Raw genomic sequence first — 56265 nt, 5'->3', positions numbered from 1 at the left:
CGCGGATCCTGGCGGTGTCGCATTCGATGGCCGGGCCAGCATCGAAGATGTCGACGTAGCCCTGGTAGTTGAAGCCTTCCTGCTTGAGCATGGCCAGCGCCGGCTCGGTGTCCTTGTGCACACGGCCGATCACATTGCGCGCCGCTTCGGACAGGAAGCAGGTGTACAGCGGGAACTTGGGCATCAGCTCGGCGATGAACGACTTGTTGCCCACACCAGTGAGGTAGTCCGCCTGGCTGAACTCCATCTTGAAGAAGTGCCGGCCCAGGCTTTCCCAGAACGGCGAACGCCCCTGCTCGTCCGACATGCCGCGCATTTCGGCAATGATCTTCTTGCCGAACAGCTCGGGGAACTCGGCAATGAACAGCATGCGCGCGCGTGACAGCAGGCGGCCATTCAGACCGGAGCGGTAGTCGCTGCGCAGGAACAACGAGCACAGCTCGGAGTTGCCGGTCAGGTCGTTGGCCAGGAACAGCGTGGGGATTTCGCGGTAGATCTTCAGCTCCTGCGAGGCACTGACGGTCAGGCCGACCCGGTAGTTGTACCAGGGCTCGCGCAGGCCGACAGCACCGGCAATGGCACTGATGCCCACCACCAGGCCTTCGTCGTTTTCCAGCACGAACAGGTAGTCAGTGTCGCCACGCTCGGCCTCGCCACGGAAGCTTTTTTCCGCCCAGCCAACGCGATGCCCCAGGCGCTCTTCGTTGGCCGGCAGCGTGGTCAGCCCGGTGGTACCGGTGCTGCGTGCCAATTCGATCAACGCAGGCAAATCGCTGCTGCGTACAGGACGAACGATCATGCTATCTCCTTGTGCGACGGCATCGGCCGGCGCGAAACTCTGCTAACGCATCAATCCCGAAACGTCTGTCGCCAGACCTCAGACCGCCACCAGGCGCACGCTGGCGCCCTCGCCCACACCCAGTGCATCGGCTGCCGCCACGCTCAGGCTTACCGGTTTGCCGGGTACCCAGTCGAGGTCCAGCAGCACCGCGCGGTAGTCCTGGAGCTGGCCGTTGCAGACCAGGTACGGGCGCCCGCCGTTGGCTGGCGCTTCTTCGATTTTCACCGGCACTACCCGGCTCTGAGCGATCGAGCGAATGCCCGAGGTACGCGCATGCAAGGTCGGGCCGCCGTCGAAGATGTCGATGTAGTGCTCGGTCTCGAAGCCTTCGCGCATGAGGATGTCGAAGGTGATCTGCGCGCGCGGGTGCACCTGGCCCATGGCTTCCTGCGCTTCATCAGGCAGCAGCGGCACATAGATGGGGTAGTGCGGCATCAGTTCGGCGAGGAAGGTGCGGCTTTTAAGGCCACACAGGCGCTCGGCGTCGGCATAGTTGAGGTCGAAGAAATTGCGGCCGATGGCATCCCAGAACGGCGATTCGCCCTGCTCGTCGCTGAAACCGACGATTTCGGTCACGACCGAGTCGGCGAAACGCTCCGGATGCGCGGCCATGAACAGCAGGCGACCGCGCGAATTAAGCTCGGCCCAGCCACTGTTCACCAGCTCTGGCAATACATAGAAGCTGGTCAGCAGGCTGTTGCCGGTCAGATCATGACACAGCGACAGCACGTGAATCTTGTTGTGAATCTTCAGCTCGCGCGAGGCATGCACGAACGTTTCGTTACGGAAGCTGTAGAACGGCTCGGAGTAGCCCGCTGACGCCACAATGGCCGAGCAGCCGGCCAGCTTGCCGGTTTCGCTGTCTTCGAGCACGAAGAAGTAGCTTTCTTCACCGTTGAAGATGACCTCGGCGGCGAAGGAAGTCTCGGAAGCGGCGATCTTGTCGCCCAGGCGAGCAGCGTCGTCCGGCAGCGAGGTGACACCAATGGGGCTGTCTGCAGCCATGCGCTGCACTTCGTTCAGATCAGCCATTTGCGCGGGGCGCATCACCAGCATGGTGTCACTCCTTTGGAATACGGGCCACTTACGGCGGCACGGAAAAACGGCAGGCGCACGGGCCCCTGCACTGGAATCGGGTATCGCCGGCCCGGCTCAGCCATGGCTGGGGCCGGCGAAGTGGCCGCAGGCGGATCAGCCTTTGGTCAGGGTGGCCACGGCGCGCTCGAAGCGATCCAGGCCTTCATCGATGTCGGCGTCTTCAACCACCAGGCTTGGCGCGAAGCGGACCACGTCCGGGCCGGCCTGCAGCACCATCACGCCTTCTTTCTCGGCAGCGTTGAGTACGTCCTTGGCCTTGCCTTGCCAGGCTTCGGTCAGCACGCAGCCCAGCAGCAGGCCAACGCCCCGTACCTGGCTGAACAGGTTGTACTTCTGGCCAATCTGCTCCAGACGGGTCTTGAAGCGCTCATGCTTGGCCTTGATGCCGGCCAGGGTTTCCGGGGTGTTGACCACATCCAGCACGGCACAGGCAACAGCGCAGCCCAGCGGGTTGCCACCATAGGTGGTGCCGTGGGTGCCGACGGCCAGGTGTTTGGCCAGCTCGGTGGTGGTCAGCATGGCGCCGATCGGGAAGCCGCCGCCCAGGCTCTTGGCGCTGGTCAGGATGTCTGGCGTCACGCCGTAGTGCTGGTAGGCATACAGCGAACCGGTACGGCCCACGCCGGTCTGCACTTCGTCGAAGATCAGCAGGGCGTTGTGCTCGTCGCACAGCTTGCGCGCGCCTTCCAGGTAGGCCTTGTCGGCCGGCACCACGCCGCTCTCGCCCTGGATCGGCTCGATCACCACGGCGCAGGTCTTGTCGGAAATCTGTGCCTTCAGCGCTTCCAGGTCGTTGTAGGGCACGTGGCTGATGCCGGTGATCTTGGGGCCGAAGCCATCGGAGTACTTCGGCTGGCCACCAACGCTGACGGTAAACAGGGTACGACCGTGGAAGCTGTTCACGGTGGCGATGATTTCGTGCTTTTCCGGGCCGAAGCGGTCATGCGCAACGCGACGGGCCAGCTTGAAAGCGGCCTCGTTGGATTCGGCGCCAGAGTTGCAGAAGAACGCCCGGTCGGCAAAGGTGGCATCCACCAGTTTGTGGGCCAGGCGCAGGGCCGGCTCGTTGGTGAACACGTTGGATACGTGCCAGAGGGTGTTGGCCTGCTCGGTCAGGGCCTTGACCAGTGCCGGGTGGCAGTGACCCAGGGCGTTTACCGCGATGCCACCGGCAAAGTCGATCAGCTCGCGACCCGACTGATCCCAAACGCGGGAACCCTCGCCTCGCACAGGAATGAAGGCCGCCGGAGAATAGTTGGGGACCATGACCTGGTCGAAATCGGCACGTTGCACCGGGGCTTGCTCAACGGACATCTGAGTCTCCTGAAGAGGAACGCTGGCCTGGAAGTGGCGAGCGATGGGGGGATTGTAAGGACTGATCCGCGCCTGTCCTTGCGGCCAAGCGACAACTTGTTACAGCGCAAAACCCAGTTTTGGCAAGGTTTTCGGCAATGCGACAAACACTGTCGCAATCGCGCAGTGTACGGGAGAGAGGGGGCTGGGTGAACGGGTGTTCACCTGAAGAATGGATGCTGCTTGTGCCGACCTCTTCGCGGGTGAACCCGCTCCCACAGGGACTCCGCAAAATCCAGCTGCTGCGTTAATCCTGTGGAAGCGGGTTCACCCGCGAAGAGGCCGGCACAGCGGAAGAAAATATCAGCCTTTTTCAGCCGGTGCCGAGCTGAGTTCGAACGGGCTGCTGCTACGCCGTTGATTACGGTCTTCCCGTGGCGTCGCACCAAAGAAGTTGCGATAGGCACTGGAAAAATGCGGCCCCGACGAAAAGCCACAAGACAACCCGATCTGGATGATCGACTTGCTGGTCTGCATGAGCATCTGCCGCGCCTTGTTCAGCCGCAGCTCTAGATAATATTGGCTCGGCACGCGATTCAGGTACTGCTTGAAGATGCGCTCCAGCTGCCGGCGCGACACGCACACATGCTGGGCAATTTCGTCGGTGGTCAGCGGCTCTTCGATGTTGGCTTCCATCAACAGCACCGCCTGGGTCAGCTTGGGGTGGCTGGAGCCCAGGCGGTTCTGCAGCGGAATGCGCTGGCGCTCACCACCCTCCCGGATGCGCTCTACCACCAACTCTTCCGAAACAGCCCCCGCCAGCTCCGCCCCATGATCGCGGGCCAGCACGGCCAGCAGCAGGTCGGTTACGGCCATGCCTCCACAGGCCGTCAGCCGGTCGCGGTCCCAGTCGAACAGGTGACTGGTGGCGATGACCTTAGGAAAGCGCTCGGCAAAATCATCCTGCCAGCGCCAGTGCACGGCAGCACGATAACCGTCGAGCAAGCCGAGCATCGCCAGAGGATAAACCCCGGCAGACAGGCCACCGATCATGCAACCGCTGCGCGCCTGCTGCTTGAGAGCAGCCGACAAGGCTGCCCCTACTCCCGCAGGCGGCTCGTCAGCAACCAGAAACAGCTTGTGGCACCCCTCCAGGCGGCCAGTCCACGGCTCGCCCGGCAGGCGCCAGCCACCCTCTTGCGCCGGCTCCGCCTGCAGGAAGGCCATTTCGTAGACCACATCCGGGTGCACCCGCTGCGCCACCAGCAACACTTCCTCGGCCAGCGCCAGGGTCAAGGGCCTGGTGCTGGGCCAAATGAGAAAACCGATTCGCTGGGTGGTCATAGGGTGCGGTCCGAAACCTGAGGTCGTTCGAGTCTGTGCGCCGGGTCAGGCTGCGCTCGCCGCGCAGCATGCCCTATTCTGGTGCAAAAATGCAGCTTTTACTTCAGGCTGCCGGAGAGGAACTGCTTCAGGCGCTCCGACTGCGGGTTGGCCAGCACTTCACGCGGGCAGCCGGTTTCTTCCACCAAGCCTTTGTGCAGGAACACCAACTGGTTGGACACCTCACGGGCAAAGCCCATTTCGTGGGTCACCACCACCATGGTGCGGCCTTCCTGGGCCAGCGCCTGCATCACCTTGAGGACATCGCCCACCAGCTCAGGGTCCAGTGCCGAGGTCGGTTCGTCGAACAGCATAACCTCCGGCTCCATGGCCAGTGCGCGGGCAATTGCCACACGTTGTTGCTCGCCCCCCGACATATGCCCGGGGAAGGCGTCCTTGCGGTGGGCAACACCCACCTTGGCCAGGTAATGCTCGGCCTTTTCCAGCGCTTCCTTCTTGTTCACACCCAACACATGCACCGGCGCTTCGATGATGTTTTCCAGTGCGGTCATGTGCGACCACAGGTTGAAGTGCTGGAACACCATCGACAGGCGCGAGCGCATGCGCTGCAACTGACGCGGGTCGGCAGCCTTCAGCGCGCCGTCCTTGCCGGCCACCAGCTTAAGCTCTTCGTTGTTGAGCAGGATCTTGCCCGCGTGCGGCTGCTCCAGCAGGTTGATGCAGCGCAGGAAGGTCGACTTGCCCGAACCACTGGAGCCGATGATGCTAATGACGTCGCCGGCCTTGGCCGCCAGCGATACGCCCTTGAGCACTTCGTGGCTGCCGTAACGCTTGTGCAGGTCTTGGACTTCGAGTTTGTACATGCTGTCGATTCTCACAGAGCGGTCAGTGCTTGCGCGGCGCCAGGTAGCCGAGCCAGCGGCGTTCGGCCATCTTGAACAGGCGCACCAGGATGAAGGTCAGGCACAGATAGAACACGCCCGCCGTGATGTAGGCCTCGAAAGGCAGGTAGTACTGGGCGTTGACCGTGCGTGCGGCACCGGTGATGTCGATCAGGGTGACGATCGACGCCAGGCTGGTGGTTTGCAGCATCATGATCACTTCGTTGCTGTACTGCGGCAGCGCCCGGCGCAAGGCCGAGGGCAGCAGGATGCGCCGGTACATTTTCATGCGCGACATGCCCATGGCCTTGGCCGCCTCGATCTCGCCATGGGGCGTGGCCTTGAGGCTGCCGGCAATGATTTCGGCGGTGTAGGCGCTGGTGTTGATGCCGAACGCCAGGCACGCGCAGAAGGTGGCGCTGGACAGCAGCGGCCAGAGGAAGCTTTCGCGCACCGCTTCGAACTGCGCCAGGCCGTAGTAGATCAGGAACAGCTGCACCAGCATGGGTGTGCCGCGGATCACGTAGGTGTACAGCCACGCAGTCAGGTTGATCGCCGGCTGTTTCGACACGCGCATCAGGCCCAGCGGAATGGCCGCCAGCAGCCCGAAGAACAGCGAAATCGCCAACAGCTTGAGGGTGGTCAGCAGGCCGCCGAAGTACATCGGCAAAGCATCCCAGACGACGTTGTAGTCGAAGATCATAGTTCAGCCACCTTGACGCCCACCGAGTAGCGGCGCTCCAGATACTTCAGGGCCAGCAGCGAGACGCTGGTCAGCACCAGGTACAGTGCCGCCACCGCCAGGAAGAAGGTGAAAGGCTCGCGGGTGGCATCGGCCGCCTGCTTGGCCTTGAACATCATGTCCTGCAGGCCGACGACCGAGATCAGCGCGGTGGCCTTGGTGAGTACCAGCCAGTTGTTGGTGAAGCCCGGGATCGCCAGGCGAATCATTTGCGGCACCTGGATGCGGAAGAACACCTGGCGCGGGCTCATGCCATACGCCACGCCGGCCTCGGCCTGACCCTTGGGAATGCCCAGGAAAGCACCGCGGAAGGTTTCCGAGAGGTAGGCGCCAAAAATGAAGCCCAGCGTGCCGATACCGGCAACCAACGGATTCAGGTCGATGTAGTCTTCGTAGCCGAACAGCGGTGCCACCCGGTTGATGATGTCTTGCCCGCCGTAGAAGATCAGCAGGATCAGGACCAGGTCCGGAATACCACGGATCACCGTGGAATACAGGTCGCCCAGCCAGGCCAGCCAGCGCACCGGCGACAAGCGCAGCGCCACTCCGATCAGGCCGAGCACGATGGCCAGGGCCATCGACGACAGGGCGAGCTGAAGCGTCAGCCACGCCCCGTCGAGGATGACTGCCCCGTAGCCTTTCAACATGATGAGGTCCTCGACCTAAAGAATGAAAAATGGTGCAAACCTCAGAGCCTCTGCTGTTTGCACCATTGCACAGGTGAAACCCGACGTCTTAGTTCGAGTCTGGACCGTAGATGTCGAAGTTGAAGTACTTCTTCTCGATTTCTTTGTACTTGCCGTTGGCACGGATGGCGTCGATGGCCGCGTTGATGCGGTCGACGTTGGCCTTGTCACCTTTGCGCACAGCAATACCGATACCGTCACCGAAGTACTTGGCATCGGTAAAGGACGGGCCTACGAAGGCGAAGCCTTTACCCGCGTCGGTCTTGAGGAAGCCGTCTTCCAGCAGGGTGGCGTCGGCCACGGTGCCGTCCAGGCGGCCAGCGGCTACATCCAGGTAGATTTCGTTCTGGGTGCCGTAAGGCACCACGGTGGCACCTTTGGCGCCCAGTACTTCCTTGGCGAAGCGGTCATGGATCGAGCCACGCTGCACGCCGATCTTCTTGCCTTTCAGCTCATCCAGGCTTTCGCTGACCGTGGTGCCTTCCTTCATCACCAGGCGCGCCGGCGTGAGGTAGTAACGCTTGGTGAAGTCGACCGACTTCTTGCGGTCCTCGGTGATCGACATGGACGACAGGATGGCGTCGATCTTGCGCACTTTCAGCGCCGGGATCAGGCCGTCGAACTCCTGCTCGACCCAAGTGCACTTGGCTTTCATCTCTTCGCACAGGGCGTTGCCGATGTCGTAGTCGAAACCGGCGATGCTGCCATCGGGCTGCTTGAAGGCGAAGGGTGGGTAGGCGGCTTCAATGCCGATTTTCAGCGGTTTTTCATCGGCCTGCGACACCAGGGAAAATACGGATAGCGCCAGGGCGCCAAGCAGTGCGAGCTTCTTCATCAGGTAACTCCATCGGTACGGGGCAATACAAGGCAGGTAACGGCTGCCCGATATGCGAATGGGTACAACGCGAGCCGCGCAGGGTTCGACCAAGGTCGCAGACCACGAGCGAGTGAGTGGCATTTTAGCGACAGCCCGGTAGTCGATATTTCTTCAAAGCGACAACTACTTACAGAAGCGCCTGAAACCGCTGCGGGCGATATTGACGACCAGCGCAAAATATGCGAAGGCACAAGAAATAGAACCTATAGACCTAGCAATTCCTGGGCCTATTATTGGCAAAGCCTTGTACTACGGCAAGTGGAGCGTGCCGCGTTGAAGAAAATGGCTGCGTGAACGCACCGAAACAGGTCCGCGTTGTTTCCTCGCGCCCCGAACATGTGCAAGGCCGGTGACAGAACAGTTACCGATGAATGTCGGGTAACAGTCAAGCAAAAACCCCGCCCGGTTGCCCGGGCGGGGTTTTCTGTTCACACAGCCCTGCTTCACTGTCAGGCCGAAGCGAGGCTCATTGCCTTGTGGGTATCGATCAGGTGTTGCACCACGCCCGGGTCGGCCAGGGTCGAGATATCGCCCAACGCATCGTACTCACCGGTGGCAATCTTGCGCAGGATACGGCGCATGATCTTGCCCGAACGGGTTTTCGGCAGCCCCGGTGCCCACTGGATCACATCCGGCGAGGCGATCGGGCCGATTTCCTTGCGCACCCAGTTCTTCAGTTCCAGGCGCAGTTGCTCGCTGGCCTCGATACCGGCATTGAGGGTGACATACACATAGATGCCCTGCCCTTTGATGTCGTGCGGCACGCCAACCACTGCAGCCTCGGCCACCTTCGCGTGGGCCACCATGGCACTTTCGATCTCGGCGGTACCCATGCGGTGCCCGGATACGTTGAGCACGTCATCCACACGGCCCGTGATCCAGTAATAGCCATCCTCGTCACGGCGCGCACCGTCACCGGTGAAGTACATGCCACGGAAGGTTTTGAAGTAGGTGTCGACGAAGCGATCGTGGTCGCCGAACAGCGAACGCGACTGGCCCGGCCAGGAGTCGAGGATCACCAGGTTGCCCTCGGCAGCACCGTCGATCAGGTTGCCCAGGTTGTCCACCAGCGCTGGCACCACCCCGAAGAACGGACGGGTAGCCGAACCCGGCTTCAGGCCGGTAGCGCCCGGCAGCGGGCTGATCAGGATGCCACCGGTCTCGGTCTGCCACCAGGTATCGACGATCGGGCAACGCTCCTTGCCCACGGTCTTGTAGTACCAGTTCCAGGCTTCGGGGTTGATCGGCTCGCCCACCGAGCCGAGCAGGCGCAGGCTGGAGCCGTCGGCACCTTCAACAGCCGCCTGCCCTTCGGCCATCATCGCGCGGATGGCAGTGGGCGCGGTATAGAGGATATTGACCTTGTGCTTGTCGACGATCTTCGACACGCGGGTGATGTCAGGATAGTTCGGCACACCCTCGAACAGCAGGGTAGTGGCGCCATTGGCCAGCGGGCCATACACGATGTAGCTGTGGCCGGTGACCCAGCCCACGTCGGCAGTGCACCAGTACACTTCACCTGGGCGGTAGTCGAATACCCGCTCATGGGTCAGTGCGGCATACACCAGGTAACCGCCGGTGGTGTGCAGCACACCTTTCGGCTTGCCGGTTGAGCCGGAGGTGTAGAGGATGAACAGCGCTTCCTCGGCCCCCATTTCTTTCGGCGCGCAGTGGCTGGAGGCCACTTTCATCAGGTCTTCGTACCAGATGTCGCGGTGCTGGTGCCAGGCAATGTCGCCACCGGTACGCTTGCACACGATGATCTTCTGCACGCTGTTGGTTTCAGGGTTGGTCAGCGCCAGGTCGACGTTGGCCTTGAGCGGGGTGCGGCGGCCGCCACGCAGGCCCTCGTCGGCAGTGATCACCACCTTGGACTTGCAGTCGATGATACGGCCAGCCAGCGCCTCGGGCGAGAAACCACCGAACACCACCGAGTGGATCGCACCGATGCGGGCGCAGGCCAGCATGGCGACCACGGCTTCGGGGATCATCGGCATATAGATGGTGACCACATCACCCCGGTGCACGTCCTGGCCACGCAGGGCGTTGGCGAACTTGCACACCTGCTCGTGCAGCTCGCGGTAGGTGATGTTGCGGTGTTCGGAAGGGTCGTCGCCTTCCCAGATGATGGCCAGCTGGTCGCCGCGCTCTTCAAGGTGGCGATCCAGGCAGTTGGAGGAAACGTTCAGAGTGCCGTCGGCGAACCATTTGATATCGACGTGATGGTCGTCGAAGGAGGTCTGCTTGACCTTGGTGAACGGCTTGATCCAGTCGATTCGCTGGGCCTGCTCGCGCCAGAAGCCGTCCGGGTTGATCACCGATTGCTGGTACATGGCCTTGTAGGTGGCCTCGTCGGTCAGGGTAGTGGCCGCAACCTCGGGACGAACGGGATACAGTGGAGCCGCACTCATCTGTGTTACCTCGGTGTAATAGTTGTTTTTGTATGGAACCGTTTGTAACTGTACCAGAGCGACAAAAGCCATTCGACGTTGGTAGTAATTTGGTACGACCGTTCCGCCAACGTGCTCTGGCACGCGGATTACAGCCCTGACCACGAAAAAACGGGGGGCTTTACCAGAGGATTATTACAGATTCTGTCAAAACACTTTATCAAAAGACCCACTGTTTCGGCCTTGGCCACAACCCTAAAATTCACCTCGCCAGCAACGGCAAGGCGATTAACAACTGGTAACAGCCCCCACGAAGGCAAACGTTAATCTCCCTCTAATCCCGATAGTTAAAACTAGCAATACTCGCGGCGCCATAAGCGCCGCGTGCCCCCTCACGACCTTAGACAGGTAAATAGAAAATGAAAGCTTTACTGGTATTGGTACTTGGCAGTCTTTGCGGCGCGGCAATGGCCGGCGAAGCCAAAGATGCCGAGCAGATTCCGGTTGAACAGTACAGTTACTCGCAGCACCTGGACATTGCCCGCGTCATCTCCATGAGCGAAGTGCCCAACGTATGCGAAGTCGTGCCAGCCCGCATGACCTACGAGGACTCCAAGGGCCAGAAGCACATTCTCGAATATCGCGTGATGGGGAACGGCTGCTCTAACGGCTGATACCTTCTGAATCAGGGGCCCTGCGGGCCCCTTTCACCTTTTGCAAAGCCCAACTAATCGGCAGACTTGCCAAGCGAATAGTCCCTTAACTTGTTGGCGATTGTTGTATGCGAAACGCCCAGCCTTTTCCCTAAAGCCCGGCTACTCGAAAACTCCCCCATCAAACTTTCCAGCACCGCTTTTTCAAAGCGCCCGACAATCTGCGAAAGATCACCCTCCAGCGAAAACTCACCCAGCGGTTGCCGCGCGCCATAATCCGGCAAACGTATATGCTCGCTTTTAACCACGCCGCCTTCACATAAAGAAACCGCCTGGAACAATACGTTTTCCAACTGCCTTACATTGCCCGGCCAATGGTATTGCCCAAGTTTGTCCATCGCCGCCGGCGCAAGCCGCGGCATGGCACAGCCGATTTGTCGGCTGGCCTGGTCGAGAAAGTGTTGCACCAGCCCTTCCAGCCCATCCATGCATTCGCGCAAAGGCGGAATGTGCAGCGACAACACGTTCAGGCGGTGATAAAGGTCCTGACGAAACTCGCCGCGCGCGCACAACTCGGACAAATCCACCTGGGTCGCGCAGATCACCCGCACATCCAGGTACACCTCTTCATCGCTGCCCACCCGGCGAAAACAACCGTCCTGCAAAAAGCGCAGCAACTTCACTTGCAGGCGCGGGCTCATCTCCCCTACCCCGTCAAGGAACAGCGTGCCGCCTGCGGTCAGTTCAAGTAGCCCCAGCTTACCCTCTGCCCGCGCCCCTTCGAATGCCCCGGGGCCGTAACCGAACAGCTCGGTTTCGGCCATCGACTCGGGCAAGCCGGCGCAATTGAGCGCCATCAGCGGCGACTGCCCACGGGGGCTGGCCAGGTGGCAGGCGCGTGCCAGCAGCTCCTTGCCGGTGCCGGTCTCACCCTCGATCAGCAGCGGCGCATCCAGCGGCGCCATGCGGCGGGCCTCGCGCACCACGGCGGCCATCACCCGCGAGCTTTGGAAGATGCTATCGAAGCCTCGCAGTTCCTGCTTGCGCACGTTGTAGATGCGTTCGCCAATGCGGTCGGCACGGTGCAGGGTGAGCACGGCGCCAGCCAACGCCTCGCTGTCATCGTGCTCGGACTGCAGCGGTGCGATATCCGCCAGGAACACATCACCTTTGACCTTGATACGCAGGCCATTGATGCGCGACTTGTTGGCCCGCACCAACTCCGGCAGATCGAAGTCTTCCACATAGCGCGCCAGCGGCATGCCCGGCACCTCATCCACGCGCACCCCCAGCAACTGCGCTGCCGTGCGGTTGGCGGCGACGATGCTGCCGCCCATGTCGATCGACAGCACCGGGAAGTCCAGCGCCCCGAGCAAGGCGTTCAGCTCCATGTGCCGGCGTTCGCTGGGCATCAGGCCCACGCGCTTGACGCCAAATACCCCGGCAATTGCCTCGAACTTCGGCCGCAAGGCCTGGAACTGCAGGTTGATCAGGTTCGGGCAGTGCAGGTAGATGGCATTGCCATGGTCACCGCCCACCTCGCCCCGCAGCACGTTGATGCCGTACTCCACCAGCAGGTTGAGGATGTCGCGCAGGATGCCAATGCGGTTCTGGCAGTGCACTTTGATACGCATGAGGGCTCTCGAGGCGCCAATGTTTTTCAACATCGCGCGGAAAAGTCGTAAAGATAAGCTGACAAAAACAGTGAAACCATCAGCCGTATGCCCCGAATTTTCCGACACCCAGGCTCTTTTGTAAAATTATCGTTACGAAATCCACCTCACCCGCTGGCGCGGCAGCGGCTTGCACCCGTGCAAAACGGGCAGTGAAGGGATATTCCTTAGGCATGTCCTGCACATAACAAGAAAAGCCCTCACCAGGAGAGCCTCATGAAACAGACGCACTACGTGGCACGCGAGCCCGATGCGCATGGTTTTATCGATTACCCGCAGCAAGAGCATGCGGTATGGAACACCCTGATCACCCGTCAGCTGAAAGTGATCGAAGGCCGCGCGTGCCAGGAATACCTGGACGGCATCGACCAGCTCAAGCTGCCCCATGACCGTATCCCGCAACTGGGCGAGATCAACAAGGTGCTGGGTGCCACCACCGGCTGGCAGGTTGCCCGGGTTCCGGCGCTGATTCCCTTCCAGACCTTCTTCGAATTGCTGGCCAGCAAACGCTTCCCGGTCGCCACGTTCATCCGCACCCCGGAAGAGCTGGACTACCTGCAAGAGCCCGACATCTTCCACGAGATCTTCGGGCACTGCCCACTGCTGACCAACCCATGGTTCGCCGAATTCACCCACACCTACGGCAAGCTCGGCCTGGCGGCAACCAAGGAACAACGCGTGTACCTGGCACGCCTGTACTGGATGACCATCGAGTTTGGCCTGATGGAAACCGCCCAAGGCCGCAAGATCTATGGCGGCGGCATCCTCTCGTCACCGAAAGAGACCGTCTACAGTTTGTCTGGCGAGCCTGAACACCAGGCCTTCGACCCGATCGAAGCCATGCGTACCCCGTACCGTATCGACATCCTGCAGCCGCTGTATTTCGTGCTGCCGAACATGAAGTGCCTGTTCGACCTGGCCCACGAAGACATCATGGGCATGGTCCACAAGGCCATGCAGCTGGGCCTGCACGCACCGAAGTTTCCACCCAAGGTCGCTGCCTGAGCGACCTTGCCGATAACAACTCGAACTGGAAAACACCCATGAATGCCTTGAACCAAGCCCATTGCGAAGCCTGCCGCGCCGACGCGCCAAAAGTCACCGACGAAGAGCTGGCGGAGCTGATTCGCGAAATCCCGGACTGGAACATCGAAGTACGTGACGGCCATATGGAGCTGGAACGCGTGTTCCTGTTCAAGAACTTCAAGCACGCCCTGGCGTTCACCAACGCCGTAGGCGAAATCGCCGAGACCGAAGGCCACCACCCCGGGCTGCTGACCGAGTGGGGCAAGGTTACCGTGACTTGGTGGAGCCACTCGATCAAAGGCCTGCACCGCAATGACTTCATCATGTGCGCACGGACTGACAAAGTGGCGGAAACGGCCGAAGGCCGTAAGTAATCGCTGAAAAACGGGGCCGCAATCGGCCCCGTTTTTTTATGAAGCCTGTGCGCTGTTCGCCCGCGAAACCGACAAACGAACGGTAAAAAAACCAAACTGTCATCCAGACTTGTGTATCCTGCCCCAGCTTTGCGAAGCTTCAACCGCGCCTGGCGCAGACTTTTCACTCACACTTGCGAGGAACGACGAGATGCACGAAATCCCGAATCTTCCCTTCCCAAGCCTGAACCCAGAAGAGCCATCCGTGACCGTTCACGCCGAACCGGCAGCTGCCGCCGAGCAGGATGGTGACGATCAATCCAGCGCTGACCAGGAATAAATCGCGCAACCTCCAACAGTGTGAAAACGGCTGACCTGCGGGCTACCCCCGTCATCACGTTTTCACACTGTCCAGAACCTGTGTAGGCCCCATGCCCGACTCACCGCGCCCCCTTGCGGTCACCCTGCAAGTCGTCTCTATCGTCCTCTTCACCTTCATCGGCTACCTCAACATCGGCATCCCGCTAGCCGTGTTGCCCGGCTATGTGCACAACGACCTCGGCTTCAGCGCCGTGGTCGCGGGCCTTGTGATCAGCGTGCAGTACCTCGCCACGCTGCTCAGCCGCCCTACTGCCAGCCGCATCATCGACAACCACGGCAGCAAGAAGGCGGTCATGTATGGCCTTGTAGGCTGCGGGCTTAGCGGGGTGTTCATGCTCGCCTGCGCCTTCCTCACCCATCTGCCCTGGCTGAGCCTGACTTGCCTGCTGGTCGGCCGGCTAGCACTGGGCAGCGCCGAAAGCCTGGTAGGTGCGGGCGCGATTGGCTGGGGCATCGGCCGGGTGGGCGCTGAAAACACCGCCAAGGTCATCTCCTGGAACGGCATCGCCAGCTATGGCGCACTGGCCGTCGGTGCACCGCTGGGCGTGCTGATGGTCAAGAGCCTGGGGCTGTGGAGCATGGGCGTCAGCATTATCCTGCTGTGCATACTCGGCCTGCTGCTGGCCTGGCCGAAACAGGCCGCCCCTATCGTCAGTGGCGTACGCCTGCCGTTCCTGCGCGTGCTGGGCAAGGTGTTCCCGCATGGTTCGGGGCTGGCCTTGGGCTCGATCGGCTTTGGCACCATCGCCACGTTCATCACCTTGTACTACGCCAGCCGTGGCTGGACCAATGCCGCGCTGACCTTGACCCTGTTCGGCGCCAGCTTCATCAGTGCGCGGCTGCTGTTTGGCAACCTGATCAACCGCATTGGCGGGTTCCGGGTGGCAATTGCCTGCCTGTCGGTTGAAACACTGGGGTTGTTGATGCTGTGGCTGGCGCCCAGCGCCGAGCTGGCCTTGGCAGGGGCAGCGCTTAGCGGGTTTGGCTTCTCGCTGGTGTTCCCGGCGCTGGGTGTGGAGGCGGTGAATCAGGTGTCGGCGGCCAACCGCGGCGCGGCGGTGGGGGCGTATTCGCTGTTCATTGATTTGTCACTGGGGGTGACCGGGCCACTGGTGGGCGCGGTGGCGGCGGGGTTCGGGTTTGCTTCGATGTTTCTGTTTGCGGCGGGTGCGGCGGGTTGTGGGCTGGTGTTGAGCCTGTATCTGTACAGGCAGGTGCGGCGGCATCGAGATCATTGAAGGCTGGGGGCTGCCTGGCAGCCCCCGAAGCCCTGAACGTTAGCGCTGGGCGTACTGCAACACCACTTCCAGCGGGTGGCGCATCTTGCGCTCGGTCATGCGCTTGACCTGGCTGCGGCACGAGTAACCGGTCGCCAGCGGCTCTCCTTCCTTGTCCAGCTTGGTTGCCCAGCTTTGCTCGAAGATGGTCCGCGAAGTCGCTTGGTTACGCGCCTCGTGGCCGTAGGTCCCCGACATACCGCAGCAACCCGTCGCCTCGGTCACCAGCTTCAGGCCTAGGCGGGCAAACACCTGCTCCCACTGCTTGGTACTGGCCGGCACGTTGGTCTTCTCGGTGCAGTGCGCCATCAGGCGGAAGTTGCCCGGTGCGGTCGGTGCCTGCTCAGGCAGCACGTCCATCAACCATTCCTGCGGCAACAGCACCTTCGGGCAACCGTCCAGCCCCGGCACTTTCTGGTACTCCTGGCGGTACACCAGGGTCATCGCCGGGTCCAGCCCCACCAGAGGCACGCCACAGTCAGCCAGGGCCTTGAGCTGGGTAGCGTTACGGATCGCCGCCTTGGCGAACGCCCCCAGGAAGCCCTGTACATGCAAAGGCTTGCCGTTGGCACTGTAAGGCGCCAGGAATACCCGGTGGCCCAGGCGGTGGGCCAGGTCGATGAAGGCTGAGAGCAGCGGGGTCTCGAAGTAACGGGTGAACGCATCCTGCACCAACACGATGCTGCGCTCGCGCTGGGCCGGGGTCAGTTCACGCAGGGCCGGCACGCTGGCCACGCCGACACGGCAACGGGTCAGCGTGGCCTGGAAGTTGAAGCGGCTGATCAACGGGCTGTCGACCATGCCAATGTTGTCGGACAGCAGCTTGCTGACCCACTTCGAGCCCATGACCGCGTTGTACAGGCCCGGCGCATGGGCCAGGTACGGGATGGTGAACTCCAGCGAGCCGATCAGGTAGTCACGCAGCGGGCGCTGATAGCGGCCGTGGTACAGCTCAAGGAAGCGCGAACGGAAGTCCGGCACGTTGACCTTGATCGGGCACTGCCCGGCGCACGACTTGCACGCCAGGCAACCGGCCATGGCGTCGTATACTTCGTGGGAGAAGTCTTCCTGCCCCTGGCTGCGCGCGCGGTTGTTGCGCAGGCGTGCCGGCAGGCCCTTGAGCCACGACACCTGGTTGCGGGCTGCGGCCAACACGTCGATGTTCGCTTCGCCCTGCAGGCGCAGCCACTCGCGCATCAGCGAGGCGCGACCCTTGGGCGAATGCTGGCGTTCACGGGTGGCCTTCCACGACGGGCACATGGCGTCGTTGGGGTCGTAGTTGTAGCAGGCGCCGTTGCCGTTGCAATGCACGGCACTGGGGAAGTCCTGCCACACACGCTCATCGATGGTGCGGTCAAGGTCGCCGCGCAGGGTTACGCCATCGACCGGGGTCAGGCCCTCGGCACTGCCCAGCGGTGTGCAGATCTTGCCGGGGTTGAGCTGGTTGTGTGGGTCGAAGGCACCTTTCAGGCGCTGCAGCGCCGGGTACAGCGCACCGAAGTACTCCGGCACGTATTCCGAACGCAGGCCTTTGCCGTGCTCGCCCCACAGCAGGCCGCCATAGCTTTTGGTCAGCGCGGCCACGGCGTCGGAAATCGGCTTCACCAGCGCGGCCTGGGCCGGGTCCTTCATGTCCAGGGCCGGGCGCACGTGCAGTACACCAGCATCGACGTGGCCGAACATGCCGTAGGCCAGGCCGTAACCGTCCAGCAGGGCGCGGAAGTCGGCGATGTAGTCGGCCAGTTGCTCTGGCGGTACCGCCGTGTCTTCCACGAACGGCTGCGGACGTACCTCACCCTCGACGTTACCCAGCAAGCCCACCGAACGCTTGCGCATCACGTAGACGCGGGTCACCGCCTCGGCGCCTTCAGCCAGTGTATGCCCCAGGCGCTCGACACTGGTATCCGCCTGCAAGTGCTCGACGAAGGCTTGCACCCGGGCGTTGACTTCAGACGGCTCATCGCCGCAGAACTCCACCAGGTTGATACCCAGGGTCGAGCGGTCGGGGTCGGCCGGGAAGTATTCGGCAACACTGTGCCAGACGATGTCCTTCATCGCCAGCATCAGCACCTTGGAGTCGACGGTCTCGATCGACAGCGGCTTGTGCGCCATCAGCGCATTGGCATCACGCAGGGCATCCATGAAACTGGTGTAGCGCACGTTCACCAGCACCGCATATTTGGGGATCGGCAGCACGTTGAGCTTGGCCTCCACCACATAGCCCAGCGAACCTTCGGCACCGCACAGCACACTGTTGAGGTTGAAGCGGCCCTGCTCGTCGCGCAGGTGCGCCAGGTCATAGCCGGTGAGGCAGCGGTTCAGCTTGGGGAAGGTGGTTTCGATCAGTTCGGCCTGGGTTTCCTGGATCTCCCGGGCCATGCGGTACACCTCGCCGACCCGGCCGGGCGCGGCACAGGCCTGTTCCAGCGCGGCGTCGTCGATTGGCAGGCTGTGCAGGCGCTCGCCGCCGAGCAGCACGCTGTGCAGCTCCAGCACATGGTCACGGGTTTTGCCGTAGGTGCAGCTGCCTTGCCCACTAGCGTCGGTGTTGATCATGCCGCCGACAGTGGCACGGTTGGAGGTGGACAGCTCAGGGGCGAAGAACAGCCCGTGCGGCTTGAGCGCGGCATTGAGCTGGTCCTTGACCGTACCGGCCTGCACCCGTACCCAACGTTCCTCGACGTTGATTTCGAGGATCTTGTTCATATGGCGCGACAGGTCGACGACGATGCCGTCGGTCAGCGACTGGCCATTGGTGCCGGTGCCACCGCCGCGCGGGGTCAGCTTGACGCCCTGGAACCGCGCCTCGCCCATCAGGGTGGCAACCCGCGCCACATCGTCGGCGTCCAGCGGGAACACTGCGGCCTGGGGCAAGCGCTGGTAAATCGAGTTGTCGGTGGCCAACACCGTGCGGGTGCCGTAGTCGGCACTGATCTGGCCACGGAAGCCGCTGCTGCGCAGGGCTTCGAGGAATTCGGGGTAGTTGGCGCTCGGTGCAACGGTCGGCAGCTGGGCGATCATCGAAGGATGGCCTCTTGATATTGGCTAATTCACGGGATTCCTGTCGCTCCGGCATGGGTTGATGCATGCAGGGATGACGTATAGGCCAATGTTCCTGTAGTTTCGCTTCAGGGGCAAACGGATAATCCTGCCGCTATCAATGACTTTTATGAATGAATTACCGCCACCTGACACCGTCCATGTCGCTGCTGCTGGCATTCGAGGCCGCCGCCCGGCATGAAAGCTACACCCGCGCCGCCGCCGAACTGTCGCTGACGCAAAGCGCGGTCAGCCGCCAGGTGCAGGCGCTGGAACAGCAACTGGGCCTCACCTTGTTCCGGCGCGAAGGCCGCCAGGTACAGCTGACGGATGTCGGTCGCCTGTACCAGCGCGAGCTCAGCGAGGCGCTGGGGCGCATCCGCAGTGCCACCTTGCAGGCGCTGGCGTATCAGTCGGGGGTCGGCACCTTGCGCCTGGCCACCCTGCCAACGTTCGGCTCGAAATGGCTGCTGCCACGGCTGCATGCGTTCTACAGCGCCTACCCGGGCATGCTGGTGCACATTCATTCACGTATCGAAGCCATCAACTTCGACACCAGCGAAATCGACGCCGCCATCGGCGTGGCCAGCCACGACCTGCCGGGGCTGATCTGCCATCGCCTGCATGCCGAGGAACTGGTGGTGATCCTGCCACCGGAGGCCGGGGCCGACAGCCAGGGCTGGAGCCCCGCACGGATCAGTGAAGAGGTGCTGTTGAATGTAGCCAACAACCCGCATGCCTGGGGCGAATGGTTCTCGCACCATGGCCTGCCGCACCGGGCAATGCGCTTGGGGCCGAGCTTCGAGCTGACCTCGCACCTGATCCAGGCGGTGCGGGCCGGGATTGGTATCGGGCTGGTGCCGCGCATACTGGTGGAGGAAGAACTGGCCAAGGGTGAGCTGTACAGCCCGGGGGTGGCGTTTGCCAGCCAGCGTAGTTATTACCTGATCTACCCGCCCAGGAATGAGGCCTTGCCGTCGTTGCGGGCATTCAGGGGGTGGTTGCTGGAGCAGATCTGAATTGTTGCCTGTGCTTGCGAAGAGGCCGGCACAGGCAACAAAAAACCCGAAGCCAGTCACCTGCCTTCGGGTTTCTTCATACTGCTTTAAGTCACTTACTTGGCTACATGACCCGCAGCCCCACCGGCGTTCACCCGGCGGCGTGGCTTGACCATGTAGACCACAAACATCCCCAACAGCCAAACCGGCATGACGTACACCGAAACCTGAATACCCGGAATCATCAGCATGATACCGAGGATCAGCACCACGAAGGCCAGCACGATGTAGTTGCCGTACGGGTACCACAGCGCCTTGAACAGCGGTTTCTGACCGGTACGGTCCAGGTGCTGGCGGAACTTCAGGTGCGAATAGCTGATCATCGCCCAGTTGATCACCAGGGTAGCCACCACCAGCGACATCAGCAGCTCCAGGGCATTCTGCGGCATCAGGTAGTTAAGCAGTACGGCCACGAAGGTAACGGCAGCCGACGCCAGGATCGAACGCACAGGCACGCCACGCTTGTCGACCTTGGCCAGCGACGCCGGGGCATCGCCCTGTTCGGCCATGCCCAGCAGCATGCGCGCGTTGCAGTAGGTGCCGCTGTTGTACACCGACAGTGCGGCTGTCAGGACCACGAAGTTCAGCAAGTGGGCAGCAACGTCACTGCCCAGCAGCGAAAACACTTGCACGAACGGGCTGCTGCCATAGCTGCCACCCGAGGCATCGATGCTGGCGACCAGGTTGTCCCATGGCGTCAACGACAGCAATACCACCAAGGCGCCTACGTAGAAAATCAGGATACGCCAGATGACCTGGTTGATCGCCTTAGGGATCACGGTCTTCGGCTTGTCGGCTTCGGCAGCAGTGAAACCGAGCATTTCCAGGCCACCGAACGAGAACATGATGAACGCCAGGGCCATCACCAGCCCGCTGACACCGTTCGGGAAGAAGCCGCCATGGGACCACAGGTTGGCGATGGTGGCATCCGGCCCGCCGCTGCCGCTGGTGAGCAGGTAGGCACCCAGGCCGATCATGCTGACGATGGCCACGACCTTGATGATGGCAAACCAGAATTCGGCTTCACCGAAGAACTTCACGTTCATCAGGTTGATGGCGTTGATCAACACGAAGAACGCCGCTGCCGTGACCCAGGTCGGGATTTCCGGCCACCAGTAGTGGACATACTTGCCAACTGCAGAAAGCTCCGACATGCCCACCAGGATGTACAGCACCCAGCAGTTCCAGCCCGACAGGAAGCCGGCGAAGCCGCCCCAGTAGGTGTGGGCGAAGTGGCTGAACGAGCCGGCCACCGGCTCTTCGACAATCATCTCGCCAAGCTGGCGCATGATCATGAAGGCGATGAAGCCGCAGATGGCGTAGCCAAGGATCATCGACGGGCCGGCGGATTTCATCACGCCTGCCGAGCCAAGGAACAGGCCGGTACCAATTGCCCCCCCCAGGGCGATCAACTGGATATGGCGGTTCTTCAGGCCCCGCTTGAGCTCGCCTGAATGCATGTTTTGTCCACTCATGAACGAAGTCACCTGCATTGTTTTTATCTGTGACGGAATCGGACCCACCGCGCTCGTGGCGCAGCGGAATGGGCAAGGTGGTTACCTTGGGTTTCTTGACATTAGGTGCCGCCGAAGCGGGTCAACCCGGCGTGATCAAGAGTGCGCGGTACGCAAAAGGGTCACAGGTAAAACGCGGCGCACTGTATACCCCTGCAAGCGCGCAGGCGTCAACGCGTTGCGCTCTTCCATCCGGAAAAAACGCAGCGATCCTGTGGTATGGGCCTTCAAAGGCGGAGTGATCGGCGTACATGGCGCCTCCATTTGTTGTTTTGTCAGCCAGGCTCTGTGGACAGGCTCTTGCACACGGCAATGGCGGCTATAACACCGTGGGGACGGGGGTTTGGGCAAGGGAGGGCAAGGTGGAGGTGGCGGGTTTGGCACATCGGTGACGGCAAGGTTTGTTTACACGATTGGGTTAAATCTGGAATCAGGGCTGAAACCGGCCATATTTGTACAGTTTTCTTTACAGGCCGGTTCAAGAACTTGCCAGTCGTCAGAAAAATTCTTTTTGTTCAATATCTTGGGGCCGCTTTGCAGCCCCAATTTCTCACAGGCATAAAAAAACCAGCCCGAAGGCTGGTTTCTCATCACCACGCGGGCCAATCAGCCACGCGGTTTACCGCGACCACGGCCTGCCGGCTTGTCACCTTCAGGCTTGCTCGGGCGCTTGCGCATTTCGCTCGGGCGCTCGGCCACCGTGCTGCCTCGGGTGTTTTTACGCGGGGCCTCTTCACGCGGCTGACGCGCCGGCCGTTCACTGGTCGCGGCACCTTCGTGGGCCGGGCGCAGGTTGCGCACACGCTCGCCACGGCCCAGCGGGCGGGTCGATTTGCGCTGCAGGCGCTCCATCTTGTCCTTGGCCTTGAGCTTCATGGCAGGCAGCGCAACCGGCTGCAGGCCGACTTCCGCGGCCAGGATGTCGATTTCGCCCTGGGTCATTTCACGCCAGCGGCCCATCGGCAGGTCGGAGTTGAGGAACACCGGGCCGAAACGCACGCGCTTCAGGCGGCTGACCACCATGCCCTGGGATTCCCACAGGCGACGTACCTCACGGTTACGGCCTTCCATCACCACACAGTGGTACCAATGGTTGAAGCCTTCGCCACCCGGTGCCTTCTGGATGTCGGTGAACTTGGCCGGGCCGTCTTCCAGCATCACGCCGGCTTTCAGCCGTTCGATCATTTCGTCATCGACTTCACCGCGCACACGTACCGCGTACTCACGGTCCATCTCGTAGGACGGGTGCATCAGGCGGTTGGCCAGTTCACCGTCGGTGGTGAACAGCAACAGGCCAGTGGTGTTGATGTCGAGGCGGCCGATGTTGATCCAGCGGCCTTCTTTTGGCCGTGGCAGGCGGTCGAACACGGTCGGGCGGCCTTCCGGGTCGTCACGGGTGCAGATTTCGCCATCGGGCTTGTTGTACATGATCACCCGGCGAGTGGCCTCGGCGGCCTCCTCACGCTTGATCAGCTTGCCGTCTACGGCAATGGCGTCGTGCAGGTCGACGCGCTGGCCAAGGGTGGCCTCGACGCCGTTGACCTTGATGCGGCCCTGGCTGATCCAGGCTTCGACGTCACGGCGCGAACCCACGCCAATGCGTGCCAGCACTTTTTGCAGCTTTTCGCCGGATGGCGGGGTGATTTCGGTATCTTGCAGGTCTTGCTCACTCATCTGGGCACCTCCCGGTGTAGGAATGAAAACAGGTTTTTTGGCGACGAGCGCGCCAAAAGGCCGCGCATCATACGCGGTTTGGCGGGGGAACGCACTGGAGGGTAGAGGGTTTTGTGGGCTTTGGCTGGGGTTTCTGCCTAATGGTGGTGTATGGGCAACAGCAGATCAGGGTTGTAACTTGCCCTCCTCTTCCACCGAGGCCTCAGGCTCTTCCTCGCGCAAATCATCAAAGTCGGTCTTCAGCCCTTCTTCCATGGCATCCAGCTCCACCAGCAAGCTACGGAAGCTGGTTTCCTCCTTTGGCTCAACACCCTCTTCTTCCTCCCCAAGGCTGGCATCTGCCAACGCCTGCAGGTGCGCCGGCACTGGCGCATCGTCCGGGTCGAGCACCGGCTCCATCTCGCGCAGCTCGGCCAAGGCCGGCAGCTCATCCAGGCTCTTGAGGTTGAAGTGGTCAAGAAACGCCTTGGTGGTGGCAAACATCGCCGGCCGCCCGGGCACTTCGCGGTAGCCGACCACGCGAATCCACTCGCGCTCCATCATGGTCTTGATGATGTTGCTGTTCACCGCCACGCCCCGCACGTCCTCGATCTCGCCGCGGGTGATGGGCTGGCGGTAGGCAATCAGCGCCAGGGTTTCGAGCAGCGCACGTGAATAGCGTTGCGGGCGCTCTTCCCACAGGCGCCCGACCCAGGGTGCATAGTCCTCGCGGATTTGCAGGCGGTAGCCGCTGGCCACTTCCTTGAGCTCGAACGCTCGGCCACTGCACGAATTGCCCAGCACGTCCAGGGCCTGCTTGAACACCTTGGGTTCTGGGCGCTCGGCCTCTTCGAACAGCTCGTACAGGCGTTCCAGGGACTGCGGTTTGCCCGACGCCAGCAAGAAAGCTTCGATCAGCGACGCCAGGTCGCGAGGGTCATTCAGGTTCATCAGGTTCTTCAACAAGCGCCGGGCGGAGCCGCACGTGAATGGCGGCGAAAGGTTCATTCTGCACCAGTTCGATCAGCGATTCCTTCACCAGCTCGAGAATCGCCATGAAGGTGACCACCACGCCCAGCTTGCCCTCTTCGGCGGCAAACAACTCGACAAACGGCACGAAAGCACCGCCCTTGAGGCGCTCCAGCACCTGGCTCATGCGCTCGCGGGTAGACAGCGTTTCACGGGTGATCTGGTGGCTTTCGAACAGGTCGTTGCGGCGCATCACCTCGGCCATGGACACCAGCAACTCTTCCAGGCTGACCTGCGGCAACAGCTTGCGCACCTTGGCCTGCGGCGCCTCAAGGCGTGGCACCACCACATCGCGGCCTAGCCGTGGCAATTCATCGATGCCTTCGGCGGCGGCCTTGAAACGCTCGTACTCCTGCAGGCGGCGGATCAGTTCGGCGCGTGGGTCGCCCTCTTCTTCCTCAACATCGGCCGAACGCGGCAGCAGCATGCGCGACTTGATCTCGGCAAGCATGGCGGCCATCACCAGGTACTCGGCGGCCAGTTCAAGGCGCACGCTCTTCATCAGCTCCACATAGCCCATGTACTGGCGGGTGATTTCCGCCACCGGGATGTCGAGAATGTCGATGTTCTGCTTGCGAATCAGGTACAGCAGCAGGTCCAACGGGCCTTCGAAAGCTTCGAGGATGACTTCCAGCGCGTCCGGCGGGATGTACAGGTCCAGCGGCAGCTGGGTCAGGGCTTCGCCGTAGACCAGGGCCAACTGCAACTGCCGAGGCGCTTCGGCCAGCTCGGCCGGTGCCTCGGGCATTTCCACCTGGCTCACGCGTTGACCAGGAACGGCGTGGGGTCGCCGCAGCCTTCGCGGATCAGCTCAGGCTCATCGCCCGACAGGTCGATGATGGTAGAGGCCTTGAGGTCGCCGAAGCCGCCATCGATCACCAGGTCGACGTGATGCTCCAGGCGCTCACGGATTTCGTAAGGGTCGGTCATCGGCTCGGTGTCGCCCGGCAGGATAAGGCTCACGCTCATCAACGGCTCGCCCAGCTCGGCCAGCAAGGCCAGGGTGATGGCATGGTCCGGCACCCGTAGCCCGATGGTGCGGCGTTTATCGTGCAACAGCAGGCGCGGCACTTCACGCGTGCCGTTGAGGATGAACGTGTAAGGCCCCGGCACATGCGCCTTGAGCAGGCGGAAGGTGCCGGTGTCGACCTTGGCGTACAACCCCAGTTGCGACATGTCGCAGCACATCAGGGTGAAGTTGTGCGTCTTGTCCAGCCCGCGTAGGCGCCGCACCCGTTCGATGGCCGCCTTGTCACCCATCTGGCAACCCAGCGCATAGGCCGAGTCAGTCGGATACACCACCACGCCGCCCTTGCGGATGATCTCGACGGCCTGTTTTATCAGGCGCGCCTGTGGGTTCTCCGGATGTATCTGGAAAAATTGGCTCACGTAGTCGTCCTGTTCATAGCGCCAAAGGCTGTTCATGGCTGAATCGACGCCACAGAGGTGGCAAGTCCTCGGGCAAAGGCCGATAGGCACCGATCTCGCCCCAGGTGCCGGGGCCGTGGAAGTCACTGCCAGCGCTTGCCAGCAGGCCGAACTCACGGGTAAGGATGGACAGGGTGCCCACCTGCTCGGCCGGCATCATTCCGTTGACCACCTCAAGTGCCTGCCCGCCTGCCTGAATATAGTCGGCAATCAGCCGTCTGCGCTTGCTGCGGGTCAGATCGTAATGCATGGGGTGCGCCAGGCTCACCCACGCTTTGGACTGGCGCAGGGTGGCGACAGTTTCGTCGAGGGTCGGCCAGTGCTGCTTGACGTCGCCCAGCTTGCCGGCGCCCAGCCACTTGCGAAACGCTTCGCCACGGTCCTTGACGTGCCCGGCGCGCACCAGATACTCGGCAAAATGCGGGCGCGCCGGGGCGTTGCCGCTGTCGCCCAGCTCGTGCTGCACGGCACGGGCGCCTTCGAGGGTGCCAGGCATGCCCTTGGCGGCCAGCCGTTTGTCGATTTCTTCGGCGCGCAGCCAGCGGCCACGGTGCAGCGCTTCGATTGCCGCCAGCAAAGGCGGCGCGTCGAGCGGGAAGTCATAACCCAGCACATGGATGGTCGCACCACCCCAGGTGCACGACAGCTCGACGCCGCTAACCCAGCGCATGCCCCGCTCGATGCAGGCCTGGCGTGCTTCGGGCAGGCCTTCGATGGTGTCATGGTCGGTCAGTGCCAGCGTTTGCACCCCGTGCTCATGGGCCCGGGCAACCAGTACCGAGGGCGACAGGGCGCCGTCGGAGGCCGTGCTGTGACAGTGCAGATCAACATTCATGGAGGAGCGCTTTCGCTGGAATCGATGTTTGTTATTATGCCGTCACATCCCGATTCTGGCTGCCATTGTGAAACAATTCATCGATTTCATCCCGCTGCTGCTGTTCTTCATCGTCTACAAGCTGGACCCGCGCCCCCTGGAAGTCGCCGGCCACAGCTTCGAATTCGGCGGTATCTACAGCGCCACGGCCATGCTGATCATCAGCTCGCTGGTGGTGTATGGCGCGCTGTTCCTGCGCCAGCGCAAGCTTGAAAAGGGCCAGTGGCTGACCCTGGTGGCCTGCCTGGTGTTCGGCGGCCTGACCCTGACGTTCCACAGTGAAACCTTCCTGAAGTGGAAGGCGCCGGTGGTGAACTGGCTGTTCGCCCTGGGCTTTGCCGGCAGCCACTTCATCGGTGATCGGGTGCTGATCAAGCGCATCATGGGCCACGCGCTGACACTGCCCGATGCCATCTGGGCGCGCCTGAACGTGGCCTGGATCGCCTTCTTCCTGTTCTGCGGCGCGGCCAACCTGTTCGTCGCCTTCACCTTCCAGGACTTCTGGGTGGACTTCAAGGTGTTCGGCAGCCTGGGCATGACCGTGATCTTCCTGGTGGCGCAAGGCGTGTACCTGTCGCGCCACCTGCACGACGACCCTTCTACCTCCAAACCCAAGGATTGACATGCTCTACGCCATCATCGCCAGCGACGTCGCAAACTCCCTGGAAAAGCGCCTGGCTGCCCGCCCGGCGCATATCGAACGCCTGCAGCAGCTCAAGGCCGAAGGCCGCGTGGTACTGGCCGGCCCGCACCCGGCCATCGACAGCAACGACCCGGGCGAAGCGGGCTTCAGCGGTAGCCTGATCGTTGCCGAGTTCGAAAACCTGGCGGCGGCGCAGGCTTGGGCCGATGCCGATCCGTACATTACTGCGGGTGTGTACGACAAGGTGGTGGTCAAGCCGTTCAAGCAAGTGCTGCCTTGATCTGAGACCGCGCCGCCTGCTTCGCGGGCAAGCCCGCTCCCCCAGGTACGGTGCAAGCTTCGGCATCGGTGCAGTCCCTGTAGGAGCGGGCTTGCCCGCGAAGAAGGCGACGCGGTAGAGGCAGTTACACAGTTGCCATCAGTCTGCGGTATCTTTGCCACTGGCGGACCGAATAGCCGCCGTCATTGGTTGAATTGAGTGAGTCATGAGCGAGCTGTTACTGATTGATGATGACCAAGAGCTGTGCGAGCTGCTCGGCAGCTGGCTGACCCAGGAAGGGTTCACCGTACGTGCCTGCCACGATGGCCAGAGCGCACGCCAGGCCCTGGCCGAACACGCCCCGGCTGCTGTCGTGCTGGACGTGATGCTGCCCGATGGCAGCGGCCTGGAACTGCTCAAGCAGTTGCGCAGCGAACATACCGAACTGCCGGTATTGATGCTCTCCGCCCGTGGCGAGCCGCTGGACCGCATCCTTGGCCTCGAATTGGGTGCCGACGACTACCTGGCCAAACCCTGCGACCCACGTGAGCTCACCGCCCGCCTGCGCGCCGTACTGCGCCGCAGCCACCCCACCGCCACCACCAGCCAGGTGGAGCTGGGCGACCTGGTGTACAGCCCTGCCCGTGGCGTGGCCAGTATCGATGGCCGCGAAATGACCCTGACCCTGTCCGAGAGCCGCATTCTCGAAGCGCTGCTGCGCCAGCCCGGCGAGCCGCTGGACAAACAGGAGCTGGCGCAAATCGGCCTGGGCCGCAAGCTGACCCTGTACGACCGCAGCCTGGACATGCATGTCAGCAACCTGCGCAAGAAGATTGGCCCCCACGCCGATGGCCGGCCACGCATCGTGGCGTTGCGCAGCCGTGGCTACTACTACTGCCTGTAAATAGCTACAAGCTACGAGCTGCAAGCTAGAAGAAAGAGCAGGATCGCAATCGGCTTCACCTGCAGCTTGAGGCTTGGAACTTGAAGCTGTTCTTTACCGAGCCTTTACCATCCCCTGACTGCGCTTGACGGTGATCTCCCTAGACTGTGCTCATCCGGTAACCACCGGCCTATGAAAGGAGAGACACCATGCGCAAGACCCTTATCGCCCTGATGTTCGCCGCCGCCCTGCCGACCGTGGCCATGGCCATGCCTGACGGCGGCCCGCGTCACGACGGCCCACATCATCGCGGTGATGCGCCTTTCCATCAGCTGGACCTGAGCCGCGACCAGCGCCAGCAGATCGGCAAGCTGATGGGCGAGCAGATGCAACAGCGCCGCGACATCACCGAGCGCTACCTGTCCAAGCTGCCGGCCGCCGACCAGAAAGCCATGAAGGACGAGCTGAAAGCCAGCCGCGACAAGACCGACAGCGCCGTGCGCAACCTGCTCAAGCCTGAGCAGCAGAAGAAGTTCGACGAACTGCAAAAGGAACGCGCCGCCAAGAAAGCCGAGTGGCAGGAGTTCCAGGCCTGGAAAGCTGAAAAAGGCACCAAGGCTCAGTAAGCTGTCTGCCCAATGCCCGGCCCGCATCACTGCGGGCCGGGCTTTTCCGTTTAGGAGGTGCACTTGCGTTCACTGTTCTGGCGCATCCTGGCCAGTTTCTGGCTGGCCATTACCCTGGTCGCAGGCCTGTCGATCCTGTTGGGCCACATGCTCAACCAGGACGCCTGGATCCTCAGCCGTCACCCGGGCCTGAATACCTTGGCCAGCAAGTGGGCCAAGCATTACGAGCAGGAAGGCCTGGATTCGGCACAGCACTTCCTGGAACGGCGCAAAGACCGCTACAAGATCGACGTGCAAGTGCTCGACGACAGTGGCGAAGCCGTGGTGCCCGGCACCTTCCCGCGCCGTGCTGCGGCCTTCGAAGCGCGCCAGCACGATGACCAGCGGCGCCTGCCGTGGCGCAGGCTGACCGAGGAATACACCAGCCCCGACACCGGCGAAACCTACCTGCTGATCTACCGCATCCCCCACCCGGCACTGGATGCCTGGCACCGCGAAAGCCTGATGTGGCCGCTCAGTGCATTGGGCATTGCCTTGGTTGTGCTGACGTTGTTCAGCCTACTGGTGACCCTGTCCATTACCCGCCCACTCAGCCGCCTGCGCAGCGCGGTGCATGACCTGGGGCAGACCACCTACCAGCAAAACAGCCTGGCGCGGCTGGCAGCGCGGCGCGACGAGTTCGGTGTGCTGGCCAAGGACTTCAACAAGATGGGCGCGCGCCTGCAAAGCACCATCGGCAGCCAGCGCCAGTTGCTGCGCGATGTGTCCCACGAGTTGCGCTCCCCATTGGCCCGGCTGCGAATTGCCCTGGCGCTGGCCGAGCGCGCCGGGCCCGAGCAGCGGGAAACCCTGTGGCCACGCCTGACCCGCGAGTGCGACCGCCTGGAAGACCTGATCAGCGAAATTCTGGCCCTGGCCCGGGTGGATGCCGAGCAGGCTCATGCCGAACCGGTCGACCTCAACGCCCTGCTGGGCAGCGTGCGCAAGGATGCCTTGCTCAGCGCGCCCGACCAGGATGTGCGCCTTGAAGCGCAGCCTGGCTTGACCTTGCAAGGTTGGCCGACGCTGATCGAGCGGGCCGTGGACAACCTGCTGCGCAACGCCTTGCGCTTCAATCCGGTCGGGCAGCCGGTAGAAGTGAATGCAGTGCGTGAGCAGGACCGCATAGTGATAAGCGTGCGTGACCATGGACCGGGGGCGGCAGCAGAACATCTGGTGCAACTGGGGGAACCGTTCTTCCGTGCACCGGGGCAGGAGGCGCCGGGGCATGGGCTGGGACTGGCGATTGCGCGCAAGGCGGCGGAGCGCCATGGCGGGAGCCTGGTTCTGGACAATCATCCACAAGGTGGGTTTGTGGCCAGGCTGGAGTTGCCTGTGGCGGAGGCTGCTGGCAGTTGAGGTGATGTCAAGGCCACTGGCCCTTTCGCGGGCTTGCCCGCGAAAGGGCCGGATGCCCTGATACAGCAATCAAGCCAAGCCCGCGTTATTCGCCCCAGACGCTGACGAAATCAGCCGTTTCCAGGATCGGCGCGGTACGCGGCTCGGTCAGCGGCGTGCCGACATACAGGTACCCGATCAACTCCTCGTTCTCGGCCAACCCCAACCCCTTGTGCACATGGGCATCAAATGCCATGTCCCCGGTACGCCACACCGCGCCGATACCCTGCGCATGCGCGGCAATCAGGATGCCATGCGCCGCACAGCCCGCCGCCAGGCGCTGTTCAGACTTCGGCACCTTGAAGTGATCCTGCAGCTTGGCCACCACCACAATCAGCAACGGCGCCCGCAACGGCATGGCGCGGGCCTTGTCCAGCGCGGCCTGGCTGGCGTCGCCCTTGCTCTGCACGGCTTCGGCAAACAGCTCGCCCAGCTTCTCGCGGCCCTGGCCTTCAATGGTCAGAAAGCGCCATGGGCGCAGCTGGCCGTGGTCCGGGGCGCGCAACGCGGCCTGGAACAGCGCCTCGCGCTGAGCGGCATTGGGCGCCGGGTCGGTCAGGCGTGGCACGGAAACACGGTTGAGCAATGCGTCGAGAGCCTCCATCGGCTACCCTCCTGGCAGTTGAATGTGCGGCCATTCTCAAGCTGCTAGCCATAAGCTGCAAGCTTCAAGCAGAAGCAGGCCGGCGTACGTTGCTCTTTCTTGCAGCTTGAAGCTCGTAGCTTGCAGCTCACCAACCCATAGGTAGAATGGCGCCCTTCCGAATCGAGTCAGAGCAGATCACATGGCGTTGCCGACCTTAAGGATCATTGGTTTCATCATCGGCATCTTCCTGATTACCCTCGCCGTCAGCATGGCCGTGCCCATGGCGACCCTGGTAATTTTCGAACGCACCGGTGACATGCCGTCGTTCCTCTGGTCGAGCCTGATCACCTTCATCGCCGGGCTGGCCCTGGTGGTGCAGGGGCGCCCCGAACATGTGCATCTGCGCCCACGCGACATGTACCTGCTGACGGTCAGCAGCTGGCTGGTGGTGTGCGTGTTCGCCGCCCTGCCGTTCCTGCTGACCCAGCACATCAGCTACACCGACGCCTTCTTCGAAAGCATGTCGGGCATCACCGCCACCGGCGCCACCGTGCTCAGCGGGCTCGACACCATGTCACCCGGCATTCTCATGTGGCGCTCGATGCTGCACTGGCTTGGCGGTATCGGCTTCATCGCCATGGCGGTGGCGATCCTGCCGCTGCTGCGCATCGGTGGCATGCGCCTGTTCCAGACCGAATCGTCCGACCGCTCGGAAAAGGTCATGCCGCGCTCGCACATGGTCGCCAAGTCGATCGTGGGGGTGTACGTCGGTTTCTCGATCCTTGGCTCGCTGGCCTTCTGGTGGGCAGGCATGAGCCCGTTCGATGCGATCAACCACGCCATGTCGGCGATCTCTACCGGCGGTTTCTCCACCTCTGACCAGTCGCTGGCGAAATGGGACATCCCGGCCGTGCATTGGGTGGCGGTAGTGGTGATGATCATGGGCAGCCTGCCGTTTACCCTTTACGTAGCGACCCTGCGTGGCAACCGCAAGGCACTGATCCGCGACCAGCAGGTGCAGGGTTTACTGGGCATGTTGCTGGTCACCTGGCTGGTGCTGGGTACCTGGTACTGGTACAGCACCAACCTGCACTGGCTCGACGCCCTGCGCCATGTGGCGCTGAACGTGACCTCGGTGGTAACCACCACCGGCTTCGCCCTGGGCGACTACAGCCTGTGGGGCAACTTCTCGCTGATGCTGTTCTTTTACCTGGGTTTCGTGGGCGGCTGCTCCGGCTCGACGGCGGGCGGTATCAAGATTTTCCGTTTCCAGGTGGCCTACATCCTGCTCAAGGCCAGCCTTAACCAACTGATCCACCCGCGCGCGGTGATCAAGCAGAAATACAACGGCCACCGCCTCGATGAAGACATCGTGCGTTCGATCCTGACGTTCTCGTTCTTCTTCGCCATCACCATCTGCGTCATGGCCCTGCTGCTGTCGCTGCTGGGCGTGGACTGGATGACCGCACTGACCGGTGCCGCCGGTACGGTTTCGGGCGTGGGCCCGGGGCTGGGCGAAGTGATCGGCCCGTCGGGCAACTACGCCACGCTGCCGGACGCAGCCAAGTGGATTCTGGCGGCCGGCATGCTGCTCGGCCGACTGGAAATCATTACGGTGCTGGTGCTGTGTATGCCGGCGTTCTGGCGTCACTGACCGCGTCGGCCTCCGCGCCCATACGGGCACGGTACTCACTCGGCGTGGCATCGAACCATCGGCGGAATGCCCGGTAGAAGTTGCTGGGATCGGCAAAACCCAGCAGGTATGCGGCCTCCAGCAGGGTCATGCCCGGTTGGGCCAGGTACTGCTCGGCCAGCTCGCGGCGGGTGTCGTCGAGCAAGGTCTGGAAGCTGGTGCCCTCCTCCTGCAGCCGCCGCTGCAAGGTACGCTGCGACAGGTGCAGGGCCTGCGCCAGGGTCGCGCGCTTGGGCTCGCCCTGCGGCAGGATGCGGCACAGCACCTGACGCACGCGGTGGGTAACCCGGCTTTCGGAAAAACGGGCCAGGTACTCCCCGGCAAAACGGTCATGCAACACCGCCATGGCCTCATTGGCAGTGGGCAGCGGCGCCTCCATGTCGGCCCGTTCGAACACCAGTGCATCGTGCGGCGCACCGAACACCAGCGGCGAATGAAACGCCACCTTGTACGGTTCGATATTCTTCGGCTGAGGCCCCTGCACCAGCACCCGCCTCGGCTGCACCGGGCGGCCGCTGAGCCATTTGCTCAGTGCCAGCGCGCAAGCCAGCGAGGCCTCGGCGCTGTGCCGCGTGGGTGGCAGGTGGTCGCCGTGTACGGTCAGGATCAGGGAATAACCTTCAGGGCCAAGCACGAAGCTCAGGTCCGAGCTTTCGGCGATGATGCGCTGGTAACGCACCAGGCGCTCGAAGCCTTCGGCCAGCGTACGGCTGGACATCAACGCATAGCCCACCACATGGAACGACGCCGGGCGTACCACCCGCGCCATGTTCAAGCCGATGGCCTCATTACCCGACAGCTCCACCGCCAGCTGCCAGAGCCGGGTCATGGAGTCTTGCGGGAAGCGGGCGTCAGGGTCGTCGAGAGCCGCGAAGTCCAGCCCCAGCTGCTTGAACATGGCCTGGCAGTCCAGCCCTTCCAGTTCGAGTGCCTTCACAATCCCTGATGCCCAACTGGCTGACGTGGTTCTTTCGCTCATGACAGGCTTCTTTCTACCGACCGCTCCTGCGGTGAACCCCAAGGATACTCAATTGGCGCCTATTGTCACTGGTAGGCCCCGCCAATCACTCTAGACTCGAATCAGGCTCCACGCCGTGCATCTTGTCCAGAAGTATTAATCCCGGAGCACTGCCATGAACCGCACAGCGCAGTTTCGCAGTTTTGCCGAGTTCTATCCGTACTACCTGGGGGAACACAGCAACCCCACCTGCCGCCGCCTGCACTTTGTCGGCACCAGCGTGGTGATTGCCTTGCTGGCCTATACCATCGGCAGTGGCAAGTGGTTGCTGTTGCTGGCCGTGCCACTGTTCGGCTATGGCTTTGCCTGGGTCGGGCATTTCTTTTTCGAAAAGAACCGGCCGGCAACCTTTACCTATCCGCTTTACAGCCTGATAGGGGATTTCGTGATGTTCAGGGATATCCTGCTGGGAAAGATCAGCCTGTAGGCATCAGGGCTGCACAGCAGCCCTCTATGCCGGTTCTCGCATCGCCGCGGCTACCTGCGCTTCCCGTGCCTGGGCATCCGCCAGGCGGTACAGCTCGATGCTGCCATCCCAATGCTCGATCAGCGCCGTGCATGACTCCACCCAATCACCGCAATTGAGGTACTCCACCTCGCCTAACTTGCGGATTTCAGCGTGATGAATGTGCCCACACACCACACCGTGAAAACCACGACGGGTGCACGCGTGGGCAATGGCATCCTCGAAGTCGCTGATGAAGTTCACCGCGCCTTTCACCTTGTGCTTGAGGTACGCCGACAGTGACCAGTAGCCATAGCCGTACCGCGCACGCCAGTGATTGAGCCAGCGGTTAAGCACCAAGGTGAACTCGTAGGCGCGGTCACCGAGGAACGCCAGCCAGCGGTGATAACGGGTAATCACGTCGAACTGGTCGCCATGAATCACCAGCAGCCGACGACCATCAGCGGTCAGGTGCTCAGCCTCATCCACCAGCTGGATGTTGCCCAGTATCAACGTGGAGTAACGGCGCAGAAATTCATCATGATTGCCGGTGACATAGATCACCTCGGTACCGCGCTTGCTCATGGTCAGTAGCCGGCGGATCACGTTGGTGTGAGCTTGCGGCCAGTAGATGCCGCCGCGCAGCTTCCAGCCATCGATGATGTCGCCGACCAGGTACACCCGGTCGGCCTGGTAGCCCTTGAGGAACTGCGACAGGTGCTCGGCCTGGCAGTCGCGAGTGCCCAGGTGCACGTCGGAGATCCACAAAGTGCGCACACGTTGCTTGCGCGAGGGACGGGACAGTTCGGCATGGGTCATGGGCAGGCTCCGGCGCAGTTTGCTGGAGACTGGCAGGCGCGCGTGACAGCGCCGTGGCAAAACGGTGACGAGTGATGGTGTGCCGGGAATGAGGCACAATGGCTGAATATGGCGAGCGTGATCGCCTCGACATTTCGAGCGCCTGTGAGATCGAGCGCCGCCCGCGCGGCGCATCGCGAGCTGCGCTCGCTCCTACGTTTGTTTCGGGCCAATTTTTCCTGTGGGATTTGCGCGCGTACGCCTTAGCGCATGGCGCAATATTGCGTCGTACAAACCAGGCGGTCGCGCGCGCCTGTCACAGGCGTTACTGGCCCGAAACAAACGTAGGAGCGAGCGCAGCTCGCGATGCGCCGCGCGGGCGGCGCTCGATCTCAAAGCCAATAGAGACCTTGAGCAAGGACCACCATGAACCACCGCACCGCCCTGGGCGCCCTGCACATTGGCGCGCTGTTCTTCGGCCTGACCGGCGTCTTCGGCAAACTGGCTGCCAGCGCCAGCCCGGCAATCATCGTGTTCGGCCGCGCCGCCTTCGCCGTGCTTGCCCTGGCCCTGTTCGCCAGCCTCGCCGGCCCGGGCTGGCAACGCCTGAGCAGTCAGGACATCCGCCGCCTGCTGCTCGGTGGTGTGCTGCTGGCCGGCCATTGGGTCAGCTTCTTCATCGCCGTCAAAGTCGGCGGCGTGGCCATCGCCACCCTCGGCTTCGCCAGCTTCCCGGCCTTTACCGTCATCCTCGAAGGCCTGCTGTTCCGCGAACGCATCCGCCGCAACGAGACCGTGCTCGTACTGCTGGTCAGCATTGGCCTGGTCTTGGTCACACCGGCCTTCGATCTGGCCAGCGAAGCCACGGGCGGCCTGCTCTGGGCACTGCTTTCCGGGTTGCTGTTCTCGCTGCTGTCACTCACCAACCGCGCCGGCTCCGGGCGCTTGCCTGCGGTTCAGGCTGCGCTGTGGCAAAACCTAGTGGTGGTCCTGTGCCTGCTGCCCTTCGCAGCACCCGGCCTGGCAGACGTGGCAACCATGGACTGGCTGTGGATCGCCCTGCTCGGTATCTTCTGCACCGGCGTGGCGCACAGCCTGTTCGTCGCCAGCCTGGCGGTGATCAAGGCGCGCACCGCCGCGGTGGTATTCGGCATGGAGCCGGTCTACGGCATTGCCGTGGCCTGGGTCGTGTTCGCCGAAACCCCTACGCTGCGCATGCTGCTGGGCGGCGCGCTGATCATCTTCGCCATCGTGCTGTCCAGCCGCCTGGCCGCCGAGCAGCCGCCCAAGCAGCCACTGCCCGAAGGTGCGTGATCAGCGGTCGTTATGGCCAAGGTCACGCTGAGGGTCGATCTGGTCGCGTACCCGCTGCTTCAGCACCTTGGCCTCGGGGAACCCGCCGTCGGCCTTGCGCTCCCAGATCTGCACGCCATTGCAGGTGATGCGGAAGATGCCGCCGGTGCCCGGCTCCAGCGCCACCCGGCCAAGGTCGTCGGCAAAGGTGCTGAGCAGTTCCTGGGCCAGCCAGGCGGCACGCAGCAGCCATTGGCACTGGGTGCAATAAGTGATGACTATTTCGGGCTTGCTGTCGGCCATGGTGACGCATCTCCAGGTAAGGGGCCGCTTATACTAGCGGTCTTTAGCCCACGGTTTGAGACTCACGATGCGCCGTTTGCTGTTCTGCTTTCTGCTCTCCCTCACCAGCCTCACGGCAATTGCCGCCGAACCGGCCAGGCCCAAGGTCGGGCTGGTGTTGTCGGGTGGCGCGGCCCGTGGCCTGGCCCATATCGGCGTGCTCAAGGCCCTGGAAGAACAAGGCGTGCGCATTGACGCCATCCCCGGCACCAGCATGGGGGCTGTGGTCGGCGGGTTGTACGCCTCGGGGTACAGCGTCCAAGAGCTGGAAAAGCTCGCCACCACACTGGACTGGCAACAGGCGCTGTCCGATGCCCCACCGCGCAAGGACGTGCCGTTCCGGCGCAAGCAGGATGACCGCGATTTCCTCGTCAAACAGAAGCTCAGCTTTCGCGACGACGGCAGCCTAGGCCTGCCGCTGGGGGTCATCCAGGGCCAGAACCTCGCGCTGCTGCTGGAAAGCAAGCTGGCGCATACCGCCGACACACGCGACTTCGACAAGCTGCCCATCCCCTTTCGCGCCGTGGCCACCGACATTGCCAGTGGCGAAAAAGTGGTGTTCCGTCGCGGCCACCTGCCCCAGGTAATCCGTGCCAGCATGTCGATCCCCGCCGTGTTCGCCCCGGTCGAACTGGAGGGTCGCCTGCTGGTGGACGGCGGCATGGTCGACAACATCCCGCTGGACGTGGCCCGGGAAATGGGCGTGGACCTGGCCATCGTGGTCGACATCGGCACCCCGCTGCGTGACCGCAAGCAACTGGCCACGGTGGTCGACGTGCTCAACCAGTCGATCACCCTGATGACCCGGCGCAACTCGGAAGAGCAACTGGCCAGCCTGCACCGCGACGATATCCTCATCCAGCCTTCGCTGACTGCGTTTGGCGTAACCGACTTCGGCCGCGCCAGGGACATGATCGACGCTGGCTACCGCGCCACCCGCTTGCTCGACCCGCGCCTTGCCAGCCTGCGCCAGCCCGAAGACAGCAGCCTGGCGGTGGCCCGCTCGCCACGTCAGCGCACACCGGTGATTACCGCGATCCGGATCGAGAACGACTCCAAGGTCAGCGACGATGTCATCCGTTCCTACATTCGCCAGCCGATCGATGCCCCGCTGGAACTGGACCGCCTGCAGACCGACATGGGCACGCTGTATGGCCTGGACTACTTCGACCGGGTGCAGTACCGCGTGGCGCACAAGGGCGACGACAACACGCTGGTGATCAATGCCCGCGGCCGACGCGGCGGTACCGACTACCTGCGCCTGGGCCTGAACCTGTCGGACGACCTGCGTGGCGACAGCGCCTTCAACCTGGGTGCCAGCTACCGGGTCAACGGCATCAACAGCCTGGGTGCCGAATGGCTGACCCGTGGCCAGATCGGTGACCAGCAAGAGCTGTACAGTGAATTCTACCAGCCGCTGGACGTGGGCTCGCGCTACTTCATCGCACCGTACCTGGACTTCGGCTCGCAGAACATCGAGGCCACCCTGGACAACGACCCTATCGCCGAATACCGCCTGGAGCGCTACGGCTTTGGCCTGAACGTTGGCCGGCAGATCGGCACCAATGGCGAAGTGCGCCTGGGCGTGGGCAAGGCGTGGGGCGAGGCCGAGGTGCGCATCGGCGACCAGGACCTGCCCAAAGTCAGCTTCAACGAAGGTTTCTACGAGCTGAAGTACTCGTTCGACACCCTCGACAACGTGTACTTCCCCCACAGCGGCGAAGACATAGGCCTGACCCTGCGCAAGTACGACAAGTCGCTGGACTCGGACCAGGATTATCGGCAGTGGTTGTTCAACCTGGACAAGGCCATCAGCAGCGGGCCGAATACCTTCGTGCTGGGCGGGCGCTACGGGCGCACGCTGGATGACGCCGAAGTGGTGACGTCGAGCTTCGTGATCGGTGGCGCGCGGCAGCTGTCAGGGTTCCGCCAGGATGCGGTGTCGGGGCAGAACGTGAGCCTGATGCGCATGGTCTATTACCGCCGGCTGACGCCACGGGCCTACGTGCCGCTGGACTTCCCGCTGTACATTGGCGGGTCGCTGGAACGTGGGCGGGCGTGGAACAACGACAATGCGTTCGACAGCGGGTACATCAATGCGGCGAGTATCTTCCTGGGGCTGGAGACGCCTCTTGGGCCGCTGAACTTCAGCTATGGCACCAACAGTGCGCATGAGCAGGCGGTGTACCTGAACCTTGGGCATACCTTCTGAGCTATAAGCTGCAAGCTTCAAGTAGAAGCAGATCGAGCCGAAACAAAGATCTGTTTCTACTTGAGGCTTGCAGCTTAGGGCTTGCAGCTGTATTCAAGATTTCTCGAGGTTGGCCAGGATCTTCGCATGCACCCGCATGCACACCTGCAAGTCCGCCTCGTCCACCCCGGTAAACAGCTCCACCCGCAGTTGATTGGCAATGGTCTCGATCTGGTCGATCAGCGGCTTGGCCGGCGGGCACAGTACAATCTTCTTCGCCCGCCGGTCCTCCAGCACCGCCTGCCGACGCACCAACCCTTGTGCCTCAAGGCTGTCGAGCAAACGCGCCAGGGTCGGGCCTTCAACGCCCACGCTCTGGGCCAGCTCACGCTGGGTCGGGGCTTCTTCGAAACGGGCTAGGTGCAGCAACACCAGCCAGCGCGCCTGGGACAGGTTGAGCCCGGCCAGGCGGCGATCCAGTTCGGCACGCCAACCCCGGGACATCTGGGCCAGCTGCATGCCAAAGCGGTGTTGGTTGTCGGTCAGGGGCATAAGCAACTCATTGAATAGATCTAATTATTAGGCAGCTAACCATGGCCGGCGCCACGAGGCAAGGCTCGGGCACGCTGGTGTGTTCGATAATCGTCAAAAAGCATGACAAAGGTCAGCAGATGGCGCTTGTGCCTTCGATCCTGCCGCCGTTTACAGCTCGAACTCCGCCGCCAACGCGGCGCGCACGCAATACAGCACGCCCTCCGGCACCCGGGCGCCGAACAACGGCGCAATGGCCGACACCGCTGGCAGCTCGCCTTCGCCATCCAGGAAGGCGTCCTGCACTTCCATCAGCAGGTCTTCCGGCAGGTCGAGGGCCTGGTCCAGGCTCAGTTCCTGGCGGCCCAGTGCCTCGGCCAACAGGCTATACACGTTCTTCTCGCTGCAGTTGAGCTGCCCGGCGATCTGCGCCGGCGTCATGCCGGCGCGCGCCAGGCTGACCAACTCGTGGCGCAGGTCGAGCACCACTTTCGGCGCCTCGTCGCTGCCGCCACTGTTGTTCAGCACTTCGAGGAATGCCTGGCCATAGCGCTCCAGCTTGCGCGCACCCACGCCGCTGACCTGGGCCATGTCGCTGAGGCTGACTGGCCGGCTGCGCAGCATTTCCAGCAACGTCGAGTCGGGGAAGATGACGTAGGGGGGCACGCTGTGCTCCTCCGCCAGCTTGCGCCGCAAGGTACGCAGCGCTTCCCACAGCTCGCGCTCTTCGGCACGCACCAGCTGGCTGGCCGGGCTGCCGCCGCTGGACGACGAAGCCTTGGCCGTGGTCTGCGGCTTGAGGTCGCGGCGCAATTGCAGGGTGACCTCGCCACGCAGCAGTGGCCGGCAGCTGTCGGACAAGCGCAGGCCACCATAGCCCTCCAGGTCGATATCAACCAGGCCGCGCGCCACCAGTTGGCGGAACAGCGAACGCCACTCGACCTCGGCCAGGCCCTTGCCGACGCCGAAAACCGACAGCTTCTCGTGGCCGAAATTGCGTACCTTCTCGGTGTCCTTGCCCAGCAACACATCGACCAGGTGGCCGACGCCATAGCGCTGGCCCGTGCGGAACACCGCCGACAGGGCCTGGCGAGCCGGCTCGGTGGCGTCCCAGGTCTGGATCTTGTCGACACAGTTGTCGCAATGCCCGCAGGGCTGTTCGAGGGTTTCGTCGAAATAGGCCAACAGAGACTGGCGGCGGCAGCGGGTTTCCTCGCAGAGCGCCAGCATGGCATCGAGCTTGTGCTGCTCGATGCGTTTGTGGCGATCGTCACCTTCGGAGTTCTGCAGCATCTGCTTGAGCATCACCATGTCCTGCAGGCCGTAGGCCATCCAGGCATCGGAGGGCAGGCCGTCACGGCCGGCACGGCCGGTTTCCTGGTAATAGGCCTCAAGCGACTTGGGCAGGTCGAGGTGGGCAACGAAGCGCACGTTGGGCTTGTCGATGCCCATGCCAAACGCAATGGTGGCGACCATGATCAGCCCTTCCTCGTTGAGGAAGCGGTGCTGGTTGGCCGCGCGCGTCTCGGCAGCCAGGCCAGCGTGGTACGGCAATGCCGGGAAGCCTTGGTCACAGAGGAAGGCGGCGGTTTCGTCGACCTTCTTGCGCGACAGGCAGTAGACGATACCTGCGTTGCCACGGCGCTCGCCCAGAAAGGCCATCAGCTGCTTGCGCGGCGCTTCCTTGGGCACGATGCGGTAGAAAATGTTGGGCCGGTCGAAGCTCGACAGGAAGCGCTCGGCGCCTTGCAGGTGCAGGCGCTGGACGATTTCCTCGCGGGTTCGCATGTCGGCGGTGGCGGTCAGCGCAATACGCGGCACATGCGGGAACAGCTCGGCCAGCTGGCCCAGTTGCAGGTACTCGGGGCGGAAGTCGTGGCCCCATTGCGAGACGCAGTGGGCTTCGTCAATGGCAAACAACGAAATGTCCAGGTCACGCAGGAAGTCGAGCATGCGCGGCTGCACCAGGCGCTCCGGCGCCAGGTACAGCATCTTCACTTCGCCACGGCGCAGGCGCCCGGCCAGGTCACGCTGCTGCTCAGGGGTCAGCGTGGAGTTCAACGCAGCCGCCGGCACGCCCAGCTCGTCAAGGGTGGCAACCTGGTCATCCATCAGCGCGATCAGCGGCGAAACCACCACCGTCAGGCCCGGGCGCAGCAGCCCCGGTACCTGGAAGCACAACGACTTGCCGCCGCCGGTGGGCATCAGCACCAGGGCATCGCCGCCATTGGCCACGCATTCGATGATTGCTGCCTGGCGCCCTCGGAAACTGTCGTAGCCGAAGATGTCCTTGAGAACGCGCTGAGCCTGTTCGAGCATGTGCAACTCCAAATCGCCGTACCATCCTGGAAACAGGCTGGACGAAAAACCCGCCCCGCACACGCCAAAAGCGTAAGCGGTTTTTGCCAGGCGACCGGTAAACCCTGCCCCTGGATGAAAAACCGTGGAGTATACCGCAGCACCGCACCGCGCAGGGCACCACGGTGATAGACGTTCCCTTTGCCCCGCTGCCGCTGCAAGGTGCTAGAATTCGTTATCGTTTATTCCCCAAGGTAGCCCTGTAATGTCCTTCGCCGAGCAACTGACCCGCCTGCAAGCCTTCCTCGACGCCGACGAGCTGCACGAAGAAGCGCTGGACTATGTCGCCGCACACGGCTACCTCACCGCCCTGTCGATCAACGCCGAGGATGTACCGGAACGCGAGTGGATCGACGCCCTGTTCGCCGAAGAGCCGCACTACAGCAGCGATGCCCAGCGCACCGAAATCGAGGCGACGCTGGTTGCCCTCAAGGCGCTCATCGCCCGCCAGCTGGCCAGCGACGACGAATTCGAACTGCCATGCGACCTGGACCTGACCGACGAGCCGGACGATTCCGACCTGCGCGGCTGGTGCATCGGCTTCATGGAAGGCGTGTTCCTGCGTGAAGAAGCCTGGTTCGAGAACGCCGAAGAAGAAGTCAGCGAGATGCTGCTGCCGATCATGGTCGGCTCGGGCCTGTTCGACGAACAGCCAGAGTTCGCCGACATCGCCAGCAACGCCAACCTGCAGGACGACATGATCGTACAGATCCCCGAAGCGCTGACCGCGCTGTTCCTGCTGCTGCACGCCCCTGACGAAAAACCGGCGCTGCTCAAGCCACGCCACCACTAATCTGCCTGTGCGCTACCTGCTGCTGGCCATCGGCTGGCTCAGCGTTGCGCTGGGGGTGTTGGGAATTTTCCTGCCGGTACTGCCCACCACCCCCTTCCTGCTATTGGCGGCAGCCTGCTTTGCCCGCAGCTCGCCGCGCTTTCACCACTGGCTGGTCAACCACCCCAAGCTCGGGCCGTGGATTCGCGACTACCTCAGTGGTGAAGGCATTCCCCTCAAAGGCAAGGTCTACGCCATCGGCCTGATGTGGGCCAGCATTGGTCTGTCGTGCTATCTGGTTCCCCTCTTCTGGGCGCGCACATTCATGCTGACCAGCGCCGTGCTGGTCAGCCTGTATATCCTCAGACAGAAAACCCTGCACACGCCAAAGTGACATTTTTTTGTCGCCAAATATCACTTTCGCCTAACGGATATTTCCTTTATCCAGAATAATTCTGGAACCGCACGAAAGCCTTGCAGACACTGGCTTGGAACGCGTTACGCGTATTCGCTTTCAGTACTTATCGGTCTCTTTTTTAGAGAAAAACGATCTTATATTCAAATTTTATATGAATAAATCTTCTTATGTATCGCGTTGAATGTACTTAGCTGTGTTGTTAAAAACCTGCAACACTATACGCGATAACATTATCGTCATTTTTTTGGCGAGCAGCAGGATCAATTCCAGGATCAGGGAGATGTACCATGCGCGTTTTGAACCCCATCACCAGTGCATTACTGTTGGCCCTGGCGAGTGCCAACGTACAGGCGATGTCGATCACCGAGGCCGTCCAGAGCGCCGTGGACTACCACCCACAAGTCAGCTCCAACCGCAACAGCAAGCTGTCGGCCGATGAGGACGTGAAATTTGCGCGTGGTGGCTACTACCCTTCCGTGGATTTGGTCGCTGGCTATGGCCGCCAGCGTTCGGACAACGCCACTACCCGTGCCGAGGGTAACCACAACAAGGAAACCCTCAACTACACCCAGTCCGAGCTGCGCCTGCGGCAGATGATCTTCGACGGCTTCAACACCTCGAATGAAGTGGGCCGTACCAAGGCAGTCTCCACCTCCCGTGCCTACTACACCCAGGCCGTTGCCCAGGATGTCGCCTTGCGTGCCGTGGAGGTCTACCTGGAAGTGCTCAAGCGCCGCGAGCTGGTAACCCTGGCCAAGAACAACCTGCAAGCCCACCTGCGCGTCAACGACCAGATCGGCCTGCAGTCTGACGCGCACAAGATCAACCAGGCCCTGGACATCCGCAACAACGCCCTGCGTGAGTTGACCGAAAACCTGAGCCTGGCGTGGAACGCCATGAACAACGCCAGCAAGCAGCTGCCGACTGCGCGTGAATACGCCGAGACCACCAAGCGCGTGCGTGCTGCCTACCAGGACCAGTTCGGCCTGGGCCAGCGTACCCTGCTGGACGTGCTGGACAGTGAAAACGAGCTGTACAACGCCGACCGCCGCTACACCGAAGTGCGTTATACCGAGGAGTTCTCGCGTTATCGCGTACTGGCGACCATGGGTGAGTTGCTGACCAAGCAACATATCTCGCTGCCGCCAGAGGCGCTGGCTACCACTGAGGTACGCACCGAGGCGCGCCTGCCCGAGATGCGTTGATCGGATTTGAGATTCGGGGGCCGCTTTGCGGCCCCCAACCCTCACTCGGCGCCATGGTTACGCTGAAACGTCTCCATCCCCATCGCCTTGATCTGCCCCTCGATCAACGCCTCGAAAGGCGCCAGCAGTGCATCGAAGCAGACAGGCTGCTCCAGCGTATTCAATGCCCCCACCACCGCCTCGATCGTCGACAATGCCCCCACTTCCGGCGCTTTGCGCAGCCGGTAACGTGAAGGCGTAACGGCCCCCAAGGACACTCTCGGCAACCCCTCCAGCAACGGATTCATGTACAACAGCTTGCGCGCCTTGCGCCAGGTGCCGTCGGGCACGATCAGCAGCAAGGGTTGGTCTTCGGCTTCGCTATACGCCGAGAGCACCTGGGCGTCGTCACCCGGGAATAGCAGCGCCGGGCGGTAACCGGGCGTCGCCAACAGTTCACTCAAGTCCTCGAACACCTCTCCAATCCGCAACTCGGCATTGTTCAGGCCAAGGGCAGCAAGGCGTGCGGTATTCAGGGCATGGGCGGTTTCACTGGGGTGCTGCAGCAGGATGACGCGGGTGCGGCTGTCGAGTGCGGGGATCAGTGGGCAAAGGCAATGGTCGAGCGGGCGCTGGCAGCGCTCGCAACGGGGTCTGGGCATGGGGTTCTCCTTGGCGGAGACAGTTTGCCACAGAAACGGGGCCCGCTTTGCGGGCCCAGCAACCTCAGCGGTTGAAGCGCTCCGCCAGGCTATGCAGATACTCCGCCATGCGCTCCAAGTCCTGACTGATCTGCGCCCCCTGCCTGGCCTGCCCGGCACTCTGGTCACACAACTGGGCGATCCTCACGATCTGCTGGTTGATGTCCTCAGCCACATGGCTCTGCTGCTCCGACGCCGTCGCCATCTGCTGGCTCATGCCAGTGATACGGCTGACCGCCTGGGCAATGCCGCTCAACGCCGCCTGCACGGCCTCGACACTGTGCACGCTCTCCCGCGATATCTGCTCGCCCCGGCTGGCCGTGCTCACCGCACGCTCGGCACCTGCACGCAGCGAGGCAATGATGTGGTGGATCTCATCGGTAGACGCACGGGTGCGCTGGGCCAGCGAACGTACTTCATCCGCCACCACGGCAAACCCGCGCCCCTGCTCGCCCGCGCGCGCCGCCTCGATGGCTGCGTTCAGTGCCAACAGGTTGGTCTGCTCGGCAATCGAGGTAATCACATCGACCACACTTCCGATCGACTGGGTTTGCTCGGCCAAAGCGTTGACCGCCTGGCCGATGTCATTGACCGCATCACTCATGCTGCCCATGGCCTTGAGGCTTTGCAGCGCCAACTCACTGCCCTGTTGTGCCAGCTGGTCGGCATCACCCGCCGCGTGTGCGGTGCTTTGCACGTTGTGGGTAACCTCCTGAATGGTCGCCGCCATCTGGGCAATGGCCGTCGCGGATTGGTCGGTCTCGCTGCGCTGGCGGTCGAGCATTTGTGCTTGCGCATCGGACAAATCGGACGACTGCGCCGCCCGCGACTTCACCCCGACGCCTGCATCCACCAAACGGGTCAAAGCCGTTTGCAGTCGTGCTTCCTCGCTGATGATGGCCAGGTCGAGCTGGCCCTGCAGCCCTGGGTTGTCGCTGTAGGTCAGCGCCACCAGCGGGCTGGTAAAGGCCTTGGGGTGCTCGGCCAGCGTGCGGCGGATGGCCTGGTTCTGCCGGTGCTCGACCAGGTACCAGGCCAACAGCAGGCTGGCCATCAGCACGCCAAGTGCTGCATAGGGTGGCAGCCACAGGTAGCCAGCCGCCGACAACAGGCCCGCACCAAACAGCGGCCAGCCGTGCCCCAGCCCATGCCCCAGCCGCGCCGCCCATGGCACGGCAGCCCTGCCGCTGCGCAGGCGGGCATACAGCGCCTCGGCACGGCGGATCTGCTCGCGCGTGGGCACCGAGCGCACCGACTCGTAGCCACTGATGCGGCCCTGCTCGTAGATCGCCGTGACATAGGCGCTGACCCAGTAATAGTCCCCGTTCTTGGCCCGGTTCTTGACCACGCCCATCCACGGTTTGCCCTGCTTGATGGTCTCCCACATATGCCCGAATACCGCCGGCGGCATATCCGGGTGGCGCACCAGGTTGTGGGGTTGGCCGACCAGCTCGTCGTACGTGAAGCCGCTGATCGCCACGAAGGCATCGTTGCAGTAGGTGATGCGGCTGTTCAGGTCCGTGGTGGAAATCAGGCGTTGATCGCTGGAAAAGGTTCTTTCGTGCTCAGTGACGGGCAAATTCATGCGCATCTTGGGCGATCCTTGCAGGATGAAATGAGGGAAAATCATCAGCGCAAATTGATATGTAGCAGAGCGCTATCAGGTTAGCGGCCACCCCATGCAGGAAATTAGAGCCTCCCGACGAAATACATGAACAACGTGCTCATCAACCCACATTGAGCTGGCTTTTCAGCAGGTCGCGGAAGGTCTGGATCAAGGGTTCACGGCTACGCCCGCGGCGGATGATGAGCGAAAACGGGGCCTGGTAACCAAACGTCGACGGCGACAGCACACGCAAGTCGCCCTTGTCGACCCAGGCCTGGGCGTAATGTTCGGGCAAATAGCCGATATAGGCCCCGGACAGAATCAGGATCAGCTGCGCCTCCATACTCTCCACCGTCGCCGCACTGTGCTTGAAACCATGCCGGGCTAACTCAGCCTGGCTCCAGTAGCCACGCCCGACCATGCGTTGCTGCGTCACCACCGGTTCAGGGATACGCCGCTCGGCATACAGCGGGTGACGGCTGCTGCAGTACAACCAGTGCTGCTCACGGTACAACGGCTGGTACAGCAGGCCGCTCATGCGCGAGGAGAACGCGCCAATGGCCAGGTCCAGGCGGTTGTCCTGCACACCCAGTTGCAGCTCGTAGGGGCTGGACACCGACAGGTGCAGGTGCACCGCCGGGTGCTCCTGGCTGTAGGCGCCAATGGCTTCGGCCAGCGGCAAGGCCCGGTCACCAACCGTGGAGTCGATCACCCCAAGGTTGAGGGTGCCGCGCAGTTCTCCCTTGAGGGCAGCGGCATACTGCTCGAAGCCGTCCAGCTCGGCCAACAGGCGCAGGGTTTCCTGGTGGAACAGTTCGCCTTTGCTGGTGAGGCTGAAGCCGCCCCGGCCACGGTGACACAGCACGATACCCAGGGCCCCCTCCAACTGGCTCATGTACGTACTGATGGCCGAGGTTGAAAGGTTCAGCTCGCGCTGAGCGTTGGCAAAGCCCTGGTGGCGCACCACGCTGATAAAGATGCGCAGCAGTTTCAGGTCGGGCAAGGTCGAGGCCATGGTGCAACGGTTCCGCAGGGGTATTTGCGCGCAGTCTAACCGCTCTGCCCGCCTTTAGTTCAGAAATTCCTGAACTAAGTTTTTGTCGGTAGCGATTCTTCCCCGCCACTACCTTCAGCAGACTTGGCCGAAATGTCCCTGCCCGCCGGCAAAACCACACATGAAATGGCGCGCGGCGGCACAGGTTCGAACAAACAGAACAATCGACCGACTGATGAGGCCCACCGTGGACAAGACTCTCCACCAACCACTGGGCGGCAACGAAATGCCGCGTTTCGGCGGCATCGCCACCATGCTCCGTCTCCCCCACCTGCAAAGCGCCGAAGGCCTGGATGCCGCCTTCATTGGCGTGCCGCTGGACATCGGCACCTCGCTGCGCTCCGGCACCCGCTTCGGCCCACGGCAGATTCGCGCCGAGTCGGTGATGATCCGCCCGTACAACATGGCCACCGGTGCCGCACCGTTCGACTCGCTGTCGGTGGCCGACATCGGCGACGTGGCGATCAACACCTTCAACCTGCTGGACGCCGTGCGCATCATCGAAGAAGCGTATGACGAGATCGTCGAGCACAATGTCATCCCGATGACCCTGGGTGGCGACCACACCATCACCCTGCCGATCTTGCGCGCACTGCACAAGAAGCACGGCAAGATCGGCCTGGTGCATATTGATGCCCACGCCGACGTCAACGACCACATGTTTGGCGAGAAGATCGCCCACGGCACCACCTTCCGCCGCGCCGTGGAAGAAGGCCTGCTCGATTGCGACCGCGTGGTGCAGATCGGCCTGCGCGCCCAGGGCTATACCGCCGACGACTTCAACTGGAGCCGCCGCCAGGGCTTCCGTGTGGTGCAGGCTGAAGAGTGCTGGCACAAGTCGCTGGAGCCACTGATGGCCGAAGTGCGGGAAAAAGTCGGCGGCGGCCCGGTTTACCTGTCGTTCGACATCGACGGCATCGACCCGGCCTGGGCGCCTGGCACCGGCACCCCGGAAATTGGCGGCTTGACCACCATCCAGGCGATGGAGATCATTCGCGGCTGCCACGGCCTGGACCTGATCGGCTGTGACCTTGTCGAAGTCTCCCCGCCTTACGACACCACCGGCAACACCTCGCTGCTCGGTGCCAACCTGCTGTTCGAAATGCTCTGCGTGCTACCGGGCGTAGTGCGTCGCTAATACCGCTACACCCCGGCAGGAGCCATGAGGGAGGGCCACTGAGGCCCGCCAACAACACGACAAGACCGCCGGGCGCCGTGCAACCGCCCGCGTGGTCGATCTCGCCATAATAAAGATAATCGGGAGACCCCCAATGGCCTTGGACATCATTGTTGTAATGATCTATACCGCCGGCATGCTCGGGCTTGGCTGGTATGGCATGCGGCGCGCGAAAACCCACGAAGACTACCTGGTAGCCGGGCGCAACCTCGGCCCGGTCCTGTACATGGGCACCATGGCCACGACCGTGCTGGGTGGAGCTTCTACCGTTGGCACCGTACGCCTGGGCTACGTTCACGGCATTTCCGGTTTCTGGCTGTGTGCAGCCTTGGGCCTGGGCATCATCGCCATCAACCTGTTCCTCGCCAAACCGTTGCTGCGCCTGCGCATCTTCACCGTGACTCAGGTGCTGGAGCAGCGCTACAACCCGACCGCTCGCCAGGCCAGCGCCGTGATCATGCTGGCTTACGCGCTGATGATCGGCGTGACCTCTACCCTGGCCATGGCCACCGTACTGCAAGTGCTGCTGGACCTGCCATTCTGGGCCTCGCTGATGCTCGGCGGCGGTGTAGTGGTGCTGTACTCCACCATTGGCGGCATGTGGTCGCTGACCCTGACCGACATCGTGCAGTTCGTGATCAAAACCGTCGGCCTGATGTTCATCCTGCTGCCAGTGTGCCTGTACAAGGCCGGTGGCTGGGATACCCTGGTGGCCAAGCTGCCGGCGGCCAGCTTCCAGCTGACCACCATTGGCTGGGACACCATCATCACCTACTTCCTGATCTACTTCTTCGGCATTCTCATCGGCCAGGACATCTGGCAGCGGGTGTTCACCGCCCGTGACGAGAAAGTCTGCCAGCGTGCCGGTACCACCGCCGGTGTGTACTGCGTGCTGTACGGCCTGGCCTGCGCCGCGATCGGCATGGCTGCACATGTGCTGATGCCCGACCTGGCCAACCCGAACAATGCGTTCGCCGAAATGATCAAGACCACCCTGCCCGATGGCATCCGTGGCCTGCTGATGGCGGCAGCGCTGGCAGCCATGATGTCCACCGCCAGTGCCGGTCTGCTGGCGGCCTCGACGACCGTGACCGAAGACCTGCTGCCCAAGCTGCGTGGCGGCAAGCAGTCGAGCCTTGGTGTCAGCCGCCTGTTCACCCTGCTCACCGGCCTGGTGGTACTGGGTATCGCGCTGATGGTGAACGACGTGATCAACGCACTGACCCTGGCCTACAACCTGCTGGTCGGTGGCATGCTGATCCCGCTGATCGGGGCGATCTTCTGGAAGCGTGCGACCACCGCCGGCGCCATTGCCAGCATGTCGCTGGGCTTTGCCACCGCGCTGCTGTTCATGTTCAAGGACGGGCTGGAGGCCAATACGCCGATCTACTACAGCCTGGCTGTTGGCCTGGTGAGCTTTGTGGTGGTTAGCCTGATGTCGCGTAAGTCGGTGACAGCGGTGAAGCTGGCCTGATAGACCCTGACAGATACAACAAGGCCGCTGCATCCAACCGGATGCAGCGGCCTTTGCTTTTTTTATCAGCGACGACGCGGCTGGCGCTTGCGCTGCTCTTCATCAGTCGGGATCGGCACCGGCTGCAAGGGTGGTGGAATCAGCCCCAAGGCAACCGCCAGGTCGTGGAGCCAGTTGGACAGTGGTTTATTCATAATGCCCCCTTGACGGGTCAGCCTCACGGCAAATCAATCCTGCGATGTTTCATACAGATCATAGCCCGATGTCCTGTATTACGCATGCCTCTGCTCTTACAGATAAGGGCCATTTTGACGCGGATCAAGCCGTAACGGCGCCTTCCGACGACTGGTTAATCGTTTCGCTTTGTTGCAGGTCGATCCACGCCTGCAAATTGGCACCGCGCATACCCTGGCGCCACATCAGCCAGGTAACCGCCTGATCGAACGGCGCCTGCAGGCGGTGCACCCTTACCCGGTCGCGCCCAGGCAAGCTGTCGAGCATCGACTGGGCCATCATCGCCACGCCAGCGCCGGCAATCACGCAGGCCAACATGCTCTGGTAAGACTCGATCTCCATGACCCGGCCCATCGGGGTATGCGCATGGGCATACCAGGCCTCCAGGCGCATGCGGTACGAGCAGCCCTGGCGGAACGTGAACACTGCCTTCCCTGCCACATCCTTGGCGGTATGCACTGCCGGGTGCTCCGGGCTGGTGATCAGCACCAGATGCTCGTCACACAACGGTACGCCATCCAGCCCCGCCAGGTTCAGCGGCCCATCCACCAGGGCAGCATCCAGGCGGTGGCTGAGCAAGCCTTCTAGCAGCTCGCCGCTAGGGGCAGCGCGCACCTGCAGGTTCACCGCCGGGTAGGCCTGGTGATAGCGCGCCAGCAACGCCGGCAAATGGGTTGCCGCCGTGCTGTACATGGTCCCCAGCACAAAATCCCCGGCCGGTTGGCCGCCCCGCACGGCAGCCAGCGCCTCGTCGCGCAAGGCCGACATGCGGTGTGCGTAGTCCAGCAGCACCTTGCCCGCCGGCGACAGCTGCAGGCGCTGACGTTCACGTAGGAACAGCTCGACCCCCAATTGCTCTTCCAGTTGGCGCAGGCGCGTCGACAGGTTTGACGGCACCCGATGCAGGCGCTCTGCGGCACGGGTGACCGAGCCTTCCTCGGCCACGGCCTGGAAGATACGCAGTTGGCTGAATTCCACAGCATTCTCCAAAACAGAACAACTTGATCATCATTATTCAATTTTATTGAAAAAGAAACCGCCCTAACCTGCCGGCTATCGCTTACATCTGTGCAGGAGACTTGTCATGTCGCCACTTATCCAACTGCTGGCCAGCGCCGTGGCGCTGATGATGGCCATGGGCATCGGCCGTTTCGCCCTCACGCCACAATTGCCGCAACTGATCGCCGAAGGCCAGTTCGACCTGGCGGTTGCCGGGCTGGTCGCGGCAGCCAACTACCTGGGCTATTTCATTGGCGCGGTAGATGCCATGTTCGCCCGCTCACCCGGCCAGGTTCGCCTACGCCTGCAGGGAGGGCTGTGGCTGTGCGTGCTGCTGACCCTGGCTTCGTGGGCCGCTGATGGGTTGTGGAGCCACCTGCTGCTGCGCTTTGGTACCGGTGTGGCCAGTGCCTGGGTGCTGGTGATGATCACCAGCCTCAGCCAGCGCGTGGCCAATGCACACAACCGCCAGCGCCAAGGCGCCCTGGTGTTCGCCGGGCCGGGCCTGGGCATTGCCGTGACCGGGCTGCTGGCCTTGGTGGCGCATGTGCTGGGGCTGGGCTCGGCCGCCCTGTGGCTGATCTATGCCGTGGCTGCGCTGATGATGTTGCTGGCCGTGCGGCCATGGCTGCCACGCGCCCTGCAAGCGGCGCCAGCCGCATCGCCAGTGCACCAAGGCCCTACCCGCAGCGTCGGTATTGGCCGCCTGGGGCTGGTGTATGCGCTGTACGGCGTGGGTTACATCTTGCCGGCCACCTTCCTGTCGCAAATGGCCAACCAACAGTTCCAGGGGCAGTGGCAGGCCGACCTGTTCTGGCCGGCGTTTGGCCTTGCGGCGGCCTTGGGCGTGCTGCTAGTAAGCCTGCGCCGTGGCGGCCGCACCTCAACCTGGCTGACCGCCACGCTGTGGCTGCAAGGGGTCGGCGTGCTGGCCTGCCTGTTGGGCGGAGGCATCGGGCTGGCGCTGGGCGTGGTGCTATGTGGCGGGCCGTTCCTGGCCTGCATGCAACTGGTGATGCAACGCTCGCGAGAGCTGGCACCCCATGCCACGCAACGCAATGCCGGGCTATTGACCGCATGCTTTGCCCTGGGGCAACTGAGTGGCCCATTGCTGGCAGCACTCAGCATCCAGTACAGCGGCGGGCTGCAGCCGGCACTGATGGCGGCGGCGGGCGGGTTGGTGGTGGCCGGAGGGTTGGTGCGGTTGGCACGCAGCGAGCGGGCCGGGCGCGCCTGCCCAGCAAACCTTTAACCGACATACCGCCGTAGCTGCTTCTTCACCCAAGGCTCGGCACTTACCAGAATCACCCCCAGCAGCACCATCAACGCGCCAATCACAAAGTTGACGCTCAGCGGCTCATCCAGCAGCAGTACACCAAAGGTCACCCCGAACAGCGGGGTGATGAACGAAAACACAGCGAGGTTTGATGCCAGGTATTTGCGCAGCAACCAGAACCAGGTCAGGTAGCTGACGAACGACACCACAATCCCCTGGAACAGCACACTGCCCATGGCCAATGGCGTCAGCGAGACGGCGCCGATCTGCGCGCTGAGCAAGGCAATCAGCAACAGCCCGACAAAACCCACCGCCAGCTGATAGAACAAGGTCAAGGTCGCCGGCGCCTCCGACAGTCGTGAGCAGCGCACCACCACCGTGGTCGCGCCCCAGGCCAGGCCGGCGATGACACCGAAGGCATCACCCAGCAGCATGCGGCCATCCATCTCCTCGAACGACATGCCACCGGCAAACGCCATGGCAATGCCACTAAATGCCAGCAGAATCCCCAGCCACTGCAACAACCTCAGGCGCTCGCTGGGTAACCTGAAATGCAGGCCCAGCGCGGTAAACACCGGTGCGGTATAGAGGAACACCGACATGTGGGCCGCCGACGTCAGCTTCAGCCCCTCGGCAATGAACAGGAATTCAAGGCCAAACAACCCACCTGCCACCACTCCGGCGCGCCATGTATTGCCGACTTGCTCCCAGCCACCACGCCAGCACAACATCAGGCCTACCAATATGGCTGCGATGCCATTGCGCAGGGCCGCTTGCATCACCGGGGCGATATCCACGGCGGCGGTTTTGATCAGCACCTGCTGGCAACCCCAGATCAGGCACAGCCCCAGCATCACCTGGAAAGCGAACGCGTCAGGGTTCTTGCGGACCGCGCTCATGAGCGGGCCTCTGGGGTGATCGTAGGCATGGGCAAAGGCTCGGCAGTATTCAGAAGTTACCGATTATCGGGTTTCCATGCCCACCGTTGCCAGCCTCAAAACGACCTCAAGCAATCTGCGCCTTCGCTGACACCTGTTCGAAGGTGGCTTCATCCAGCGCATCCGCCTGCTCGTCCAGCACCTGACGCGGGTGCTCGAAGCCGGGGATGCTGCTGTCGATCAGGCTCATCAGGCGCAAACCGCGCTCGGTCAGCACGAAGTTTTCGCCATTGCCGCCCTCTTCTTCAGGCCGACTTTCGATGAATCCACGCTTGAACAGCAGCTTCTCGTACTCACAGGCAAGGTTTTTAAGCAGGTCCAGGTCTCCCACCGGCTCACCCTTGGCAGCCAGCGCTGCAGCGTGCTGCTCGGCATAGGGGCGTGGGGTAAAGCTGTGACCAGCGCCGTTCTGCACCTCGTGCAACAAACGCTCGATCAGGTCCCAGTCGTAGGGGATGCTCATGGTGATGGGCTCCAGCTGTGGACAGAAGGGGTACACAGGTTGGGACCGGAAAGTGGGTGGTGACGTTCCGGAAAATGGAATAGATATGACGGCGCGCCCCCCCCCTCGCCGGCTGACTGACCGTCATTGCCATCGGTCGTAATCGCTGAACTTGCCTGGGCCTATTACCCTCCACCGCGCATAACCACCGCTGGAGGTAAAAGGATGAAACCGCTACTGCCCTTTACTTGCGCCATCGCCCTGTCCTGCGCCCTGCCCGCCTGGGCCTGCACACCGGAAGAAGCCACGCAGAAACGTGAAGAGCTGGCCGGGCTGGTTACCCAGTTGACCGAGCAGAACCCGCAGAAGGCCAAGGAGATCAATGACGAGCTTCAGGGGATGGATCTGGAGACGGCGAGCAATGACTTGCCCGACAAGTGTCAGCTGATCGACCAGCGGATCAAGGAATTGAAAACGGCGGAGCAGAAGGCTGAGTAGTTGTCGCCTGTACTGGCCTCTTCGCGGGCGTGCCCGCGAAAAAGCCAACACAACTACGTGGTGTTACTCAGCAGCCGGCTTGCGCTTTTTCAGCGGCGCCAGGCCATCAGCGCTGGCCAGCGGTGCATTGGTCTTCGGTTTGGCGGTCGGCTTGCGCTTGGCGGCAGTTTTCTTGTCGCCCGACTTCTTCTCGACCTTTTTCTTCTTGCTGCCAGCCGCCTTGCCCGAAGCCTTGACCTTCTTCGGCCCGCTGTAGGTACCCTTCACTTCCTTGATCACCCGGCGCTCGAACTGCTGCTTGAGGTAGCGCTCGATGCTCGACATCAGGTTCCAGTCGTTGTGGGTGATCAGCGAGATCGCCAGGCCTTCGCCACCGGCACGGCCGGTACGGCCCACGCGGTGCACGTACTCGTCACCACTGCGTGGCATGTCGAAGTTGATCACCAGATCCAGGCCGTCGATGTCCAGGCCACGGGCCGCCACGTCGGTAGCCACCAGCACCTTGGAGCTGCCCTGCTTGAAGCGCTCGATGGCCAGCTTGCGGTCCTTCTGGTCCTTTTCGCCGTGCAGCACGAAGGCCTTCACGTCCTTGGCTACCAGGTGGCCGTAGATGCGGTCAGCCAGCGCGCGGGTGTTGGTGAAGATGATCGCCTTGTCGAAGGTTTCGTTGGCCAACAGCCACTGCACGATTGCTTCTTTGTGCTGGTCGTGGTCGGCGGTGATGATTTGCTGGCGGGTGCCTTCGGCCAGCTGAGACACGCTGTTGAGCATCAGGTGCTCAGGGTCTTTCAGCACCTTGCCGATGATGTCGCGCAGGGCCGCGCCACCGGTGGTGGCCGAGAACAGCAGGGTTTGCTCGCGGTTCTCGCACTCCTTGCACAGGCGCTCCATGTCTTCGGCGAAGCCCATGTCGAGCATGCGGTCGGCTTCGTCGAGGATCATCACTTGCACGTGGGACAAATCGAGGTTGCCGGCATTGAGATGCTCGAGCAGGCGGCCCGGGGTGCCGATCAGCACATCCGGCACCTTGCGCAGCATGGCGGCTTGTTCCTTGAAGTCTTCACCGCCAGTGACCAGGCCCGCCTTGATGTAGGTGAACTGCGAGAACAGCTGCACTTGCTTGAGGGTCTGCTGGGCCAGCTCGCGGGTCGGCAGCAGGATCAGCGAGCGGATCTCTACCCGTCCACCTTTCAGGTCGACCAGGCGGTTGAGCAGCGGCAGCACGAAGGCAGCCGTTTTACCGCTACCGGTCTGCGCAGTCACGCGCAGGTCACGCCCTTGCAGGGCCAGGGGGATGGCCGCGGCCTGCACCGGGGTTGGCTCGACAAATTTAAGCTCGGCCACGGCTTTAAGCAGGCGTTCATGCAGGGCGAATTGGGAGAACACGGAGGTAACCTCGGGCAAGTGCGGGAAATTCAGTTGCATAGGGTAACGTTTTCTGCCGGCTTAGCCGAATTTCTTTTGGCAACTTTGCCGCCATCCGCGCTCTAATGGCACTTCGTTTCGTAACAAGACTGTACCCAAGCCCATGGATATCCAACGAATCTGGCGTGACTCCCTCGACCTGTGGGGCACCCTCGACCAACATCCCATGCTGCACGCGGCCATCGGCCTGGCGGTGCTGCTGCTGATTTCCCTGGTGATCGGCCGGCTGGCGCGCTTTCTGGTACTGCACAGCGCCCGCCTGCTCTCTCGCCAACCGGCACTGAAGTGGCTGGACGACCTGCGCCACAACAAGGTCCTTCACCGCCTGGCGCAGACCACGCCGTCGCTGGTCCTGCAGTTTGGCCTGAAACTGGTGCCGGAACTGTCCGACACGGCCCAGCACTTCCTCGGCAATGTCGCCCTGGCCTTCACCCTGCTGTTCATGACCATGGCACTGTCGTGCCTGCTGGATGCCCTGCTCGACATCTACGCCCGCACCGAGCACGCCCGCACCCGCTCGATCAAGGGCTACGTGCAGCTGGCCAAGATGATGCTGTGGATTTTCGCCGCCATCGTCATCATCGCCACCCTGATCGACCGCTCGCCGCTGTTGCTGCTGTCTGGCCTGGGTGCCATGTCGGCGGTGCTGCTGTTGGTGTACAAGGACACCCTGCTGTCGTTTGTCGCCAGCGTGCAGCTGACCAGCAACGACATGCTGCATGTGGGCGACTGGATCGAAATGCCGCAGGTGGGTGCCGACGGCGATGTGGTGGACATCACCCTTCACACCGTCAAGGTACAGAACTTCGACAAGACCATCGTCTCCATCCCCACCTGGCGCCTGATGAGCGAGT

54 protein-coding genes (2 of these 54 only partly in view) are annotated in these 56265 nt (G+C 62.5%); 23 read left to right on the top strand and 31 right to left on the bottom strand.

Translation table 11 applies throughout. The annotated features are described in order from the left end of the window. The 9 genes from astA to acs all read right to left on the bottom strand — a co-directional run. Window positions 1-799: the 5' portion of an arginine N-succinyltransferase gene (gene astA, locus ACF8MI_RS08110; RefSeq protein WP_060500694.1), read on the bottom strand. Its footprint begins 230 nt before the window's first position; the window shows 799 of its 1029 coding nt (coding positions 1-799); it begins with the start codon at window positions 797-799; the stop codon falls past the left edge of the window. 78 nt (window positions 800-877) lie between these two features. Continuing rightward, window positions 878-1897 (bottom strand): arginine/ornithine succinyltransferase subunit alpha, encoded by a 1020-nt coding sequence (aruF, locus tag ACF8MI_RS08105; RefSeq protein ID WP_060500691.1) that lies wholly within the window; start codon window positions 1895-1897, stop codon window positions 878-880. Window positions 1898-2032: 135 nt separating this feature from the next. Further along, complete coding sequence (locus ACF8MI_RS08100) at window positions 2033-3253, bottom strand: aspartate aminotransferase family protein (RefSeq protein WP_019099128.1); 1221 nt, start codon at window positions 3251-3253, stop codon at window positions 2033-2035. Between the two features lie 342 nt (window positions 3254-3595). After that, window positions 3596-4576, bottom strand: a complete 981-nt coding sequence (gene argR / locus ACF8MI_RS08095) for a transcriptional regulator ArgR (protein ID WP_060500689.1) — start codon at window positions 4574-4576, stop codon at window positions 3596-3598. Between the two features lie 98 nt (window positions 4577-4674). Beyond that, the gene (locus ACF8MI_RS08090; RefSeq protein ID WP_016711851.1) at window positions 4675-5439 is read right to left on the bottom strand and encodes an ABC transporter ATP-binding protein; all 765 of its coding nucleotides are present in this window, start codon (window positions 5437-5439) and stop codon (window positions 4675-4677) included. A 22-nt stretch (window positions 5440-5461) separates the two neighbouring features. Continuing rightward, window positions 5462-6160, bottom strand: coding sequence for an ABC transporter permease (locus tag ACF8MI_RS08085; RefSeq protein ID WP_060500687.1), 699 nt, complete (start codon window positions 6158-6160; stop codon window positions 5462-5464). Then, window positions 6157-6846, bottom strand: a complete 690-nt coding sequence (locus tag ACF8MI_RS08080; RefSeq protein WP_060500685.1) for an ABC transporter permease — start codon at window positions 6844-6846, stop codon at window positions 6157-6159. Before ACF8MI_RS08080 ends, ACF8MI_RS08085 begins: the two co-directional genes overlap by 4 nt. Before the next feature lie 88 nt (window positions 6847-6934). Continuing rightward, window positions 6935-7720, bottom strand: coding sequence for an ABC transporter substrate-binding protein (locus tag ACF8MI_RS08075; RefSeq protein ID WP_060500683.1), 786 nt, complete (start codon window positions 7718-7720; stop codon window positions 6935-6937). 491 nt (window positions 7721-8211) lie between these two features. Continuing rightward, on the bottom strand, window positions 8212-10173 hold the full coding sequence (gene acs / locus ACF8MI_RS08070) for an acetate--CoA ligase (RefSeq protein ID WP_060500681.1): 1962 nt from the start codon (window positions 10171-10173) through the stop codon (window positions 8212-8214). Between the two features lie 398 nt (window positions 10174-10571). Here acs and ACF8MI_RS08065 point away from each other — a divergent pair, with 398 nt between their 5' ends. Next, a complete protein-coding gene (locus tag ACF8MI_RS08065; protein ID WP_003260110.1) occupies window positions 10572-10826 on the top strand; it encodes a DUF2790 domain-containing protein in 255 nt (84 codons plus the stop codon). 53 nt (window positions 10827-10879) lie between these two features. On the opposite strand, the gene ACF8MI_RS08060 is transcribed toward ACF8MI_RS08065, so the two are convergent. Next, window positions 10880-12439 (bottom strand): sigma-54-dependent transcriptional regulator, encoded by a 1560-nt coding sequence (locus ACF8MI_RS08060; RefSeq protein WP_060500677.1) that lies wholly within the window; start codon window positions 12437-12439, stop codon window positions 10880-10882. A 255-nt stretch (window positions 12440-12694) separates the two neighbouring features. On the opposite strand from ACF8MI_RS08060, the gene phhA reads away from it, so the two are divergent. The 4 genes from phhA to ACF8MI_RS08040 all read left to right on the top strand — a co-directional run bounded on the left by phhA (window position 12695) and on the right by ACF8MI_RS08040 (window position 15476). Next, window positions 12695-13483 carry a phenylalanine 4-monooxygenase gene (gene phhA / locus ACF8MI_RS08055; protein WP_025753872.1) on the top strand — a complete coding sequence of 263 codons (789 nt, stop codon included), beginning with the start codon at window positions 12695-12697 and terminating at the stop codon, window positions 13481-13483. Window positions 13484-13521: 38 nt separating this feature from the next. After that, a complete protein-coding gene (locus tag ACF8MI_RS08050; protein ID WP_060500675.1) occupies window positions 13522-13878 on the top strand; it encodes a 4a-hydroxytetrahydrobiopterin dehydratase in 357 nt (118 codons plus the stop codon). 190 nt (window positions 13879-14068) lie between these two features. Next, entirely contained in the window at window positions 14069-14197 is a 129-nt protein-coding gene (locus ACF8MI_RS08045) for a hypothetical protein (RefSeq protein WP_003254533.1), read from the top strand. 91 nt (window positions 14198-14288) lie between these two features. After that, window positions 14289-15476, top strand: a complete 1188-nt coding sequence (locus ACF8MI_RS08040) for an MFS transporter (RefSeq protein WP_060500673.1) — start codon at window positions 14289-14291, stop codon at window positions 15474-15476. 39 nt (window positions 15477-15515) lie between these two features. Here ACF8MI_RS08040 and ACF8MI_RS08035 read toward each other — a convergent pair whose 3' ends face one another. After that, window positions 15516-18536 carry an FAD-binding and (Fe-S)-binding domain-containing protein gene (locus ACF8MI_RS08035; RefSeq protein ID WP_060500671.1) on the bottom strand — a complete coding sequence of 1007 codons (3021 nt, stop codon included), beginning with the start codon at window positions 18534-18536 and terminating at the stop codon, window positions 15516-15518. A gap of 152 nt (window positions 18537-18688) precedes the next feature. On the opposite strand from ACF8MI_RS08035, the gene ACF8MI_RS08030 reads away from it, so the two are divergent. Next, complete coding sequence (locus ACF8MI_RS08030; protein ID WP_060500670.1) at window positions 18689-19573, top strand: LysR substrate-binding domain-containing protein; 885 nt, start codon at window positions 18689-18691, stop codon at window positions 19571-19573. Window positions 19574-19668: 95 nt separating this feature from the next. Here the strand turns inward: ACF8MI_RS08030 and ACF8MI_RS08025 are convergent, their stop codons facing one another. From ACF8MI_RS08025 to ACF8MI_RS08000, 6 genes are all read right to left on the bottom strand, one after another. After that, window positions 19669-21087 (bottom strand): amino acid permease, encoded by a 1419-nt coding sequence (locus ACF8MI_RS08025; protein ID WP_164524918.1) that lies wholly within the window; start codon window positions 21085-21087, stop codon window positions 19669-19671. Between the two features lie 645 nt (window positions 21088-21732). Beyond that, window positions 21733-22800 (bottom strand): 23S rRNA pseudouridine(2605) synthase RluB, encoded by a 1068-nt coding sequence (gene rluB / locus ACF8MI_RS08020; protein ID WP_104834192.1) that lies wholly within the window; start codon window positions 22798-22800, stop codon window positions 21733-21735. Between the two features lie 165 nt (window positions 22801-22965). After that, window positions 22966-23730, bottom strand: coding sequence for an SMC-Scp complex subunit ScpB (gene scpB / locus ACF8MI_RS08015; RefSeq protein WP_200928696.1), 765 nt, complete (start codon window positions 23728-23730; stop codon window positions 22966-22968). Further along, window positions 23717-24442 carry a ScpA family protein gene (locus ACF8MI_RS08010; protein WP_164525265.1) on the bottom strand — a complete coding sequence of 242 codons (726 nt, stop codon included), beginning with the start codon at window positions 24440-24442 and terminating at the stop codon, window positions 23717-23719. The genes scpB and ACF8MI_RS08010 overlap by 14 nt, the downstream gene beginning before the upstream one ends. A 125-nt stretch (window positions 24443-24567) precedes the next feature. Next, window positions 24568-25197, bottom strand: a complete 630-nt coding sequence (locus ACF8MI_RS08005) for an L-threonylcarbamoyladenylate synthase (protein WP_060497465.1) — start codon at window positions 25195-25197, stop codon at window positions 24568-24570. A 13-nt stretch (window positions 25198-25210) separates the two neighbouring features. Next, window positions 25211-26071: a PHP domain-containing protein gene (locus ACF8MI_RS08000; protein ID WP_019099116.1), complete on the bottom strand. Its 861-nt coding sequence runs from the start codon at window positions 26069-26071 to the stop codon at window positions 25211-25213. Window positions 26072-26138: 67 nt separating this feature from the next. Between ACF8MI_RS08000 and ACF8MI_RS07995 the strand changes: the two genes are divergently transcribed. The 5 genes from ACF8MI_RS07995 to ACF8MI_RS07975 all read left to right on the top strand — a co-directional run bounded on the left by ACF8MI_RS07995 (window position 26139) and on the right by ACF8MI_RS07975 (window position 29919). Further along, window positions 26139-26732 (top strand): septation protein A, encoded by a 594-nt coding sequence (locus ACF8MI_RS07995; protein ID WP_016711865.1) that lies wholly within the window; start codon window positions 26139-26141, stop codon window positions 26730-26732. A 1-nt stretch (window position 26733) separates the two neighbouring features. Then, window positions 26734-27033: a YciI family protein gene (locus ACF8MI_RS07990; RefSeq protein ID WP_060497457.1), complete on the top strand. Its 300-nt coding sequence runs from the start codon at window positions 26734-26736 to the stop codon at window positions 27031-27033. A gap of 205 nt (window positions 27034-27238) precedes the next feature. Beyond that, complete coding sequence (locus tag ACF8MI_RS07985; protein ID WP_060497458.1) at window positions 27239-27916, top strand: response regulator transcription factor; 678 nt, start codon at window positions 27239-27241, stop codon at window positions 27914-27916. A 188-nt stretch (window positions 27917-28104) separates the two neighbouring features. Further along, window positions 28105-28521 (top strand): Spy/CpxP family protein refolding chaperone, encoded by a 417-nt coding sequence (locus ACF8MI_RS07980; RefSeq protein WP_019099114.1) that lies wholly within the window; start codon window positions 28105-28107, stop codon window positions 28519-28521. Between the two features lie 57 nt (window positions 28522-28578). Next, window positions 28579-29919: a HAMP domain-containing sensor histidine kinase gene (locus ACF8MI_RS07975; RefSeq protein WP_060497460.1), complete on the top strand. Its 1341-nt coding sequence runs from the start codon at window positions 28579-28581 to the stop codon at window positions 29917-29919. 85 nt (window positions 29920-30004) lie between these two features. On the opposite strand, the gene ACF8MI_RS07970 is transcribed toward ACF8MI_RS07975, so the two are convergent. Next, on the bottom strand, window positions 30005-30562 hold the full coding sequence (locus tag ACF8MI_RS07970) for an NAD(P)H nitroreductase (RefSeq protein WP_016711869.1): 558 nt from the start codon (window positions 30560-30562) through the stop codon (window positions 30005-30007). 181 nt (window positions 30563-30743) lie between these two features. Between ACF8MI_RS07970 and ACF8MI_RS07965 the strand changes: the two genes are divergently transcribed. Continuing rightward, window positions 30744-32198 (top strand): TrkH family potassium uptake protein, encoded by a 1455-nt coding sequence (locus ACF8MI_RS07965; RefSeq protein WP_060497461.1) that lies wholly within the window; start codon window positions 30744-30746, stop codon window positions 32196-32198. On the opposite strand, the gene ACF8MI_RS07960 is transcribed toward ACF8MI_RS07965, so the two are convergent. Further along, window positions 32155-33216, bottom strand: a complete 1062-nt coding sequence (locus tag ACF8MI_RS07960) for an AraC family transcriptional regulator (protein WP_060497462.1) — start codon at window positions 33214-33216, stop codon at window positions 32155-32157. The two genes, ACF8MI_RS07965 and ACF8MI_RS07960, sit on opposite strands and share 44 nt — an antisense overlap. Before the next feature lie 154 nt (window positions 33217-33370). Here ACF8MI_RS07960 and ACF8MI_RS07955 point away from each other — a divergent pair, with 154 nt between their 5' ends. Then, complete coding sequence (locus ACF8MI_RS07955; protein ID WP_060497463.1) at window positions 33371-33682, top strand: DUF962 domain-containing protein; 312 nt, start codon at window positions 33371-33373, stop codon at window positions 33680-33682. A 24-nt stretch (window positions 33683-33706) separates the two neighbouring features. On the opposite strand, the gene ACF8MI_RS07950 is transcribed toward ACF8MI_RS07955, so the two are convergent. Further along, window positions 33707-34519: a UDP-2,3-diacylglucosamine diphosphatase gene (locus ACF8MI_RS07950; RefSeq protein ID WP_060497464.1), complete on the bottom strand. Its 813-nt coding sequence runs from the start codon at window positions 34517-34519 to the stop codon at window positions 33707-33709. A gap of 405 nt (window positions 34520-34924) precedes the next feature. On the opposite strand from ACF8MI_RS07950, the gene ACF8MI_RS07945 reads away from it, so the two are divergent. After that, window positions 34925-35812 carry a DMT family transporter gene (locus ACF8MI_RS07945; protein ID WP_392517460.1) on the top strand — a complete coding sequence of 296 codons (888 nt, stop codon included), beginning with the start codon at window positions 34925-34927 and terminating at the stop codon, window positions 35810-35812. Here the strand turns inward: ACF8MI_RS07945 and ACF8MI_RS07940 are convergent, their stop codons facing one another. Next, complete coding sequence (locus ACF8MI_RS07940) at window positions 35813-36094, bottom strand: SelT/SelW/SelH family protein (protein ID WP_003259082.1); 282 nt, start codon at window positions 36092-36094, stop codon at window positions 35813-35815. 67 nt (window positions 36095-36161) lie between these two features. On the opposite strand from ACF8MI_RS07940, the gene ACF8MI_RS07935 reads away from it, so the two are divergent. Next, entirely contained in the window at window positions 36162-38345 is a 2184-nt protein-coding gene (locus ACF8MI_RS07935; protein WP_392517459.1) for a patatin-like phospholipase family protein, read from the top strand. 93 nt (window positions 38346-38438) lie between these two features. Here the strand turns inward: ACF8MI_RS07935 and ACF8MI_RS07930 are convergent, their stop codons facing one another. Then, on the bottom strand, window positions 38439-38876 hold the full coding sequence (locus tag ACF8MI_RS07930; protein WP_016711876.1) for a MarR family transcriptional regulator: 438 nt from the start codon (window positions 38874-38876) through the stop codon (window positions 38439-38441). 150 nt (window positions 38877-39026) lie between these two features. Next, window positions 39027-41174 (bottom strand): DNA helicase RecQ, encoded by a 2148-nt coding sequence (recQ, locus tag ACF8MI_RS07925; RefSeq protein WP_186723201.1) that lies wholly within the window; start codon window positions 41172-41174, stop codon window positions 39027-39029. A gap of 244 nt (window positions 41175-41418) precedes the next feature. Here recQ and ACF8MI_RS07920 point away from each other — a divergent pair, with 244 nt between their 5' ends. From ACF8MI_RS07920 to ACF8MI_RS07910, 3 genes are all read left to right on the top strand, one after another. Then, complete coding sequence (locus ACF8MI_RS07920; protein WP_060497470.1) at window positions 41419-42006, top strand: YecA family protein; 588 nt, start codon at window positions 41419-41421, stop codon at window positions 42004-42006. Between the two features lie 7 nt (window positions 42007-42013). Further along, entirely contained in the window at window positions 42014-42379 is a 366-nt protein-coding gene (locus ACF8MI_RS07915) for a YbaN family protein (protein ID WP_060497471.1), read from the top strand. 311 nt (window positions 42380-42690) lie between these two features. Further along, entirely contained in the window at window positions 42691-43608 is a 918-nt protein-coding gene (locus ACF8MI_RS07910; protein ID WP_392517458.1) for a TolC family protein, read from the top strand. Between the two features lie 41 nt (window positions 43609-43649). On the opposite strand, the gene ACF8MI_RS07905 is transcribed toward ACF8MI_RS07910, so the two are convergent. The 3 genes from ACF8MI_RS07905 to ACF8MI_RS07895 form a co-directional block, all read right to left on the bottom strand. Next, window positions 43650-44249: a tRNA-uridine aminocarboxypropyltransferase gene (locus tag ACF8MI_RS07905; protein WP_060497473.1), complete on the bottom strand. Its 600-nt coding sequence runs from the start codon at window positions 44247-44249 to the stop codon at window positions 43650-43652. 64 nt (window positions 44250-44313) lie between these two features. Continuing rightward, window positions 44314-45879, bottom strand: coding sequence for a PAS domain-containing methyl-accepting chemotaxis protein (locus ACF8MI_RS07900; protein WP_156867921.1), 1566 nt, complete (start codon window positions 45877-45879; stop codon window positions 44314-44316). Window positions 45880-46015: 136 nt separating this feature from the next. Further along, window positions 46016-46909 (bottom strand): LysR family transcriptional regulator, encoded by an 894-nt coding sequence (locus ACF8MI_RS07895; RefSeq protein ID WP_060497475.1) that lies wholly within the window; start codon window positions 46907-46909, stop codon window positions 46016-46018. Between the two features lie 226 nt (window positions 46910-47135). Between ACF8MI_RS07895 and speB the strand changes: the two genes are divergently transcribed. Together speB and ACF8MI_RS07885 are read left to right on the top strand one after the other, a co-directional pair. After that, window positions 47136-48086 (top strand): agmatinase, encoded by a 951-nt coding sequence (speB, locus tag ACF8MI_RS07890; protein WP_003254586.1) that lies wholly within the window; start codon window positions 47136-47138, stop codon window positions 48084-48086. A 133-nt stretch (window positions 48087-48219) separates the two neighbouring features. Next, complete coding sequence (locus ACF8MI_RS07885) at window positions 48220-49599, top strand: sodium:solute symporter (RefSeq protein WP_164524924.1); 1380 nt, start codon at window positions 48220-48222, stop codon at window positions 49597-49599. 65 nt (window positions 49600-49664) lie between these two features. Here the strand turns inward: ACF8MI_RS07885 and ACF8MI_RS07880 are convergent, their stop codons facing one another. After that, on the bottom strand, window positions 49665-49793 hold the full coding sequence (locus tag ACF8MI_RS07880; protein ID WP_009683677.1) for a PA1414 family protein: 129 nt from the start codon (window positions 49791-49793) through the stop codon (window positions 49665-49667). Between the two features lie 124 nt (window positions 49794-49917). Then, window positions 49918-50811, bottom strand: coding sequence for a LysR family transcriptional regulator (locus ACF8MI_RS07875; RefSeq protein ID WP_104834185.1), 894 nt, complete (start codon window positions 50809-50811; stop codon window positions 49918-49920). 106 nt (window positions 50812-50917) lie between these two features. Between ACF8MI_RS07875 and ACF8MI_RS07870 the strand changes: the two genes are divergently transcribed. After that, complete coding sequence (locus ACF8MI_RS07870; protein WP_200928703.1) at window positions 50918-52084, top strand: MFS transporter; 1167 nt, start codon at window positions 50918-50920, stop codon at window positions 52082-52084. On the opposite strand, the gene ACF8MI_RS07865 is transcribed toward ACF8MI_RS07870, so the two are convergent. Then, window positions 52081-53007, bottom strand: a complete 927-nt coding sequence (locus ACF8MI_RS07865) for a DMT family transporter (protein ID WP_392517457.1) — start codon at window positions 53005-53007, stop codon at window positions 52081-52083. The two genes, ACF8MI_RS07870 and ACF8MI_RS07865, sit on opposite strands and share 4 nt — an antisense overlap. Before the next feature lie 106 nt (window positions 53008-53113). Next, on the bottom strand, window positions 53114-53509 hold the full coding sequence (locus ACF8MI_RS07860) for a hypothetical protein (protein WP_060497480.1): 396 nt from the start codon (window positions 53507-53509) through the stop codon (window positions 53114-53116). Between the two features lie 204 nt (window positions 53510-53713). Between ACF8MI_RS07860 and ACF8MI_RS07855 the strand changes: the two genes are divergently transcribed. Then, complete coding sequence (locus tag ACF8MI_RS07855) at window positions 53714-53986, top strand: hypothetical protein (RefSeq protein ID WP_060497481.1); 273 nt, start codon at window positions 53714-53716, stop codon at window positions 53984-53986. Window positions 53987-54049: 63 nt separating this feature from the next. Here the strand turns inward: ACF8MI_RS07855 and ACF8MI_RS07850 are convergent, their stop codons facing one another. Continuing rightward, window positions 54050-55411, bottom strand: a complete 1362-nt coding sequence (locus ACF8MI_RS07850; RefSeq protein WP_060497482.1) for a DEAD/DEAH box helicase — start codon at window positions 55409-55411, stop codon at window positions 54050-54052. Between the two features lie 103 nt (window positions 55412-55514). On the opposite strand from ACF8MI_RS07850, the gene ACF8MI_RS07845 reads away from it, so the two are divergent. Further along, window positions 55515-56265: the 5' portion of a mechanosensitive ion channel family protein gene (locus ACF8MI_RS07845; RefSeq protein WP_392517456.1), read on the top strand. The gene runs 551 nt beyond the window's last position; 751 of the gene's 1302 nt are visible here — the first part of the coding sequence; its start codon is at window positions 55515-55517; its stop codon lies beyond the right edge, outside the window.

Origin of the sequence: Pseudomonas sp. yb_9 (genome assembly GCF_043103635.1) — a bacterium.
Classification (GTDB): Bacteria; Pseudomonadota; Gammaproteobacteria; order Pseudomonadales; family Pseudomonadaceae; genus Aquipseudomonas; species Aquipseudomonas monteilii.
The sequence above is the reverse complement of the archived record's forward strand: the minus strand, read 5'-3'. Positions and strand labels throughout refer to the sequence as shown.

Excerpts from the sequence above, each read along its gene's own strand:
- ACF8MI_RS07885 (WP_164524924.1), top strand. The coding sequence starts at position 48,220 with ATGGCCTTGGACATCATTGTTGTAATGATCTATACCGCCGGCATGCTC.
- ACF8MI_RS07850 (WP_060497482.1), bottom strand. The coding sequence starts at position 55,411 with ATGCAACTGAATTTCCCGCACTTGCCCGAGGTTACCTCCGTGTTCTCC.
- ACF8MI_RS08065 (WP_003260110.1), top strand. The coding sequence starts at position 10,572 with ATGAAAGCTTTACTGGTATTGGTACTTGGCAGTCTTTGCGGCGCGGCA.
- scpB (WP_200928696.1), bottom strand. The coding sequence starts at position 23,730 with ATGAACCTGAATGACCCTCGCGACCTGGCGTCGCTGATCGAAGCTTTC.
- ACF8MI_RS08025 (WP_164524918.1), bottom strand. The coding sequence starts at position 21,087 with ATGAGTGGACAAAACATGCATTCAGGCGAGCTCAAGCGGGGCCTGAAG.
- ACF8MI_RS08045 (WP_003254533.1), top strand. The coding sequence starts at position 14,069 with ATGCACGAAATCCCGAATCTTCCCTTCCCAAGCCTGAACCCAGAAGAG.
- ACF8MI_RS07900 (WP_156867921.1), bottom strand. The coding sequence starts at position 45,879 with ATGCGCATGAATTTGCCCGTCACTGAGCACGAAAGAACCTTTTCCAGC.
- ACF8MI_RS07985 (WP_060497458.1), top strand. The coding sequence starts at position 27,239 with ATGAGCGAGCTGTTACTGATTGATGATGACCAAGAGCTGTGCGAGCTG.
- ACF8MI_RS07860 (WP_060497480.1), bottom strand. The coding sequence starts at position 53,509 with ATGAGCATCCCCTACGACTGGGACCTGATCGAGCGTTTGTTGCACGAG.
- ACF8MI_RS07950 (WP_060497464.1), bottom strand. The coding sequence starts at position 34,519 with ATGACCCATGCCGAACTGTCCCGTCCCTCGCGCAAGCAACGTGTGCGC.
- ACF8MI_RS07855 (WP_060497481.1), top strand. The coding sequence starts at position 53,714 with ATGAAACCGCTACTGCCCTTTACTTGCGCCATCGCCCTGTCCTGCGCC.
- ACF8MI_RS08000 (WP_019099116.1), bottom strand. The coding sequence starts at position 26,071 with ATGAATGTTGATCTGCACTGTCACAGCACGGCCTCCGACGGCGCCCTG.
- ACF8MI_RS07990 (WP_060497457.1), top strand. The coding sequence starts at position 26,734 with ATGCTCTACGCCATCATCGCCAGCGACGTCGCAAACTCCCTGGAAAAG.
- ACF8MI_RS08100 (WP_019099128.1), bottom strand. The coding sequence starts at position 3,253 with ATGTCCGTTGAGCAAGCCCCGGTGCAACGTGCCGATTTCGACCAGGTC.
- ACF8MI_RS08090 (WP_016711851.1), bottom strand. The coding sequence starts at position 5,439 with ATGTACAAACTCGAAGTCCAAGACCTGCACAAGCGTTACGGCAGCCAC.
- ACF8MI_RS08075 (WP_060500683.1), bottom strand. The coding sequence starts at position 7,720 with ATGAAGAAGCTCGCACTGCTTGGCGCCCTGGCGCTATCCGTATTTTCC.
- phhA (WP_025753872.1), top strand. The coding sequence starts at position 12,695 with ATGAAACAGACGCACTACGTGGCACGCGAGCCCGATGCGCATGGTTTT.
- ACF8MI_RS08060 (WP_060500677.1), bottom strand. The coding sequence starts at position 12,439 with ATGCGTATCAAAGTGCACTGCCAGAACCGCATTGGCATCCTGCGCGAC.
- ACF8MI_RS07910 (WP_392517458.1), top strand. The coding sequence starts at position 42,691 with ATGCGCGTTTTGAACCCCATCACCAGTGCATTACTGTTGGCCCTGGCG.
- ACF8MI_RS07895 (WP_060497475.1), bottom strand. The coding sequence starts at position 46,909 with ATGGCCTCGACCTTGCCCGACCTGAAACTGCTGCGCATCTTTATCAGC.
- ACF8MI_RS07870 (WP_200928703.1), top strand. The coding sequence starts at position 50,918 with ATGTCGCCACTTATCCAACTGCTGGCCAGCGCCGTGGCGCTGATGATG.
- ACF8MI_RS07920 (WP_060497470.1), top strand. The coding sequence starts at position 41,419 with ATGTCCTTCGCCGAGCAACTGACCCGCCTGCAAGCCTTCCTCGACGCC.
- ACF8MI_RS07865 (WP_392517457.1), bottom strand. The coding sequence starts at position 53,007 with ATGAGCGCGGTCCGCAAGAACCCTGACGCGTTCGCTTTCCAGGTGATG.
- ACF8MI_RS07930 (WP_016711876.1), bottom strand. The coding sequence starts at position 38,876 with ATGCCCCTGACCGACAACCAACACCGCTTTGGCATGCAGCTGGCCCAG.
- argR (WP_060500689.1), bottom strand. The coding sequence starts at position 4,576 with ATGACCACCCAGCGAATCGGTTTTCTCATTTGGCCCAGCACCAGGCCC.
- ACF8MI_RS07880 (WP_009683677.1), bottom strand. The coding sequence starts at position 49,793 with ATGAATAAACCACTGTCCAACTGGCTCCACGACCTGGCGGTTGCCTTG.
- ACF8MI_RS08085 (WP_060500687.1), bottom strand. The coding sequence starts at position 6,160 with ATGATCTTCGACTACAACGTCGTCTGGGATGCTTTGCCGATGTACTTC.
- ACF8MI_RS07970 (WP_016711869.1), bottom strand. The coding sequence starts at position 30,562 with ATGGAGGCTCTCGACGCATTGCTCAACCGTGTTTCCGTGCCACGCCTG.
- ACF8MI_RS07945 (WP_392517460.1), top strand. The coding sequence starts at position 34,925 with ATGAACCACCGCACCGCCCTGGGCGCCCTGCACATTGGCGCGCTGTTC.
- ACF8MI_RS07935 (WP_392517459.1), top strand. The coding sequence starts at position 36,162 with ATGCGCCGTTTGCTGTTCTGCTTTCTGCTCTCCCTCACCAGCCTCACG.
- ACF8MI_RS07965 (WP_060497461.1), top strand. The coding sequence starts at position 30,744 with ATGGCGTTGCCGACCTTAAGGATCATTGGTTTCATCATCGGCATCTTC.
- ACF8MI_RS08040 (WP_060500673.1), top strand. The coding sequence starts at position 14,289 with ATGCCCGACTCACCGCGCCCCCTTGCGGTCACCCTGCAAGTCGTCTCT.
- aruF (WP_060500691.1), bottom strand. The coding sequence starts at position 1,897 with ATGCTGGTGATGCGCCCCGCGCAAATGGCTGATCTGAACGAAGTGCAG.
- ACF8MI_RS07940 (WP_003259082.1), bottom strand. The coding sequence starts at position 36,094 with ATGGCCGACAGCAAGCCCGAAATAGTCATCACTTATTGCACCCAGTGC.
- ACF8MI_RS07955 (WP_060497463.1), top strand. The coding sequence starts at position 33,371 with ATGAACCGCACAGCGCAGTTTCGCAGTTTTGCCGAGTTCTATCCGTAC.
- ACF8MI_RS08080 (WP_060500685.1), bottom strand. The coding sequence starts at position 6,846 with ATGTTGAAAGGCTACGGGGCAGTCATCCTCGACGGGGCGTGGCTGACG.
- ACF8MI_RS08035 (WP_060500671.1), bottom strand. The coding sequence starts at position 18,536 with ATGATCGCCCAGCTGCCGACCGTTGCACCGAGCGCCAACTACCCCGAA.
- ACF8MI_RS07980 (WP_019099114.1), top strand. The coding sequence starts at position 28,105 with ATGCGCAAGACCCTTATCGCCCTGATGTTCGCCGCCGCCCTGCCGACC.
- rluB (WP_104834192.1), bottom strand. The coding sequence starts at position 22,800 with ATGAGTGAGCAAGACCTGCAAGATACCGAAATCACCCCGCCATCCGGC.
- ACF8MI_RS08030 (WP_060500670.1), top strand. The coding sequence starts at position 18,689 with ATGAATTACCGCCACCTGACACCGTCCATGTCGCTGCTGCTGGCATTC.
- ACF8MI_RS07905 (WP_060497473.1), bottom strand. The coding sequence starts at position 44,249 with ATGCCCAGACCCCGTTGCGAGCGCTGCCAGCGCCCGCTCGACCATTGC.
- ACF8MI_RS07960 (WP_060497462.1), bottom strand. The coding sequence starts at position 33,216 with ATGAGCGAAAGAACCACGTCAGCCAGTTGGGCATCAGGGATTGTGAAG.
- recQ (WP_186723201.1), bottom strand. The coding sequence starts at position 41,174 with ATGCTCGAACAGGCTCAGCGCGTTCTCAAGGACATCTTCGGCTACGAC.
- ACF8MI_RS08050 (WP_060500675.1), top strand. The coding sequence starts at position 13,522 with ATGAATGCCTTGAACCAAGCCCATTGCGAAGCCTGCCGCGCCGACGCG.
- acs (WP_060500681.1), bottom strand. The coding sequence starts at position 10,173 with ATGAGTGCGGCTCCACTGTATCCCGTTCGTCCCGAGGTTGCGGCCACT.